The sequence below is a fragment of the Nocardioides panacisoli genome (genome assembly GCF_019448235.1).
GTDB classification, from domain to species: Bacteria; Actinomycetota; Actinomycetes; order Propionibacteriales; family Nocardioidaceae; genus Nocardioides; species Nocardioides panacisoli_A.
In genome coordinates this window covers 340249-397919 of sequence record NZ_CP080409.1, presented here as the reverse complement: position 1 = coordinate 397919, position 57671 = coordinate 340249, and the positions used below count along the sequence as shown (strand labels likewise).

The window sequence follows — 57671 nt, the reverse complement described above, 5'->3', positions numbered from 1 at the left end:
CGCCACACCCGCGCGCGGCCCTCGGGCGGGTAGCGACCGTCGCCGCCACCGAGGGGGAAGACGTAGATCGTGTCGGGCTGGTGCGGGTGGACGACGATCGGGAACCCGAAGTCGCTCGGCAGCCCGTCGGCGATCGAGGTCCACGACCCGCCCTCGTCGTCGGAGCGGTAGACACCACCGTGGTTCTGCGCGTAGAGCCGCTCCGGGCGCGAGGGGTGCCGCGCGACCTTGTGGACGCACTGGCCGAACTCCGGCAGCTGCTGCCCCTCGGGGAGGAAGTCCGCACGGATGCCCTGGTTGCGGGGCTCCCAGGAGGCCCCACCGTCGGTCGTCCGGTAGACGCCGCCGGTGGACAGCGCCGCCGTCACCGAGGACGGGTCGGTCGGGTGCGGCAGCACGGTGTGGAACGCCTGGCCACCGAAGCCCTCGCCCCACTCCGGACGGTGCGGGTGGTCCCACAGCGCCTGCTCGAGGGTGAAGGTCTCGCCGTGGTCGACGGAGCGGAACACCGCTCCCGGCTCGGTGCCGGCGTACACGACGCCGTCCTCGGCGCCGGGCGCGAGCTGCCAGATGCGTTCCACGGTGCCGTCACTGCCCTCGGGGAACCGTACGCCGCCACCGGCGGTCTCCTGCCACGTGGCGCCGTGGTCGTCGGACCAGCGGACCTGCGGCCCGAGCCAGGGCGAGGAGGCACCGGCGAAGAGCCGGGTGCGACCGCCCCGGGTGTCGACCAGGCAGGAGTAGACCTCCTCCATGTCGTGGTGCGGACCGCTCAGGCTCCAGTCGTCGCGGTCCTCCGAGCGTCCGACCCACAGGCCCTTGCGCGTGCCGATCATCACCGTGGTGGCCATGGCTGCCCCTCCTCGCGCCGCCGATGCGGACGGTGTGCCCGCTGGCTCCTACATTGGCCCAGTGCCACCTCGGATGCCACTGGTCAGCGCGAGATTTTCTCCCCAGCAGTCCCTCGGGGTCGCGATCGCCCTGGTCATCGCCGGCATCTGGTCGGTGCAGCTCGGTGCCGGCATCGCCAAGACGCTCTTCGACGAGGTCTCGCCGACCGGGATGGTCTGGCTCCGGCTCGCGTCCAGCACCCTGTTCCTGCTCGCCCTGGCCCGTCCTCGGCTGCGCGGCCGCACCCGGGAGGACTGGCTGGTGGCGATCAGCTTCGGCGTCGCGCTGGGCACCATGAACTGGGCGATCTACCAGTCGTTCTCCCGGATCCCGATCGGCATCGCGGTCACCATCGAGTTCATCGGTCCCCTCGCGGTGGCCCTGTTCGGCTCCCGCCGGGCCCGCGACCTGGTCTGGGTCGGCCTCGCCGGCCTCGGGGTCGTGCTGCTCGGCGCCGAGCGGGCGGACCTGGACCCGGTCGGTGTCGCGTTCGCCGTGCTCGCCGGTGCCGCGTGGGCCGGCTACATCGTGTTCAGCGCCCGCACCGGCAGCCGTTGGGAGGGGCTGGACGGGCTCTTCGTCGCCAGCCTGGTGGCCCTGGTGCTGCTCTCCCCCGGGCTGTTGCTGACCGATGCCGGACCGTTGGGGGACCCACGGATCCTCCTCATCGGCGCCGCCGTCGGACTGCTCAGCTCCGTGGTGCCCTACAGCCTGGAGCTCGTCGCCCTGCGGCGCGTGCCGCCGGCCACGTTCGGGGTGCTGATGAGCCTCGAGCCGGCGGCGGCCGCGATGGCGGGCCTGGCGATCGTGGGCGAGCAGCTGGCGCTGTCGCAGTGGGCCGCGGTGACCTGCGTGGTGCTGGCGAGCGCCGGCGCCACCCGGGCGGCCGCGCGGCCGGCCTTCACCGAGCCCGCACCGAACTGACCCACCCGGGCCGGCGCCGCGCAGCGCCGATGTGGACCAAGGCCCGGCACCGGCGGCCGTCCTCAGGCACAATCGGGGCCATGTCGACCCCCGCTGCTCCGGTCGCCGCGCATCCCTCGGTGGCCTTCCGCGACATCCTCTCCGACGACGGCACCTCGGTCCGGGTCTGGACCAACGACCCCGAGGGCACGATCGACGGTCCGACCGTCGTGCTCTGCAACGGCCTGGGCACCAACGCCTACCTGTGGCCGGCGCTGCTCGACCCCGAGTGCGGGGTCCGCGTGGTGTCGTGGAACCACCGCGGCGTGGGCGGCTCGGAGCGTCCCCGCAACCCCGACCACGTCGAGATCGAGCACTTCGTCCAGGACGCCCTGTCGGTGATGGACCACTTCGGCATCGACCGGGCGGTGCTGATGGGCTGGTCGATGGGCGTCAACACCATGTTCGAGCTCGCGCTCCACCACCCCGAGCGGGTCGCCGGACTCTTCGCCGTGGCGGGGGTGCCGGGCGAGACCTTCGCCACCATGCTCGGCCCCCTCCACCTCCCGCACGCGGTGGCACGTGCGCTCACGGTCAACGTGTGCCGGGTGGCGAAGTACACCGGCTGGGTCGCCACGCCGCTCACCCAGCGCATCCCCGTCGGGCCGCGGCTGGTCAAGGCGATCACCCGCACCGGCTTCATGTTCCCGATGCCCGACGTCGAGCTCGCCGCGGACGGCATCCGCGAGTTCCTCACCACCCCGGTCGACTGGTACGCCCACCTCGCCCTGAGCACGTCGCGCCACACCCGCGTGCCGCTGAGCCGCATCACCGTCCCGGCCCGCTTCGTCGCCGCGACGTACGACGTCCTGGCGGGCGCCCGCGACATGGCCACCGCCGCGGACCGCATGGCCGAGGCGGACTACCACGAGCTCCGCGGCTCCCACTTCATCCAGGTCGAGCAGCCCGAGGCCGTGCACGCCCTCCTGCTGGACTTCCTGGAGCGGGTCCGATGAGGACGCGACGCGCCCTCGCCGCCCTGCTGGGCGTCGGCCTGACCGCGTCCGCGTGCTCCCAGGGCGGCAACGAGGTCGACGTGCAGGTCGAGGAGAGCCTGACCAGCGCCGCCGAGCCGACGACGGCGGCGTCCTCGGCCGACGCGGAGCCGAGCCAGGTGCCCGCCGACGGCGTGCCCGACATCGTCGGGACGGCCGCACGCGGCCTGGAGGTGCCGTGGGGCATCGACTTCCTTCCCGATGGCCGTGCGATCGTGACCGAGCGCGACTCCGGGCGGGTCCAGCTCGTCGAGGCACCTGAGGGCTCGGACCCGGCGGAGCCGGTCGAGGCCGGCACGGTCCGCGGGGTCGACGCCCGCGCCGAGGGCGGCCTGATGGGGGTCGCGGTGTCCCCTGACTTCGCCGAGGACCTGCAGGTCTACTTCTACGTGACGACCAAGAAGGACAACCGGGTCGTCCGCGCCACCCTCGACGGCGACGAGCTCGGCCGCACCGAGGTGGTGCTGAAGGGCATCCCCGTCGGCGACCGCCACAACGGCGGTGCCCTGCTCTTCGGCGAGGACGGCCACCTCTTCGTCAGCACCGGAGAGACCACACGGCGCGAGCTCGCCCAGGACCGGGGCTCGCTGGCGGGCAAGATCCTGCGGATCACCGCCGAGGGCAAGCGTCCCCGGGACAACCCGTTCCGCAAGAGCCTCGTCTGGTCACTCGGCCACCGCAACGTCGAGGGCATGACCCTCGACGCGGAGGGCAACCTGTGGGCGAGCGAGTTCGGCGACTCCACCGCCGACGAGGTCAACCTGATCCGCAAGGGGCGCAACTACGGCTGGCCGGTCTACGAGGGACCGGTGCAGGTGGCGGCCGGCGAGGGCGACTTCACCGAGCCCGCGCTCACCCGCCGCCCCGAGGACGCGTCCTGGGCCGGCATCACCCACTCGCGGGGCTTCTTGTGGGCCGCCGGCCTGCGCGGCGAGCGGGTGTGGCGGATGAAGGTCGCCGACCGGTCCGCCAGCGACGGCCGCGGGTTCCTCGAGGGCGAGTACGGCCGGCTCCGGGCCGTGGCCACGGCGCCGGACGGCCGCCTGTGGCTGGGCACCAGCAACCGTGACGGTCGCGGCGACCCTGCCGAGGCCGACGACCGGATCCTGCTGGTCAACCCCTGAGGCCGATGCCGCTGCTCAGCGGGACTCGATCGCCGGCTCGGTGCGCTCGATCCGGCTCCGACGAGCCGCCCGCCGCAGTGTCGTCAGCACCGCCGGGCCGAGCAGTGCGAGCGCCAGGGCGTTGGTGATCGCACGACCGGTGTCGTAGCCGCCGGTCGAGGTCAGCAGCGTGTAGAGGCCGAAGCGGTGCAGGTTCTCCCCCAGCGAGCCGCCCGGCACGTAGGACAGTTCCGTGCCGTCCTGTCCGGGCACCTCGACGCCGAGGAGGAACGGCCAGCCCCACAGGTTGAGCAGGATGCCGTAGGCGTAGGCCGCGACGACGCCGTACACCACCAGCATCGCGATCTCCGAGCGGCCGGTGACGCGGCGTGGGAGCAGGCCCGCGCCCAGGCCGACCCAGCCGGCGACGAGCATCTGGAATGGCAGCCACGGCCCGACGCCCGCGGTCAGCAGCGCGGAGGCGAACAGCGACGTGCACCCGAGCACGAACCCGAAGCCCGGACCGAACACCCGGCCGCCGAGGATGAGCAGGAAGAACACCAGCTCGATGCCGGCGCCGCCGGCGCTGATGCCGCGCAGGACGGCGTTGACCGCGCTGAGCACGCCGAGGATCGCGAGCACGCGCGCGTCCATGCCGCCCTCGCTGAGCTCGGCCAGCACCACCGCCAGCACGACCGGCAGCAGCGCGAGGAAGAAGAACGGTGGGTCGACCCGGCTGCCGACGTCGGCCTCGAGGAAGAGCGGCCACCCCAGCATCAGCACCCCGATGGTCGAGGCGAGCAGCAGCACCGCCGCGGAGCGCGGCGTCACGGTCCAGGTCGTGCTCACCGGCGCACCTCGTCGGCGGCACGCTCGATGCCCAGCGCGTCGGCGACCTCCCCGACGGTCAGCCAACCGGGACCGAGCACCTTGGTGACTTGGGGCGCGAACGCCGGCGACTCGGCGACGACGTCGCGCACCGGCCCGGACGAGACGACCTCACCCTCGGCGAGCACGGCGACCCGGTCGGCGGACTGGGCGACGAACTCCACGTCGTGGGTGGCGACCAGCACGGCACGCCCCCGGTCGGCCAGGTCGCGCAGGATCCGTGCGAGCACCCGCTTGGCGGGATAGTCCAGGCCACGGGTGGGCTCGTCCAGCAACAGCACCGGCGGGCGGGCGGTGAGCACGATCGCCACGGCCAGGGCTAGCCGCTGCCCCTCGGAGAGGTCGCGCGGGTGCATCGCGGTGTCGATGCCCGGCGCCAGCCGGTCGAGCAGGTCGCGGCACGAGCCGGGTGCGGCCTCCGCGGTGCGGTCAGCCGTCGCGCACTCCTCGGCGACGGTCTCCAGGTAGAGCAGGTCCGCGGGGCTCTGGGGCACCATCCCGACGAGCTCGCGCCGCTGCTCCGCTCGGGCGGCGTGCGGGTCCGAGCCGGCGACGTCGACGCGTCCCTCGGTCGTGCCGAACCGTCCCTGCAGCGCCCACAGCAGGGTGGACTTGCCGGCGCCGTTGCGTCCCATCAGTGCCGTCACCGATCCGGCGGCCAGGTCCAGGTCGAGGCCGCGCAGCACCGGCACGCCGCCCCGCGCCACCACCAGGCCACGGGTGGTCGCCACGGCGGTGCCGGTGACCGGTGGCCCCGACGGCGGCAGTCCCAGGTGGGACCGCAGTGCCGTCGTACGCCGTCGCGCGTCCCGCACGGTCAGCGGGAGCGGGTGCCACTCGGCGAGGCGGCCGAGCTCCACCAGGGGCGGGGCGATCGGTGCGTCGCGCAGCACCTCGGCGGGCTCGCCGACTCGTGCGCGGCCGTCGCGGTCGAGCAGGCACATCCGGTCGGCGAAGGGCATTACCCGCTCGAGACGGTGCTCGGCGACCAGCACGGTCAGCCCGAGGTCGTGCACCAGTCGGGTCAGTGTCGCCAGGACCTCCTCGGCGGCGGTCGGGTCCAGCGCCGAGGTCGGCTCGTCGAGCACGAGCAGCCGCGGGTGGGCGGCGAGCACCGCACCGATGGCGACCCGCTGCTGCTGTCCGCCGGACAGGGTCCGCAGGTCACGGTCACGCAGGTCGGCGATGCCGAGCAGGTCGAGCGTCTCCTCGACCCGTCGGCGCATCGTCGTCGGCGGCAGGCCCAGCTGCTCCATGCCGAAGGCCAGCTCCTCCTCGACGGTGTCGGTGACGAACCAGGCGGCGGGGTTCTGCCCCACGAAGCCGATCGCGTGCGCGCGGTCGCGCGCCGGCCGCTCGATGATGCTCTCGCCGTCCAGCCGCACGTCCCCCGTCAGCGTGCCGCCGGTGAACCCGGGCACCAGTCCGGCGACGACACCGAGGAGGGTGGACTTGCCCACGCCGGTCGGCCCGGCGAGCAGCATGAGTTCGCCCGACTCCACGGTCAGGTCGACCCCGTCGAGCACCGTGCGGTCCTCGTGGCGGAGCGTGATGTCGCGCAGCTCGATCACGACGGCACCACCTCCGGGTCGTCGGCGCGGACCGGCGCTGCGGTGCGGGTGGTCACCGGCGGCGGGGCGGCCCAGACCGGCACGACGGCCACCAGGACGACCAGGACCGACGGCAGCGAAACCGCCGGCAGCTCCGTCACGCCCGGGTGGGCCACCGCGTAGTCCCACCGCTGCACGGCCCAGGCGCCGGCCCCGACGACCACACCCGAGGCCGCCACCACGAACTCCGGCAGCTGCCAGCGCGTCGGCCGGTAGCGGGTGCGGCGGACCCGGCGCCCGGCGACGACGAACCCGGCGAGCGCGAGCGCGGTGCCGAGCAGCAGCATCGGCACCGCCATCAGCCGTGGCGCAGAGCCGTCCAGGACGGCGTACACGCCGACGCAGACGCCGAGCAGACCGCCGATCATCAGGGCGCCGGTGCTGCGGCGCTGCCCGGCACTCACCGCGCAGGTGCGTCCGTAGCCGCGGGCGTCCATGCCGGCCGCGAGGGAGAGGGACCGCTCCAGGGCGTCCTCGAGCACCGGGACGACGAGGCGTCGCAGCCCGCGGATCCGTCCGGAGTCACCGCCGCGGAGGCGTTGTGCGGCGCGGACCCGGCGGGCACTGTCGGCCAGCTGGGGCAGCACGCTGATCGCCACCACCATCGCGGTGCCGACCTCGTACAGCGCCGGTGGCAGCGACTTCATCAGCCGCTTGGGGTTGGCCAGGGCGTTGGCAGCCCCGACCGCGATCACCAGTCCGGCCAGTCGCAGGCCGTCGTAGGCGCCGGCGAGGAACTCCTCGCGGGTGAACGGACCGAGCAGGCTCACGCCAGCCGCCCAGTCCGGCAGCGGGACCTCGGGCAGCGCGATCCAGACGTGGCCGGGCGAGTTGCCGCCGAGCACGAGGCGGAAGAGGACGCGGATCACCACGATCGCCGCGCCCACCCACAGGTAGAGGCGGAAGGCGCGTGCCCAGGGCTGGTCGGAGCGGCAGGTGAGGACGACGAGGCAGGTGACGGCGACGACCAGGCCGAGCAGGACCGGGTTGGTCGTCGAGGTGGCGGCCACGGCCAGCCCGATCGCCCAGCACCACCACGCGACCGGGTGCAGCTCGCGGGGGATCCTCATGACGCCCGCCTGCGGGCGAGGAGCGGCACGGCCGCCGCGAGCAGCACCAGGGCCACGACCCCGCCGACGAGCCATCCCGCCGTCGCGTCGTCCTCCGGCGGGGGTTCGGCGCCGATCGCGTCATCGGGACCGTTCGCCACGGCCCCGCCCGGGGCCGCATCGTCGGGGGGCTCGGCCTCGTCCGCGCCCTGGTGCCAGGCGAAGGCGACCGCACCGCCGGCGGGGATCTCCAGGCTGCCCACCCCCAGGCTCGCGTAGGTCCACTCGGCGGTGCCGTCGGACCACCACAGGCTCCAGTAGGCGTCGTTGTCGCTGCAGGGACCGTCGGCGGGCTTGCCCGCCACCCGGCACACGAAGTCACCCAGCTGCGGCACGCGCTCCAACGCGACCCCGGCCGCCTCGAATGCCTCGGCCGCCGTGCCCGGGGGCACGCAGTCGGTGCGCGGGGCTCCCCCGAGCTCGTTGTAGTCGACGACCACGGTGACCTCGTCGCAGGCCGGTGCCGGCGACTCCGCGGCGGTCGCGGCGGTCGTCGCCCCGGCCGCGAGCATCGAGCTCGCGGCGAGGGCAGCGACCGCGGTCCGCATCATCAGGCGCTCGGGCACTCCGCCGCGTCGGCGTCCTCGGGCGCGGCCAGCAGCGCGGGCAGGGCCTGCGCGGTGGCGAGGCGCCACTGGTACGACGTCTTGTCGGTGAGGCCCTTGTCCGCGGCGGCACTCACGGCAGCGTCGTCGTAGGCGATCGCGCCGCTCTCCTCGGCGACGGCGCCGTCGCAGTCGGCGAGCTGGTGCTCGCGCACCCAGGTGGCCGCCGCCTCCGCGGCCCCGTCCTCGCCGGCCAGCTGCAGGGCCCGGCCGGCGAAGCCGGTGCTGTTGCTGTTGGCGGGGATCTGGCCGCCACCGGCGAACGAGCCGTCCTCGGCCTGCTCCGAGACCAGGTAGCCCACGGCCGACTCGACCGCCGCGGTGACCGTCTCGTCCTCCACGTCGTGCATCAGCAGCACGAACAGCGCCGTGGCATCGACCGAGGGCTGACCCTCGGAGCCGTCGCAGGTCTGGTCCTCGGCGTCGGGGGCGGAAAAATCCTGGCGCAGGAAGCCGGCCTCGCACTGCTGCATCAGCAGGAAGTCGGTCGCGGCGTCGGCCTCGGCCGATCCCGCGTTGCTCAGGCCCTTGGCGGCCCAGGCCTGGCCCAGCGCGTTGGCGTAGTCGCCGTACTCGCTGTCGTCACTGGTGCGGCCGTCCTCGGCGGTGCGCTCCTCCAGCGTGGCGAGGGCGTCGAGTCCCCCGACGTCGGCGGGGTCGCCGCCGGTGTCGGTGACGAGGGTGACCAGCTTGCCCGCGTTGCCGGCGTAGACGGCGCCGTCGGGCGTCACGTACGCCTCGGCGTCGGCCGTGACCGCCTCGGTCATGGTGGTGATGGCGGCCTCGTCGTAGCCGATGGCACGCAGGGAGTAGATCGCGTCGACGGTGGCGCCGTAGTCGGGCGCGGCGAACTCGTCGTTGACCACGAGGCCGTCGGCGAGCTCCTCCTCGACCAGCCAGTCGGCCGCGGCGGTGGCCAGCGGCTGGCCGGGCGCCTCGGCGGGCTCGGTCGCGGTCCCGCCAGCACCATCAGCGCCATCGGTGCCGGCGTCGTCGCCGCAACCGGCGAGGCCGGTGGCGAGCAGGGCCGCGGCGAGCGTGGCGGCGCCGGTGCGGCGCGCGGAACTGGGGGCCAGGCGGATCATGCATACCTCCCGCTGCACGTCAGCGGGCGGGCGATCCGACCGCTGCTCTCCTCGACAGCGTTGTGTCAGGACGCTCCGTGACGGGTGCTCCGGCTCGCCTCCGGGCAGGAGGCCTACGGTTGCGGGTCAGCGCCGGACTTCGACCGGCTTCCCCCGTCCACGGGCGCGTGGTCCGGCGCACCGGGGTGGTACGCCGACGTGCACTCTACCGCGATCCGCCCGTCCGTCCCGCCGTGGCCCGGACGTGCTCACCCCCGGTAGGCGGACCGGAGCAGCCGCTCGGTGAACACCCTGGTCGCCTCGACGCGCGTGCCGACCCCCAGCAGGCGGTACACGTTCTCCACGTGCTTGCGGACCGTGCCCTCCTCGATGTCCAGCGCCGCTGCGAGCTCACGGTTCGACATCCCCCCGGCGACCCCCTCCAGCACCTGGAGCTGACGGGGCGTGAGCTGCGCTTCGGGTGCCTCCCGGGTGACCCGCTGGGCGAGCAGCACCGGTGAACCTTCGCCGGGCACGGCGCGGACGAACCACCGGGTCGCTCCACTGTCGAAGACGACCTGCTCCCCGAAGAGCCGTTGCGTGGGCGCCCGGAGGACGGCGCACTCGGGCGGCAACCGGTGGCCGACGCGGAACGCCAGGCTGTCGTCGGCCTCCGAGACCCAGTCGACGCGGCCGTCCGGGTCGGTGGTCACCACGACCCACCCAGCATCGATGGCCCCCTCCTCGGTCAGGCCGGCCGAGGAGATCGTGCGGCAGGCCAGGGCGAGGTGCGGGCGGAGCCGCACCAGCATCGCCTCGTCGCGGTCGGTGAAGGCGCCCGCCGTGCGGCTCAGCACGATCACCACGAGCGCCGACTCCGGTGAGGGGACCTCCATCACGAGCTGGTGTCGCAGGCCGAGCGGCTCGTAGTACCCGCGGTAGAGCTCGGTGTCGGTGAACCCTTCCACCGTCCGGAGGTCCAGCCGGAGCGGGATCGCGCCGCGGCCGGAGGCGTGGTGGGCGATGAGGGGGTGCTGGTGGGCGTACTGCTCGGTCACCGGCCGCAGGCGTGCCATGCGCGCGGACCACTCCGCCGGCGACACGACGACCTCGGCCGCCCCCGCCACGATGTTCACGTGGTTGAGCGTCACCACGTCACACGGGATGAGCGCCGAGGCGACCGCACAGGCGGTCGACCACAGGTCCTCGCCACCGGTGGTCAGGCGGTCGGTCTGCCGCAGGAATTCGAGAGCATCGGTCCCCGAAAGGTCCACCCGGAGATGCTAGCGCCGCCCGGACCACCGAGTACGCACATCGTCGTATTTCCCGACGGTGGTCCGTTGGCCGACGATGTTCGCGGAGACAGGCCCTTCGGGCCCGTCCCGCCGGCGGTCGGCGTGGTCCCCGATCAGGGGGTGGGGACCACGCCGGTCACCGGAACGCGATCGCTCAGGTGAGCTTCTCGAGGATCAGTTCCTTGACGCGGGCCGCGTCGGCCTGGCCGCGCATCTCCTTCATGACCGCGCCGATCAGTGCGCCCGCGGCCGCCACCTTGCCGCCGCGGATCTTGTCCGCGACGTCGGGGTTGGCCGCGATGGCGTTGTCGACGGCGGCCGCCAGCGCCCCGTCGTCGGAGACGATCTCCAGGCCGCGGTCGGCGACGATCTGCTCGGGAGTGCCCTCGCCGGCCATCAGGCCCTCGAACACCTGCCGGGCGAGCTTGTCGTTGATGGTGCCGGCGTCGACCATCGCCTGCACCTCGGCGACCTGCTGCGGGCTGACCCCGACGTCGGTCAGCTCGACGTCGGCGTCCTTCGCCCGACGGGCCAGTTCCTGCAGCCACCACTTGCGTGCTGCCTGGGGATCCGCGCCCGCGGCCACGGTCTCCTCGACCAGCGCCAGCGCGCCTGCACCGACGGTGTCGCGCATCTCCAACTCCGAGAAGCCCCACTCCTCGGCGAGCCGTGCCCGCTTGGCCGTCGGGTTCTCCGGCAGCGTGGCCCGCAGCTCCTCGACCCACTCCCGCGAGGGTGCGACCGGCACCAGGTCCGGCTCGGGGAAGTAGCGGTAGTCCTCCGCGTCGGACTTCTCCCGGCCCGACGTGGTCAGTCCGGTGTCCTCGTGCCAGTGGCGGGTCTCCTGCAGCACGGTGCCGCCGGCGTCGAGCACGCCCGCGTGGCGCGACATCTCGTAGCGCACCGCACGCTCCACGGAGCGGAACGAGTTCACGTTCTTGGTCTCGGTGCGGGTCCCGAGGGAGCCCGAGCCCTTGGGGGCGAGCGACAGGTTGACGTCCGCCCGCAGGTTGCCCTGGTCCATCCGCGCCTCGGAGACACCGAGCGCCACGATGAGGTCGCGCAACTGGTTGACGTACGCACGCGCGACCTCCGGGGCCCGCTCTCCCGCTCCCACGATCGGCTTGGTGACGATCTCGATGAGGGGGATGCCGGCGCGGTTGTAGTCCACCAGCGAGTGGCTCGCGCCGTGGATGCGACCGGTGTCGCCGCCGACGTGCGTCGACTTGCCGGTGTCCTCCTCCATGTGGGCCCGCTCGATCCCCACGCGGAACAGCTCCGGCTCGCCGTCGGCGCCCGGGACCTCCACGTCCATCCAGCCGTCGAAGCAGATCGGCTCGTCGTACTGACTGGTCTGGAAGTTCTTGGGCATGTCCGGGTAGAAGTAGTTCTTCCGTGCGAACCGGCACCACTCGGCGATCTCGCAGTTGAGTGCGAGCCCGATGCGGATCGCGGACTCGACGGCCGCGCCGTTGACGGCCGGCATCGATCCGGGCAGTCCCAGGCAGGTCGGGCAGACCTGGGTGTTGGGCTCGCCGCCGAAGGTTGCGGGGCACCCGCAGAACATCTTCGTCGCCGTGCTCAGCTCGACGTGCACCTCGAGTCCGAGCGCGGGGTCGTAGCGCTCCAGGACCTCCTCGAAGGAAACCAGGGTCTCGGTCACTTCTCCCCCTCGTGGGTCGAGCCGTTGCCGAACGGCGTGTCCAGGGCCGGCGCCCGGTCCAGCAGCGCGCCACCCCACTGCGCGGTCAGTGCGGCCTCCAGTGCGGCGCCGACCCGGTAGCACCGGTCGTCGGCCAGCGCCGGGGCGAGCACCTGGAAGCCGACCGGCAGGTCGTCCTCGTCGGCGAGACCTGCCGGCACCGAGATGCCGGGGACGCCGGCCAGGTTGGCCGGGATGGTGGCGAGGTCGTTGAGGTACATCGCCAGCGGGTCGTCGACCTTGTCCCCGATCGGGAACGCCGTCGTCGGCGCCGTGGGCGAGGCGAGCACGTCGACCTGCTGGTAGGCGGCCTCGAAGTCGCGGCTGATGAGGGTCCGCACCTTCTGCGCCTGACCGTAGTAGGCGTCGTAGTAGCCGCTGGACAGCGCGTAGGTGCCCAGGATGATGCGCCGCTTCACCTCGTCGCCGAAGCCGGCGTCCCGCGTCGCACGCATGACCTCCTCGGCACTGGGATCGCCCTCCGGGACGACGCGGAGGCCGTAGCGCATCGCGTCGAAGCGGGCGAGGTTGGAGGACGCCTCGGCCGGCAGGATGAGGTAGTAGGTGGCCATGGCGTGCACGAAGTGGGGGCAGGACACCTCCACGACCTCGGCACCGGCCTGCTCCAGCAGCGTGAGCGACTCGCGGAACCGGCGCATCACGCCGTCCTGCCAGCCCTCGCCGGCGAGCTCGCTGATGACCCCGACGCGCAGGCCGGTCAGGTCGCCGGTTGCCCCGCGGCGGGCGGCCTCCAACAGTCCCGAGGACGCGGTGTCCACCGAGGTGGAGTCCAGCGGGTCACGGCCGCCGATGAGCTCCTGGAGCGCGGCGGCGTCGGCGACGGTGCGGGTCACGGGTCCCGCCTGGTCCAGGCTGTTGGCCAGTGCCACCAGGCCGTAACGCGACACGGCGCCGTAGGTCGGCTTCACCCCGACGCTGCCGGTGACCGCACCGGGCTGGCGGATCGAGCCACCGGTGTCGGTGCCCAGCGCGAGGGGCGCCTCGTACGCCGACACCGCGGCCGCCGACCCACCGCCGGAGCCGCCCGGGATCCGGTCGAGGTCCCACGGGTTGCGGGTCGGGCCGTAGGCCGAGTGCTCGGTGGAGGAGCCCATCGCGAACTCGTCCATGTTGGTCTTGCCCAGGATCGGCAGGCCCGCCTCCTTGACCTTGCGGACCACCGTGGCGTCGTACGGCGGCACCCACCCCTGGAGGATGCGCGACCCGCAGGTCGTGGGCAGTCCGGTCGTGGCGAACACGTCCTTGACCGCGATCGGGACGCCGTCGAGGGCCGAGGCCGGGTTGCCCGCGGCGCGGCGCTCGTCGGCGGCGGCCGCCTGCTCGAGCGCGCCGTCACGGTCGACGTGGAGGAAGGCGTGGATGCCGGCCTCGGCGGTGCCGTCCACCGCGGCGATGCGGTCCAGGTGGGCGCGGGTCAGCTCGACACTGGTGGTCTCACCCGCAGCGAGGGCGTCGGCGAGGTCGAGCGCGGACTTCCGGATCAGGTCACTCACTGCTCGTCCCCCAGGATCCGCGGCACGCTGAACCGCTGCTCGTCGGCCTCCGGGGCTCCCGAGAGGGCCTCCTCGGCACTGAGTCCGGGCACGACGACGTCCTCGCGGAAGACGTTGGTCAGCGGGATCGGGTGCGAGGTCGGCGGCACGTCGGCGCCGGCGACCTGCTGGATCGAGGCGACCGACTCCAGGATCACCGCCAGCTGCGGCGCCAGGTGGTCCAGCTCGGCATCGTCGAGGTCGATCCGGGCGAGGTCGGCCAGGTGGCGCACCCCGTCGCGGTCAAGGGCTCCGTCGGTCTGGGAGGACATGCGGCCCATCCTAGGGAGACGGTCTCCGACGAACCGATTCGGCTCCGGACGCATCTGTCAGGGTGAACCGACGAAGGGACGCCGGATGCCACGACCTCCGACCGACGAGGACTTCACCGACCTGGTGCACGCGTGTTGGCCCGGCCTGTTCCGGACCGCACACCTCCTGCTCGGGGACGCAGCCGAGGCCGAGGACCTGGTGCAGACCGCCCTCGCGAAGACCTACGCCAACTGGAGCCGCGTGCGCACGCTCGACGCCGCGCCCGGGTATGCGCGCACGACCATGGTCAACACGGCGGCGTCCTGGTTCAGGAAGAAGGGGTGGCGCAACGAACGGCCGACCGCGGTGCTGCCCGAGACCGCCGTCGAGCACGACCCCAGCGACCGTCCGACCGTGGCCGGCGCACTCGCCGACCTGCCACCGCGGCAGCGCGCAGTCGTCGTGCTCCGCTTCTACGAGGACCTGAGCGTCGCCCAGGTCGCCCGGACCCTGTCGATCTCGCAGGGCACCGTCAAGAGCCAGACCTCCCAGGCGCTCGCGAAGCTGCGCGCGTCGCTGGGCGACACGATCCTCCCCGAGGAGGCCCACCATGAGTGACCACCTGCAGGACCTGCTGGCCCGCGAGGCCGACCGGGTCGACGTCCCCGCCCCGCCGACGCGCGACGTCGTACGACGTGGGCGTGCGATCCGTCGTCGGCGTCGGGCGCTCGGCGGGGTGGCGGCGGTCGCGGCCCTGGGCCTGGTCGGCGGCGCCGTCCACGGCCTCGGCTCCCTCACCGACTCCGCCCGCACCGTGGATCCCGCGAGCCCGCTGCCGGCTGGCCCCGTCTACGCAGTCGGCAACGAGGTCACCTACGCCGGCGGGCGGGCGTCGGGCACCGTCGAGGACCCGGCGGTGAAGAGCCTCTACTACACCTCGGTCGGCATCCTGGTCCGTCACGGCGAGAACGCCCTGAGCGACGGCGGCGGACCACAGCGATTCTCACTACTCGGCGCTGACGGGTCGGTGACCCGCCTCGCACTCACCACCCGGGATGCGGTGCACGCCACCGACCCGTCGCTCCCCTACGTCGCCTACGCCGAGGAGGTCGACGGCGTCCTCGAGGCTGTGGTCCGCGACGTCGGTGTCGACGAGGAGGTGGCGCGGGTGTCGGTCGGGCCGACCCGTGCCGAGGGGTTCCCGGTGTCGCTGGACGGCGACCTGCTCTACGTGAGCGAGGGCTACGGCGGCGAGGTCCACGCCGTCGACTGGCGCAACGGGTCCGTCGCGGACTCCGGCCTCCCAGGTGTGGACGACGTGGCCGGAGGCCTCGTGACGAGCTGGGAGGGCGGCGTACCGATGGTGGTCGACGTGGCGACCGGCGCCACCGTGCTGTCGTCGGAGGCCCCGGGCTACTTCGACCTCTCCCCCGGGGGACGTCACGCGATGTTCGTCGACGAGGACGCCGAAGCAGACGTGGACACCGCATCCGTCGAGGTGTACGACGTCGCCTCGGGTGAACACGTCACCCTCGACGGCCCCGGCTACGAGTGGGGGTGGACACCCGATGGCGACCCGTTCCGGATCGACCGGGAGTCGGGCGAGTTGACCACCTGTGTCGCCTCGACCGGTGACTGCACGAGCACCGACATCGACCTGCCGCCGGCCTCGGGGTGCGCACGCAGCACCGTGAACAGCGCGGCCACGCCGCCGTGCGAGGAGACCGGCGACGACCTCCGCTTGGGTGGCAGGGCGTACGAGTCGTGATCAGGCGAGGTGGCGCCGCAGGAACCGACCGGTGCGCTCCATGGAGTCGTAGAACCGGGGACCGAAGGCGTGCTGCTCGCCCTCGTAGATCTCCAGGGTGCTGTCCACCCCGGCCCGCTGCATCGCGCGGTGCGTGGTGCGGCTCCACCGGACGGGGCAGCTGTCGTCGAGCGTGCCGTGGTGGATCAGCACCGGCTCGGTGATCTGGTCGAAGTAGGTGCGGGGGCTGACGGCGTCCCAGAAGTCGGCGTTGCGCGGCCTGGCCGGGTCGCCGTACCGGTTGATGATGCGCCGGGTGAGGTCCGAGCGGTCCGGGCTGGGGCGGATCCAACGCTCGAAATTGTCGACCGTGTCGGAGCTGACCGGCGCCCACACCACGGCGGCGTCGACCAGTCCGGGCTGGACGGCGAGGGCGTTGTAGACGACACCGCCGCCCATGGAGCGGCCGCCGATCGCCACCTGGTCATCAGCCACGGGCCCGTCCCACCGTCGCAGGGCGCGGACGGCGTTGATGACGTCCTCGGTGTAGCCCAGGCGCAGCTGCAGCTCGGCGTCGGGGTCGGCGTCGGAACCGCCGTGGTTGCGGTAGTCGACGTGGAGTGCGACGTAGCCGTTGGCTGCGAACCACTCGCGTTCGCGCGTCATGCCCTGGCCGATGTCGTAGACGGCCGGGTCGATGTAGCCGTGGGCGAGGACGATCGCCGGGAACGGCCCGCTGCCCGTGGGCACCGCGAGCCTCCCGGAGATCCGCAGGTCGCCGCTGCGGTAGGTGACGTCGTACTGCACCTGGTCGGCGGTGCGCAGCACCTCGCGCCCCAACCGCAGGCCGCGGCCGTCGTACTCCTGCTGTGCGAGCGCGGGCAGCGAGACCGGGTGCGGCGGCTCCTCGGGCGTCGCACTGGTGCTGGGGGTCGTCGACGGCGAGGCGGACTCCGCAGGCGTCGTCGGAGAGGAAGCCGAGGACTCCGTCGCGCTCGACGAGGGCTGCTCCGCCCCGGCGTCGTCCTCGGCCGCACCCGAGCAGGCGGTCAGCACCAGCAGGAGGACCGCCCACGCGCTCGCCGTACGCCGCATGTCACCCAGTGTGCCCCGAGGGGTGAAGCGCCGCACCCTGCCGAGTCGGCGCGAACTCGGCCCAGCGCCGGGGTTGGGCGAGCGGCACGGGCCGGACCGGAGCCGAGTTGGCGCCGACTCGACACCTCCGTCGGTGGCTCAGTCCGTCGGGCCGCGCTCCAACAGCTGCTTGAACCCGTCCTCGTCGAGCACCGGGACACCCAGCTGCTCCGCCTTGTCGGCCTTGGAGCCGGCGTTGTCGCCGACGACGACGTAGGAGGTCTTCTTCGACACCGAGCCGGCGGCCTTGCCGCCCCGCGACAGGATCGCCTCCTTGGCCGAGTCGCGGCTGAAGTCGACCAGGGACCCGGTGACCACGACGGTCAGGCCCTCCAGGGTGCGGGGTGTGGACTCGTCGCGCTCATCAGCCATGGTGACCCCCGCGGCGGCCCACTTGTCGATGATCGCGCGGTGCCAGTCGACGTCGAACCACTCGATCACCGCCTCGGCGATGGTCGGTCCCACGCCCTCGGCAGCCGCGATCTGCTCCTCGGTGGCCTGCCGCAGCGCGTCCAGCGAACCGAACTCGGTGGCCAGCGCACGGGCAGCAGTCGGCCCGACGTGCCGGATCGACAGCGCGACCAGCACCCGCCACAGCGGCACCTGCGCCGAGGCGGCGAGGTGGTCCAGGAGCCGTTGCCCGTTGGCGTTGAGGACGCGCTCCCCCGCACCGTCGGCGACCTCGGCCTTCTTCGCCGCGCGGGTGAAGAGCTCGGTGCGCAGCAGCTGGGCCTCGTCCAGGTCGAACAGGTCGCCCTCGTCGGTGATCACCCCGGCCGCGAGCAGCGCCTCGGCGGCCTCCGCGCCGAGGCCCTCGATGTCGAAGGCACCACGACCGGCGACGTAGAAGACGCGGTCCATCACCTGCTCGGGGCACTTCTGGTGGTTGGGGCAGCGCAGGTCCTTGTCGCCCTCCTTCTGCTGCACCAGTTCGGTGCCGCACGAGGGACAGGCCGTGGGCATCTCCCACGCGGGCAGGCCCTCGGGGCGCAGCGCCAGCACCGGGCCGAGCACCTCGGGGATCACGTCGCCCGCCTTGCGCAGCACGACGGTGTCGCCGGGCCGCACGTCCTTGCGCGTGACCTCGTGGGCGTTGTGCAGCGTCGCGCGCTCCACCGTGGAGCCGGCCACCTTCGTCGGCTCCATCACGGCGTACGGCGTCACGCGGCCCGTGCGGCCCGTGCCGACCCGGATCTCGAGCAGCTTGGCGTTGACCTCCTCCGGCGGGTACTTGTAGGCGATCGCCCACCGCGGCGCTCGGCTGGTCGAGCCCAGTTGGCGCTGGGAGGCGACGTCGTCGACCTTGATCACCACGCCGTCGATCTCGTGCTCGGTGACTTCGTGGCGGTGCTCGCCGTAGTGGGCGATGAAGTCCTGCACCTCCGCGAGCGTGTCCAGCACCCGCACCCGGTTGCTGGTGGGCAGGCCCCAGGCCCGGAGGGCGGCGTACGCCTCGGACTGGGCGGCGGGCTCGAAGCCCTCGCGCGCACCGATGCCGTGGCAGACCATCCCGAGCTCGCGGGTGGCGGTGACGCGGGGGTCCTTCTGCCGCAGCGAGCCGGCCGCGGAGTTGCGCGGGTTGGCGAACATCGGCTTGCCCGCGTCGACCAGCGAGGCGTTGAGCCGGTCGAAGGCCTCCTGGGAGAGGTAGACCTCGCCGCGCACCTCGACCAGCTCGGGCACCGGGAAGTCGTCGCTGCCGGCCAACCGGTGCGGGATCGAGCCGATCGTCTTGACGTTGGGTGTGACGTCCTCGCCGGTGCGGCCGTCGCCGCGCGTCAGGGCGCGCACCAGCCGGCCCTGCTCGTAGAGCAGGTTGATCGCCAGCCCGTCGACCTTGAGCTCGCACAGCAGCGCCGGCGCGCGGACGCCGTCACGGGCGAGCCGCTCGTGCCACGCGGTGACCTCGTCGTGGGAGAAGGCGTTGTCCAGGCTCTCCATCCGCTGGAGGTGGTCGACCGCGGTGAACTCGGTCGAGACCGCGCCGCCGACCTGCTGGGTGGGGCTGTCGGGAGTCCGCAGCTCGGGATGGGCCTCCTCCAGCTCCTCCAGACGGCGCATCCGGGCGTCGAAGTCGGCATCGTCCAGGGTGGGGTCGTCCAGCACGTAGTAGCGCCAGCGAGCGTCCTCGACCTCCTCGACGAGGCGACGGTGCTCCTCCCGTGCCTCGGGCGGTGCCGCCTCGACCTCACGCTCCTCGTCCATGGCGCCATCCTGCCCTGTGGCACCGACATCCCGGGACGCCGGCCACGTGCCCCTCTCCACCCATCAGCAAGACTGGACGCCCACCCACGTCCCCAGGAGCCGCCGGTGCCCGCCCACCTGACCCGACTCGACGTCCGCGACCCCCGCGCCGCCGTCCTGGTCCTGCACGGCGGCAAGCCGCGCTCGGAGCGCACCGTCGACCGCGGCAGCGCCTCATGGCAGCGGATGGCGGCGATGCAGCGGCGACTGCACCCGGACTGGGAGGACGCGGGCGTGTCGTCCTGGTTGCTGCGCTACCGCGCACGCGGCTGGAACGCCGGGCACGGTTCGGTCGACGACGCGCGCTGGGCGCTGTCGGAGGTACGCCGCGAGCTCGGCGACGTACCGGTCGTCCTGCTCGGCCACTCCATGGGTGGCCGCGTCGCGGTCCACGTCGCCGACGACGAGTCCGTGGTGGGCGTGGTCGCCCTCGCTCCCTGGTGGGAGCCCGCCGACCCCGTCGCCACGCTGGCCGGTCGCCGGGTGGTGGCCGCCCACGGCCGACGGGACCGGATCACCTCGTTCCGGATGACCGAGCAGTACCTCGCCCGCGCCCGCGCGAGCGGGATCGACACCACCATGGTCGACATGGGCCTGCTGGGCCACTACATGCTCTCGGGCACCCAGCGCTGGAACGACGTCGCGCTGGATGCGACCCTCGCGCTCGCCTGCGAGGACCGCGACCCGGCCTGAGGTCGCGCCGGCGCACGAGTCAGGAGGCCAGGTTGGCGGCCACCGAACGGGCCAGCCGGAGCGCCCGCGGCGGCCAGGAGCGATCGGCACCGGCGAGGCCGCACGCGGGTGCGACGGCGAGACGGTCGCCGAGCTCGGCGGGGTCGAGGCCGACCATCTCCAGCCAGCGGTGGACGCGCCGGATCAGGTCGGTGTCGCTGGGGACGGCGTCGGGCCGGTGGGTCGGGACGACGCCGAGCACCACGGTGGTGCCGGCCTCCAACGCCTCGGCGAGGGAGTCCATCGCCTCCGCGGTCACGGTGTCCAGGTCGACCAGCACGCCGGTGGCACCGGCCCCCCGCAGCAGGCCGACGGGCGCGTCGGCGGCACAGCAGTGGACCCATGCCTCCGCACCGGCACCGGTGACCGCCTCGGTGACCCACTCCAACGCCTCGCTCGCGGCCGGCGGATGGACGGTGCGGTGCTTGCCGAACCCGGACGCCGTGCTGATGCGGCCGGCGAGCACCGCCGGCAGCGACGGCTCGTCCAGCTGGACCACCAACCGGGAGGCCCCCGGCAGGCGGCGGCGTACGTCGGCCACGTGGTCGGCGGTGGCCGCGGCCAGCGCCTGGGCGAGGTCCCGCCGCGCGCCGTGGTCGGCGAGCACCTTGTCACCGCGCGGCCGCTCGACGGTCGCCGCGAGCGTCCACGGCCCGGTGAGCTGCACCTTGAAGGCGCCGGTGAAGCCCTCGGCGCGCTCCTCCAGCGCGTCCAGGTCCTGCCCGAGCAGGCTGCGCGCCCGGCGCTGGTCCAGCGCCGGCGCGCCGGAGGTGCCGGTCAGCCGCCAACCCGCGGGCTGGAGGTCGGCGTCGAGGTCCCCCAGCAGGCCCACCGTGCGACCGACCATGCCGGCCAGGTGGCCCCGGCCCGGCACCTCGGGCAGGCAGGGCAGGTCCTCGCCCAGCTCGTCGAGCACGATCCGCAACGCCTCGTCGTGGGCTGCCTGGTCGGTCCCGGGGAAGGAACCGACCGCCGTCGCCAGCGCCATCAGTCCACACGCTCCGTGCGGGCGATCGTCGCCGAGCCGACGACGCGACTGCCGTCGTAGATGACCGCGGCCTGCCCCGGGGCGATGCCGTACGCCGGCTCGTGCAGCGCGATGTCGACCTGCGACGGGTCGTCCGAGCCCGCCGGTCCGCTGGAGACCCGCACCGTGGCCCGATGCTCCGCGCCGTGGGCGCGCAGCTGGACCGTCACGTCTGGCCCGGCGAGCTCGGTCGGTGCCGCGCCGCACCAGCGCGGTCGGACGCCGTGGATCCGCTCGACGGCCAGGCGCTCGCGGGGGCCGACGGTGACGGTGCCGGAGACGGGCTCGATGTCGAGCACGAAGCGCGGCTTGCCGTCGGCGGCCGGGCGGCCGAGCTTGAGGCCGCGGCGCTGTCCGACGGTGTAGCGGTAGGTGCCCTCGTGCTGGCCGAGCACCTCACCACTGGCCTCGTCGACGATGTCGCCGCCGTGGTTGGGGGCGCGCTCCCCCAGCTTCTCCTCCAGCCATCCCGCGTTGTCGCCGTCGGCGACGAAGCAGATGTCGTGGCTGTCGGGCTTGTCGGCGACCAGGAGGCCGCGCTCGGCCGCCTCGCGGCGTACCTCGGCCTTCGGGGTGTCGCCCAGCGGGAAGAGCGAGTGGCGCAGCTGGCGCTCGTCGAGCACGCCGAGGACGTAGGACTGGTCCTTGCCCTCGTCGATGGCGCGGTGGAGCTCGACACCGCCGTCGGCGCTCTCGGTGAGCTGGGCGTAGTGGCCGGTCGCGACGGCATCGAAGCCCAGTGCCAACGCCCGGTCGAGGACGGCGGCGAACTTGATCTTCTCGTTGCACCGCAGGCAGGGGTTGGGCGTCTCCCCCGCGGCGTAGGTGTCCATGAAGTCCTCGACCACCTCGGTGTGGAAGCGGTCGGAGAGGTCCCAGACGTAGAACGGGATGCCGATCACGTCCGCGGCCCGACGGGCGTCGTTGCTGTCCTCGATGGTGCAGCAGCCGCGGGCGCCGGAACGGTAGGACTGTGGGTTGCGCGAGAGTGCCAGGTGGATGCCGGTCACCTCGTGGCCGGCCTCGACGGCACGGGCGGCCGCGACGGCGGAGTCCACTCCGCCGGACATGGCGGCGACGACCTTCACGACGCCTCCTTCAGGCGCGCGCCGCGCGGGCGCGCTCGACGCAGGGTCCGAGGGCGGCGACCAACGCGTCCACGTCGGCCGCGGTGCTGGGGTGGCCCAGCGAGAAGCGCAGCGAGCTGCGCGCGCCCTCCTCGTCGCGCCCCATCGCCAGGAGCACGTGGGAGGGCTGGGGGACGCCGGCCGCGCAGGCGGAGCCGGTCGAGCACTCGACGCCGTTGGCGTCCAGCAGCATCAGCAACGAGTCGCCCTCGCAGCCGGGGAAGCTGAAGTGGGCGATGCCCGGGAGGCCCTCCTCGTCCTCGGCCGGCGGGCCGTTGAGGACGGCGTCGGGCACCTCGCGGCGTACGCCGTCCACTAGGCGACGCCGCAGTCCCCGCAACCGCTCGGCCTCCTCGGCCTGGTGCTTGACGGCCTCCTCGACGGCGGCGGCGAACCCGGCGATGGCGGGCACGTCGAGCGTGCCGCTGCGCACGTCGCGCTCCTGGCCGCCTCCGTGGACCAGCGGCGTGAGGAGCAGCTCGCGTCGGGCGAGCAGGGCGCCCACGCCCAGCGGACCGCCCAGCTTGTGGCTGGAGAGGGCAAGGGTGTCCACGCCGGCGGCGGCGAAGTCCACCGGCAGTGAACCGACGGCCTGGACGGCGTCGGTGTGGACCGGGACGCCGTGCTCCTCGGCGGCAGCCACCACGTCGGGCAACGGTTGGGTGGTGCCGACCTCGTTGTTGGCCCACATCGCGGTCACGAGGCCGACCGACGCGGGCTCCTCGGCCAGCAGGGTGCGCAGCGCGTCACCGTCGAGCCGACCGGACGCATCGACCGGGACCTCGGCGATCGTGGCGCCCTCGTGCTCCCCCAGCCAGTGCAGCGGGTCGAGCACGGCGTGGTGCTCGACCGCGGTGGAGAGGATGCGGTGGCGACCGGAGTCCTCGGCGCGGCGCGACCAGTACAGCCCCTTCAGGGCGAGGTTGTCCGCCTCGGTGCCGCCGGAGGTGAAGATGACCTCGCCGGGACGGCAGCCGAGGGCCTGGGCGATCGACTCGCGGGACTCCTCGACCACGCGCCGCGCGCGACGTCCCGAGGCGTGCAGCGAGCTGGCGTTGCCGACGGCCCGCAGCTGCGCGGTCATCGCCTCGACGGCCACATCCGCCATGGGCGTGGTCGCAGCGTGGTCGAGGTAGACGGTGCTCATCGGACCAAGCCTACGGCGCGTCCCCTCGCCCCCGAGAGCCGTGGCGGCCTCCCCGTCGACACCGCGACCTCGCTCACGCGTCGGTGCGGTAGCGGCGTCCATAGCGCAGCGGGTCGCGCGGCGGGCGTCGCCGCAGGTCGGCGGTGAACATCCGCCGCGAGACCACCACGAGTGCGGCCGCGAGGACGAACAGTCCCGAGCACACGGCCCAGGTGGCCGGGAACCCGACCTGGCCGCTCAGGGCGCCGAGCAGCAGCGGTCCGAGCGCGCCGCCGGTGAACGCGCCCGCCTGCACGAACCCGGACGCACGCGCGGGGCGGTCCCGGCCGAGCCGTGCGACGGCGTACAGCAGCAGGCCGGGCCAGGCCCAGCCGATGCTCAGCGCCAGCAGCCCGAACCCGACGACGGCCCACGCCTCGGCCACCATCAGGCCCAGGCACCCGACGGCGCCGGCGAGCATCTGCGCCGCGACGACGGGCATGTTCGCGCCGAACCGGCGGTCCGCGCGCCACCCGGAAAAGACCCGGACCAGGATCGAGCCGGCCGATCCGGCCGCCATCAGCAGGCCGGTGCGGGTGGGGCTGAGGCCGACCTCGAATCCCCACGAGGCGACGAAGGCGCCGAGGTAGTTGGCGGCCGCGGAGGCGAAGGTGATGGCCAGGCCGGCCATGAGGAGGGGCAGCGTGGGTGGGGAGTCGGTGTCCAGGTCGCCCCCGGCCCCCTCGCGGGCGAGTCGCTGCCACCGACCGCCCCGCAGCAGGGCGAACGCCGCGACCGCCACGCCGACGCTCGCGGTGACGGCGAAGGTGCTCCGCCAGCCCCCGACCTGGCCGACCGTGGGGACCGCCAGTCCTCCCAGCATGATGGCCAGCGGGACGGCGGACTGCTTGATCCCGAACCCGAGTCCGCGACGGCCGGGCGGCAGGCCGCGCGACATCAGCAGGTTCGACGTGGCCTGGCAGGCCGCGTTGCCCAGTCCCAGCACGACCATCGCGACCAGCAGGCTCACCGGCCCCTGGACCAGGCCGCTCAGGGCGTAGCCGCCGGCCGCCACCAGGACGCCGGCCACGCACAGCGCCACGCGCCGGCTCAGTGCGCCGAACCGCGACGAGAGCGTCATGGTGGCGACGGCCGCGGTGCCGAAGAACAGGCTCACCGCGCCGCCGAAGATCCCGAGTCCCAGGCCGAGGTCGTCGCGGATCGCGACGGCCTGCGCGCCGAGCAGGAACGGCGGGATCGCGCCCAGCGTGGTCAACGCGGAGGCCGCCGACATCAGGACGGCGGGACGTCCCGAGGTCGTCGTACCGCTCACGTCCCCCACGTTAGGACCGCTGTCCATCGATCAGGTCACACTGCGCACTCCTTACAGAGCGAGTCCGAGCGCGAACGGTCCGATCGTCACGGTGAACAGGGTCACCAGGACGACACCGACCACGTTGAGCACCGCACCGCCGCGGGCCATCTCCTGGATCTTCACTGCTCCGGTGCCGAACACGATCGCGTTGGGCGGGGTGCCCACCGGGAGCATGAAGGCACAGGTGGCAGCGAGCGCGGCCGGGATCAGCAACGTGACCGGATCGACGCCGATGCCGGCGGCCACGCCACCCAGGACCGGGATGAAGGTGGCCGCGGTGGCGGTGTTGCTGGTGATCTCGGTCAGCAGCAGGACCAGCGCGGTCACGGCCGCGAGGATGAGGACCACCGGCAGCACCTCGAGGCCGGACACCTGCTGGCCGAACCACTCGTCCAGTCCGGTGCCGGAGACAGCGGCCGCGAGGCTGAGGCCACCGCCGAAGAGCAGCAGCACACCCCAGGGGAGGCCGTCCTCGGCGTCCTCCCAGGTGAGTGTCATCCGGTTCTCCTTGTCGCCGGGGATCAGGAAGAGGACCAGCCCCGCGGCGATGGCGATCACGGTGTCGTCGAAGTTGCCCAGCCACGGCAGCGCCTCGGACACCGCCCCGATGTTGGACAGCAGGCCCGGCACGATCCAGAAGAAGGCGGCGCCGACGAAGACGGCGAGCACGACCTTCTCGCCCTGGCTCATCGGTCCGAGCTGGCTGATCTCCTGCTGGATCAGCTCCCGGCCGCCGGGGATCTCCTCGAGGTCGGACTTGAAGAGGACCCGGGTGATCAGCAGCCAGGCGACGGCGATGAAGACGACGACGAGCGGCAGGCCGAGCATCATCCAGTTGACGAAGGCGATCTCCTCGCCGACCTCGTCGCTGAGGTAGCCCGCGACGATGGCGTTCGGCGGACTGCCCAGCAACGTGCCGAGGCCACCGATGGAGGCGGCCCAGGCGATCGCCAGCACGAGGGAGACGCCGAAGATGCGCACGCTGTCGTCGGAGACGATGTCGCTGACGGTCTCGCCCTTCGCCATCTGGCGCTGGATCTCGCCCTCGGTGGCCGTCGCGTCGCCGGTGGCGGCGGAGTCGCTGCCGCGGCCGGCGTTCTCCACGACGAGCGCCAGCACCGAGATGCCGATCGGCAGCATCATCAGCGTCGTCGCGGTGTTGGAGACCCACATCGAGAGGAACGCGGTCGCAATCATCATCCCGAGGATGATCTGGCGGGGATGGGTGCCGACGCGCCGCAGCGTCAGCAGGGCGATGCGGCGGTGCAGGTTCCACTTCTGCATCGCGATCGCGATCAGGAAGCCGCCGAGGAAGAGGAAGACGATCGGGTTCGCGTACGGCGCGGCCGCCTCCTCGACGTTGAGCTCGGTCAGCGGCGGGATCAGTACCAGCGGGATGAGCGCGGTGGCCGAGAGCGGGATCGCCTCGGTCATCCACCAGGCCGCCATGAGGACCGCGATGGCGGCCACGAACCGGGCGTCCGCGCTCAGCGAGGCGCCGGCCAGGGCGAAGTAGACCACCGCGGCCAGCACCACGCCGCCGATCCGGAGCAGCCAGGTGCGGCCCGGTGGCCGCCGTGGTGCCGGTGCGTCGGTGTGCTGGGCGTCGTGCTGGTCGGTGTGCTCACCGGACATGCTGGTTCCTTCCCGAGAGAGATCCAGATCACGCTACCCGGGCCGACAAGCCCCGGGCCGATTCAGAGCAGGACCAGGTCGTCGCGGTGCACGACCTCGCGCTCGTACGCCGCCCCGAGCTCGCGCACCAGGTCCTTGCTCGAGCGGCCCAGCAGGTCGGGCAGCTCGGCGGAGTCGTAGTTGACCAGGCCACGGCCGACGACGGCACCCTCGGGACCGCGGAGCTCGATCGGGTCGCCGGCGCTGAACGCGCCGACGACGCCGGTGATGCCCGCGGCGAGGAGCGACGCACGGCGGTCGGCGACGGCCCGGACGGCCCCCGCGTCGAGCACCACCGCACCCTTGGTGTCGGTGGCGTGGCGCAGCCAGGTCAGCCGGATCGGCTTGCGGCGCCCCACCGGGTGGAAGAGCGTGCCGATGTCCTCGCCGGCCAGTGCGCCGGCGGCGTTGGCGGCGCTGGTGAGCAGGACGGGGATGCCGGAGTCGGTGGCGATCTGCGCGGCCTCGATCTTGGTGACCATCCCGCCGGTGCCGACCCCGGCGGCGCCGGTCGAGCCGATCGACACGGCGGCGAGGTCGGCCGCCGAGTGAACCTCGGCCACCAACCGGCTGCCGTCGCGGTCGGGCGGTCCGTCGTAGAGTCCGTCGACGTCGCTGAGCAGCAGGAGCAGGTCGGCGTGCACCAGGTGCGCCACGAGCGCGGCCAGCCGGTCGTTGTCGCCGAACCGGATCTCGTTGGTGGCGACGGTGTCGTTCTCGTTGACGATCGGCAGCACGCCCAGTTCGAGCAGCTTCGTCATGGTCTGGTGGGCGTTGCGGTGGTGGGCGCGGCGGGTGATGTCGTCCAGGGTGAGCAGGACCTGGCCGGTGATGACGCCGTGGCGGGCCAGCTCCTCGGTGTAGCGGTGCACCAGCAGGCCCTGCCCGACCGAGGCGGCGGCCTGCTGTGCGGCGAGCCCGCGGGGGCGCGCACGCAGCCCCAGCGGTGCGAGCGCGGAGGCGATCGCCCCGGAGGAGACCAGCACCACCTCGGCGCCGCCGCGGCGTACGCCGGCGAGCACGTCGCACAACGCGCGCACCCGCTCGGGGTCGATCCCGCCGGCGGCGGTGGTCAGCGAGGAGGACCCCACCTTGACCACGACGCGGCGCGCGTCGGTGACGACGCCTCGCTCAGCCATCGAGGTCCTCGGCGTCGGGGTCCGCATCGGAGCCGATCTCGTACGTGCGGGGGCCGTACTCGGCCGGACGGTCGATGCGCCGTGCGACGTCGGCGCGGGTCTCGGTCTCGGAGCGGTCGCCCATCTGCTCCTGGATCCGGCGGCGGCGTGCCGCGGCCGGCCGTTGCTCGGAGAACCGGGCGTCCTCGCCGCGGCGCGACAGGTTCTCGGCGCCGGCGTCCACGCCGGGCTTGAACTCGAAGACGACCGAGTCGTCGGGGTGCCCGATCAGGACGGTGTCTCCCTCGACGGCGCCGAGCTCGAGGAGGCGCTCCTCCACCCCGATCCGGTCGAGCCGGTCGGCGAGGTAGCCGACCGCCTCGTCGTTGCTGAAGTCGGTCTGGCGCACCCAGCGCTCGGGCTTGGCGCCGCGCACCCGCCAGCCGGCGCCGGTCTCGGTGACGGTGAAGTCGGGGACGCCCCCGAGCGCCTGCGGCCGGATGACGATCCGCTCCGGCGTCGCGGTGGCCTCGGCGGCACGGCGCTCGGCGACCAGCTCGGCCATCGCGAAGGTCAGCTCCCGCATGCCCTCGCCGGAGGCGGCGGAGACCTCGAACACGCGCAGTCCTCGCTCCTGGAGGTCCTCGCGCACGATCTCGGCGATGCCACGGCCGTCGGGGACGTCGACCTTGTTCAGTGCGACCAGGCGCGGGCGCTCCTCGAGTCCGCCGTACTGCGCGAGCTCGCGCTCGATGACGTCCAGGTCGTCGATGGGGTTGCGTCCGGGCTCGAGGGTGGCCGTGTCGAGGACGTGGACGATCGCGGCGCAGCGCTCGACGTGTCGCAGGAAGTCGTGTCCGAGGCCGCGGCCGTCGGCGGCGCCCTCGATGAGGCCGGGCACGTCGGCGACGGTGAAGGTGTGCTCGCCGGCCGAGACCACGCCCAGGTTGGGCACCAGGGTGGTGAAGGGGTAGTCGGCGATCTTGGGGCGCGCCCGCGAGATCGCCGCGATGAGGCTGGACTTGCCGGCGCTGGGGTAGCCCACCAGGCCGACGTCGGCGACGATCTTGAGCTCGAGCTGGATCTCCAGTTCGTCGCCGGGCTCCCCGAGCAGCGCGAAGCCGGGGGCCTTGCGGCTCTTGGAGGCGAGCGCAGCGTTGCCCAGGCCGCCGCGGCCGCCTTCGGCGATGACCAGCTCGGTGCCCGGGCCGACCAGGTCGGCGATCACGTCGCCGCCGGCACGGCTCACCACGGTCCCGTCGGGGACCGGGAGCACCAGATCGGCCCCGTTGGAGCCGTTCTTGCGGTCACCGGCGCCCTGGCCGCCGTTCTCGGCACGCCGCTTGGGGCTGTGGTGGTAGTCGACCAGGGTCGTCACGTCGGGGTCGACGCGGAGCACGACTGAGCCCCCGGTGCCGCCGTTGCCCCCGTCGGGACCGCCCAGCGGCTTGAACTTCTCCCGGTGGACCGACGCAACACCGTGGCCACCGCGCCCCGCTGCGATGTGCAGGGTGACGCGGTCGACGAAGCTGGGTACGGCCATGGTGGTCTCCGGGTCGAGTCGTCAGTTGTTCGCGTCGAGTCTGCAGTTTTTGGCGCCGAGTCTGCAGTTCCTCCCGCCGAGCCGGCAGGTGCTGCACAGACACGAATCGGGAGCCCCTACCCGAGTGGGCAGAAACTCCCGATTCGAAGTGAAACTACTGCCGACTCAGCTCACTCGGTGCCCGGCAGGATCGACACGACCTTGCGGCCGCGCTTGCGACCGAACTCGACCGAGCCGGCCGAGAGGGCGAAGAGGGTGTCGTCCTTGCCACGGCCGACGTTGTCGCCGGGGTGGAAGTGGGTGCCGCGCTGGCGGACGAGGATCTCGCCGGCGCTGACGACCTGGCCGCCGAAACGCTTCACGCCGAGGCGCTGCGCGTTGGAGTCGCGGCCGTTCTTGGTGGAGGAAAGACCCTTCTTGGATGACATGTCAGTTCAGTCCTTCGTGTGGGTGCGAGGCCGGGCTCACAGGGAGATGTCGGTGACCTTGACCTGGATGTACTTCTGGCGGTGACCCTGCCGCTTCTTGTACCCGGTCTTGTTCTTGTACTTCTGGATGACGATCTTGGGGCCCTTGGTGGCGCCGAGGACCTCGACGGTGACCGCGGCCTTGTCCAGGCCGGTCGTGGTGACGTTGTCGCCGTCGACGGCCATGACGACGGGCAGGGTCAGGGTCTCACCGACGTCCGTTGCGACCTTGTCGATCTCGATGACGTCGCCGACGGCGACCTTCTCCTGCTTCGCGCCTGCGCGCACGATCGCGTACACCGCGGTCTCCTTCGCTCACTGCTTCTGGAAAGTCTGGGTCTGCGGCACGCCACGACCTCGCCTGATCCTGCTGACGAGTCCCGGGTGCCGGGCAGAGGGCACGCCGGAGGCGCGCCGACGATCAATACTACGGACCGGCCCGTGCCCGCGCAAAACCGGTGGCACCCCGTACGGCGCCCGGCCCGGCGGGCACGGCGTGCGCCTCAGCGCTTGCGTCCGCCCTTCTTCTTGACCGGGACGTGCTCCACCGTCTCCTCCGCCGCAGGGGCGGATGCGTCGGCGTCCTCGGCCGTGGCCTCGGGGGTGTCCGGGGCATCCTCGTTCGGCGGGGGTACATCGGCGCCCGCCACGCTGGGCTGCTCGCCCGCCGGTGGACCGGCGGGACGGCTCGCGGCGCGGCGACGGGTGGTGGTCACCACCGTCGTCGGCTCCGCTGCCGGCGGCGCACTCTCGGCCTCGGCCGGGGCGGCCGGGGCGGCCTGCTCCGCGCTGCTGGGGGCCGGAGTCCCGACGGGCTCGGCACCCGCGGCGGCCTCGGTCGTCTGCGGCGCGGCGCCGCTGGCGTCCGCACCGGCATCGTGCCCCTCGGCCTTCTTCGCGGGCTCCTGTCGCCCGGCCTCGCCGGACGTGTCCTCGGTCGCGACGACGGACTGGTCCTCGTCCAGCGGGCCGTGGGTCTCGGCCATGGCCGCCACCGCCTTCGGCGAGGGCACCGCGGAGGCGGACCCGCCCTGCTGGCTGCCCTTCCCCGACTGGTCGGACTGGTCCTTGTCGGACTTGGCGTTGCCGTTGTTGCCGCCGCCGTTGCCGTTGTTGTTGCCGTTGCCGCCCTTGCCACGCTTGCCGCGCTTGCGGCGGCCGCCACCGCCGTCGTCGTTCTTCTTCGGCTCCACGGGCATGTCGTGGACGACCAGGCCGCGGCCCTGGCAGTGGGTGCAGGACTCGCTGAAGGCCTCCAGCAGCCCGGTGCCGATGCGCTTGCGCGTCATCTGGACCAGTCCGAGCGAGGTCACCTCGGCGACCTGGTGGCGGGTGCGGTCGCGCCCCAGGCACTCCACGAGCCGCCGCAGCACGAGGTCGCGGTTGGACTCGAGCACCATGTCGATGAAGTCGACCACGATGATGCCGCCGATGTCGCGCAGCCGGAGCTGGCGCACGATCTCCTCGGCCGCCTCGAGGTTGTTCTTGGTGACGGTCTCCTCGAGGTTGCCGCCGGAACCGGTGAACTTGCCGGTGTTGACGTCGATGACGGTCATCGCCTCGGTGCGGTCGATGATCAGCGACCCACCCGAGGGCAGCCAGACCTTGCGGTCGACGCCCTTGGCGATCTGCTCGTCGATCCGGTACGCCGCGAACACGTCGGGTGTCCCCTCGGCGGCCTCGTAGTGCTCGAGCCGGTCGACGAGGTCGGGCGCCACGTGCTCGACGTACCCGTGGACGGTCTCCCAGGCGTCGTCGCCCTGGATGACCAGCTTGCCGAAGTCCTCGGTGAACAGGTCGCGGACGACCTTCAGGGTGAGGTCGGGCTCGGCGTGGAGCAGCTGCGGGCCGGAGCCCTTGTTGCCGGACTTCTTCTCCACGTCCTCCCAGCGGGCCTTGAGCCGCTCGACGTCGCGGGTGAGCTCCTCCTCCGAGGCGCCCTCGGCGGCCGTGCGGACGATGACGCTGGCCGACTCGGGGACGATCTCCTTCAGCAGGGCCTTGAGCCGTGCCCGTTCGGTGTCGGGGAGCTTGCGGGAGATGCCGCTGTTGTTGCCGTCGGGCACGTAGACGAGGAAGCGCCCGGCGAGGCTGATCTGGCTGGTGAGGCGGGCGCCCTTGTGGCCGACGGGGTCCTTGGTGACCTGGACCAGCACCATCTGGCCCGACTCGAGCACCGACTCGATCTTGCGCGGGGTGCCCTCCTTGTGACCGAGGGCGGACCAGTTGACCTCGCCGGCGTACAGCACCGCGTTGCGGCCCTTGCCGATGTCGATGAAGGCGGCCTCCATCGACGGCAACACGTTCTGCACGCGGCCGAGGTAGACGTTGCCGATCAGCGAGGTCTGCGACTCGCGGGCGACGTAGTGCTCGACGAGCACCTTGTCCTCCAGCACGCCGATCTGGGTGAGGTCCTTGCGCTGCCGGATGACCATGACGCGGTCGACGGACTCGCGGCGGGCCAGGAACTCGGCCTCGCTGACGATCGGGGCACGCCGACGGCCCGCCTCGCGGCCCTCGCGGCGCCGCTGCTTCTTCGCCTCCAGCCGCGTCGAGCCGGTGACCGCGGTGATCTCGTCCTCGGCGGACCGCCCCTTGCGCACCTTGGTGACGGTGTTCTCCGGGTCGTCGCTGCTGCTGGGAGAGCCCTCGCCCTCGCGGCGACGGCGGCGGCGCCTCCGGGACGAGCCGCCCTGGCCGTCGCCGGACTGCTGGTCGTCATCGGTGTCGGAGTCGGTCGAGGACTTGTCGTCCTTGTCGGCGTTGCCGCCGTCCTTGCCGGACTTCGCGTCCTTGCCGGACTTGGTCTGGCCACCCTTGTCCGGGCCCTGGTCCGAGCCCTTGTCGGAGCCCTTGTCGGACGCGTTGTCCTCGCCACCGGAGTCGCTCGCGCCACCCTTGTTGCGGCGTCGGCCGCCGCGCCGGCGGCGACGCTTGCCGCCGGAGCCGCCGTCCTCGGAGTCCCCGCCCGGGCCGTCGTCGTCGCGGTCGTCGCGGTCGTCGGCGTCGTCACGATCGTCGGGCTCCGCCGAAGCCGGGCGGGCGGGCTGCACGACCGTCTCGGGGGCCTGGAACAACAGGGCCGTCGCCGACGCCGCCGGCGCGGGGTCCGGAGCGTTGGTCCCGGTCGTGGGGGTGTCGGTCTCGTTCGACTCCTCAGCCATGGTCACTCCTTGCCCCGGACGCGGTGCGCCCGAGGTGTCATCGCCGTGCGGGCCGGATCCAACCACGGCTCCGCCGGCGTAAGCCTGCGGTTGCACGACACCCTCCGCGGAGCGTCACTGACTGCCTTGCCCCCACCTGCCGCGGTCGCCTTCCACCGGGGATTGCCCGGCGTCGATCCCTGTCACCGATCGACCTGCGTCGCGGCCTGGCAGCGGCTCAGCCGTCACCGTGCCGAGTCACATTCCACTGCAACCCGGCGAGAACGTCGTCGAATCGACCCGCCCGGGCCTCTCGCGGAGGCTCGCCTTCTTGATCGATCTTCGGCGAGTATCGCACACCCCACACGGCCCGCGGGCATCCCGCCCCGGCGCGGCCCGGACTCGCCGACGCCCTCGGCGTCAGGCGAACGGGTCCCCCACCTCGACCGCGTCGGCGGGCAGCGTGCCCTGGGCCAGACGGGTGAGCAGGGGGTCCGCGACCGGCGGGAGGCCCGCGCCCTCGACCAGTCCGGTCAGCACGTCGGTGGCGCGGACCGCGGGCGTGCCGTGGCGCAGCAACAGGTCCAGCCGGACCCGGTCCGGCTCCTCCCCGACGGTCAGGGAGACCACGGCCGCGCGGCAGTCGAAGCGGCGTACGCCCTTCTTGGTCATCCGCTCGACCTCGACCGACTCCTCGGCGAGGAACCGGTCGACCGCGGCCGCGACCTCCGCGAGGCCCACCCCGGTCAGGTCGACCAGCCACCGGCTGGCCTCGAGCCGGTCGGCCAGCGACCCTCCCGGCGACTCCACGGCGCTGACCACGTCGATGCCCTCGGGCAGCGCGGCGTCGAGCCGTCGGCCGACGTCGGCGGGGTCGGTGACCTCCGCCATCGCCAGCTCGAGGTACTCGGCCTCGCTGGCAGCCCCCGTGGGCGAGGCGCCGGCGTAGGAGATCCGCGGGTGCGGGTGGAATCCGGAGGAGAACGCGATGGGGAGCCGGGCCCGCGAGACGGCGCGCTCGACGGCGCGGCTCACGTCGCGATGACTGGTGAACCGCAACCGTCCCCGCTTGGCGTACTGCACCCGCACCCGCTGGACGGGCGGGGCCTGCTGCTCCGGCTGTCGTCGTGCCACGGCGATATTGTCTCAGCACCGGTCTCAGGGCAGCGCCACGCCCTTCATCTGCGGCGAGGCATAGACGTTGGTGATGCGTACGCCGTCCAGCCACTCGGTCAGGCGGGTCGCCTCGGCCTCCAGGGCGGCGCGGGTGGTGGACGACACCTGCTCGCGCAGCAGCACGCGGACGGCGGCCTCGTCGTCCTGTGCCCACGCGCCCACGACCCGGCCGTCGCACCAGGCGGTGTTGCCGGCATTGCCGTTGGTGTCGAACAGGTGGGCGACGTGGCGCGGATCGAGGTAGAAGTCGCGCTGCTTCCACCCCATCGTCGTCGGGTCGAGCGTCGGCAGCAGTGCGACCCACGACGCGGCCGGCGGCTCGGACGCGGTGTCGCCGCGGCGGACCCAGCCGGTGGCACCGCCGTCGAGGCGCACCTCCTCGGCGTCGAGGCTCGCCAGCGCCGCGCGCACCGCGGTCCTGGTCGCGCCGGTCCACCACACGAGGTCGGCCTCGGTGCCCGGACCGAAGGTCCACAGCCACCGGTCGACCAGCGCGGCGTATCCCTCGGCGCTGCCCCACGCGGGTGGCACCTCGGGCACCCAGTCCTCGGTGCGCAACCAGGAGGGCTTGTTGAGGCGCCAGTGGCCGGCGTTGGGCCCCCGGACGACGCGACCGGCGGCGCCCAGCGTGGTCAGCACCCGCGGGCCGATCGGCGAGGAGCCGGCCCACTTCGCCCCGGGCCTCCCCCGCGTCACCCGCCCCGCGAGCTGCGGGAGCTGCTCGCGGACCTCCCGAGCGGTGCGGGGGCGTCCGTCCGCGAGCAGGTCGAGGACGGCGGCGTAGGCCTCCTCGGCCCACCGCTCCGGATCGTCGGCGAGGTCGGCGGCGGTGGCGTCGCGGACGAGCTGCCGGTGCTGCTGGTCGCCCACCCGCGCCGCCGCACTCCCCCACACCGCGGGCAGCAGCTCGACCGCGAACGCCCACAGCGTCCGGCGCATCGCGAGCTGCTTGACCAGCGTCCGGTCGTCGTACAGGGCCCGCTCGACGTCGGCCACCGCGAGGTCGGCGACCCGCGCCCGCAGCGCCAGGTGGACCGTGGCCGCCTCGGTGGCGTGCCAGGCCGTCATCGCCGTCGTGGCGGCCGCCACGTCGGCATAGCGCGCACCGGCGGCGAGGCCGTGCCGTCGCGCCAACCGGGCACGACGCTCCTCGTCACTGAAGTGGCGCATGCGGCCAGCATCGCGCACCCCACCGACACCCCCTAGGGTTGTGCCGTGACGACCAGTGGTGGCGACGGCCCGTACTACGGCAGCAACGACTCCAATCCCTACGGCGCCACCCCGCCACCTCCGCCGCCCCCCGGTGGCAGCAATCCCTACGCCCCCGCACCGGGTGGCGCGTCGCCCGGCGCCCCCATGGACGGTGTCTCCGTCGCCGCGCTGGTGACGACCGTGCTGTGCTGCACCGGCCCGGTGGCCGTCGTGCTCGGCATCATCGGCATCGTCCGCACCAAGGACGGCCAGCGCCGCGGGCGCTGGATGGCCGTGGTGGGCGTGGTCGGCGGGATCCTCGCGACCGCGGTCGTGGCGACCGCTGTCGGCCTCGGGGTGTGGTTCGGCAACCAGGTCGTCACGCCCGGCAACGCCGAGCGCGGCCAGTGCGTCGACGTGCAGGAGGACGGCGACACCGTCATCATGCTCGAGCGCGACTGCGAGGACGACCACGACGCCGAGATCGTCCACGCCGACGAGTACGACGCCTCCGCCGACGGCGGCAACGGCGAGATCAGCGCCGCGATCTGCATCGACAACCTCAGCAGCACCGACATCTCCGCGCTGCAGGAGGCGGGCATCGAGCCCGGCGACCTCGACGTGGTCGCGCCGGACCCGACCGACATGGCCGACGGCGACCCCTACGCCTGCTACGTCGAGCCGGACCGCACGCTGAGCGAACCCCTGCTCGACTGACGGTCGGCAGCGCCCGGGCCGTGTCGCCCGGGCGGCCTCAGACCGGCGTGAGCGGCAGCAGCTTCTTGCCCGTCGGGCCGATCTGGATCTCGGTGTTCATCTCCGGGCACACGCCGCAGTCGTAGCACGGGGTCCAGCGGCAGTCCTCGACCTCGATGTCGGCCGAGCCGTCGGCGACGGCGAGCGCGTCCTCCCAGTCGGCCCACAGCCAGTCCTTGTCCAGGCCGCTGTCGAGGTGGTCCCAGGGCAGGATCTCGTCGACGTCGCGCTCGCGAGTGGTGAACCAGGCCAGGTTGACGCCGGTGCCGTCCAGCGCCTGCTCGGCGGCGGTCAGCCACCGCTGGTAGGAGAAGTGCTCGCTCCAGCCGTCGAACCGGCCCCCGTCGCGCCACACCTGCTCGATGATGCGGCCGACGCGACGGTCGCCGCGCGAGAGCAGTCCCTCGATGATGCCGGGCTCGCCGTCGTGGTAGCGGAACCCGATGGCACGGCCGAACTTCTTGTCCGAGCGGACCTCCTCGCGCAGCTTGCGCAGCCGCTCGTCAGTGGTCTCGACGTCGAGCTGCGACGCCCACTGGAACGGGGTGTGTGGCTTGGGCACGAACCCACCGATGGAGACGGTGCAGCGGATGTCGTTGCGCCCGGAGACCTCGCGCCCCTTGGCGATGACCCGCTTGGCGAGGTCGGCGATCTGGAGCACGTCCTCGTCGGTCTCGGTCGGCAGCCCGCACATGAAGTAGAGCTTCACCTGGCGCCAGCCGTGGGAGTACGCCGTCGCGACCGTCCGGATCAGGTCCTCCTCGGTGACCATCTTGTTGATCACCTTGCGCATCCGCTCGCTGCCGCCCTCGGGGGCGAAGGTCAGGCCGGAGCGGCGGCCGTTGCGGGAGAACTCGTTGGCGAGGGTGATGTTGAAGGCGTCCACCCGGGTCGAGGGCAGCGAGAGCGAGACGTTGGACCCCTCGTAGCGGTCCGCGAGTCCCTCGGCGACGTCGCCGATCTCGGTGTGGTCGGCGCTGGAGAGGCTGAGCAGGCCGACCTCCTCGAAGCCGGTCTTCTGCACGCCGTTGTCGACCATGTCGCCGATGGTCTCGATGGACCGCTCGCGGACGGGGCGCGTGATCATGCCGGCCTGGCAGAAGCGGCAGCCACGGGTGCAGCCGCGGAAGATCTCCACGCTGTAGCGCTCGTGGACGGTCTCGGCGAGTGGCACCAGCGGGTTGGCCGGGTAGGGCCAGGCGTCGAGGTCCATCAGCGTGTGCTTGCGCACCCGGTCGGGTGCGCCGGGACGGTTGGGGACGACGGCGGCGATCTCGCCGTCCTCGCGGTAGCTGACGTCGTAGAACTTGGGCACGTAGACCGCGCCGCTGACCGCGAGCCGTCGCAGCAGCTCGTCGCGTCCGCCCGGGGTGCCCTCCTCCTTCCACTCGCGCACGATGTCGGAGATGGCGAGCACGACCTCCTCGCCGTCGCCGAGGACGGCGGCGTCGAGGAAGTCGGCGACCGGCTCGGGGTTGAAGGCGGCGTGGCCGCCGGCGAGGACGATCGGGTGGTCATCGGTCCGGTCCACGCTGTGCAACGGGATGCCGGCGAGGTCGAGCGCGTTGAGCAGGTTGGTGTAGCCCAGCTCGGTGGAGAAGCTGATGCCGAACAGGTCGAACGCAGCCACGGGACGGTGACCGTCGACGGTGAACTGCGGGATGCCCTGCTCGCGCATCACCGCCTCCATGTCGGCCCACACGGCGTAGGTCCGCTCGGCGGCGATCCAGTCGCGCTCGTTGAGGATCTCGTAGAGGATCTGCACGCCCTGGTTGGGGAGCCCGACCTCGTAGGCGTCGGGGTACATCAGGGCCCAGCGCACCGACACCTCGTCCCACTCCTTGTGGACCGAGTTGAGCTCGCCGCCGACGTACTGGATCGGCTTGGAGACCGAGGACAGGTGGGGCTCGAGTCGGGGAAAGACGGACTCGACGGACATACCGGGCGGGACCTCACAGAGTCGGGTGCACAGAATCCGGGAGATTCTACGCCAGACCGTGCGGTGCGACCGCTTCCCCGCAGGCCCGGCTACCCTCGTCGGGAGGGCCGCCCGGGCAAGGAGGACGCGTGGTGAGGAGACGACGCTGGCCGGCGGCGATCTTCGAGGACGGGACCGAGCCCGACCCCCGGTTCAGCCTCGCCAACGAGCGGACCTTCCTCGCCTGGGTCCGCACCTCGCTCGGCCTGACCGCTGCCGGCGTCGCGCTCGACGCGCTCGGCCGCGGCCTCTCCGACGGCGCCCGGACGGCGATCGGTACGACGCTGGTGCTGCTCGGGCTCCTGACGGGCACGTTCGCGTTCGTGCGGTGGGCCCTCAACGAGCGGTCCCTGCGCCGCGGCGAGCCGTTGCCGGGCTTCAGCATCGGCGCGATCGTCACCGTCGGGCTGCTGATCATCGGCGCCATCGTCGCGTTCGAGCTGCTGCGCTGACATGCGCGAGACCCAGCACCCGCGCACCCAGCTCGCCTGGGGCCGCACCGGGTTGTCGGTGGTGGGCATCGGACTGGTCGAGGTGCGGCTGCTGCTCGGCCCCGACCCCGACGCCGCACTGTGGGCGTTGGGTGGCGCGCTCTCCCTCGCCGTCCTGGTCGGGGTCGTGGCGGCCGTTCGGCTGCGCCGCAACGTGGACGCGCTCGAGGTGGAGCGCGTCACGACGGGTGGACGCGCCCCGCTCACCCTCGCGGCGCTCACCGTCGCCGTCGGGGTGCTGGGCCTGGCGACCATCGCCGTCGAGCACCGGCTGCTCGGGTTCTGAACGCGACCTCAGCGACGCGACCCGGCGACCTGGTCGGCCGCGAACCCGAGGACCACGACGGCCTGGAGCAGGCACCATGCGAGGCCGATGCCGGTCAGCGACAGCAGGCCGAGGGCCGCGGCGAGCGACCCGGCGACCCAGGCCAGGTTGGCGTGGGCCACCTCGCGGACCAGCGCTCGTGGCGGCACCGGCCGCGTGGCGAGGGCCGCGAGGCAGCCGCCCCACAGCACCAGGAACGCACCGAGGACGCGGAGTACGCCGTCGGCGGGCCCCAGCAGGTCCGACAGGGTCGGGGCGAGGAGCAGGTAGGCGACGCCGTTGACGCCGGAGACGGCCGCGTCGACGGCGAGGAGGGGCCGCAGCCAGGGCTGCGGGGCAGTGTCGGTGCGGCTGGTGGCGGTGCGCGATGTGGTGTCCATGGCCCCAGCGTCGCCGGGTCGAGGACCGGCGTCGATGACCTCGCAGGTCATGGCGACGCGGCCCGATCGGCGACACACTGGCGAGGTGACGACGACGCTCACCCACGACGCCCGGGTCGGGACGTTGCTGCGCGACTGGCGCGCCCGCCGACGCCACAGCCAGCTGGCGGTCTCCTCGGAGACGGGCATCTCCACCCGCCACCTCAGCTACGTCGAGACCGGGCGGGCGCGTCCCAGCCGCGACCTGGTGCTACGCCTCGCCGAGCACTACGAGGTGCCGCTGCGGGACCGCAACGCGCTGCTGCTCGCGGGCGGGTTCGCGCCGGCGTACCGGGAGCGCTCGCTGGAGGACGAGGAGATGGCGCCGGTGCGGAGCGCGCTGGAAGCCGTGCTGGCCGGTCACGAGCCCTATCCGGCGCTCGTGGTCGACCGCGGTTGGCGCCTGGTGCTGGCCAACGCCGCCGTCGGGCCGCTGCTGGAGGGAGTCGCGCCCCACCTGCTGGAGCCACCGGTCAACGTGCTGCGCCTCAGCCTGCACCCCGACGGCATGGCCCCGCGCATCGCCAACCTGGCCGAGTGGCGCGGCCACCTGCTGGACCGGCTCCACCGCGAGGCGACGATCACCGGCGACGAGGGCCTGAGCGCGCTCGTGGCGGAGCTGCGCGACTATCCCGGCGGCGAGGAGCACCCGTCACCGCAGGGCCGGGTCGCCGTCCCCCTGCTCCTGCAGGGGCCTGCAGGGATGCTGTCGTTCGTGTCGACCGTGACCACCTTCGGCACCGCGGTGGACATCGCCCTCGCCGAGCTGAGCGTCGAGGCCTTCCTCCCGGCCGACGAGGCCACGGCCCGCGCCCTCCGGAGCTGATCGGGGAGGATCGCAGGCAACAGGTGCACGCGATGCTCCCCGATCACCGCTGGGCGGCCACCTGCCGGTCGATCTCGTCGACCAACGCTGCCCGGAGCCCAACGTGCTCGGGGCCGAGGGCAGCCCCGTCCGGTACACGGCGCGTCCAGTGGTGGAGGGCTGCCGGCCACCCGACGAGGTCGCTCGGCTCCCACCGGAAGCGGGGAGTGACATGTGCGTGGAGGAACGCGTCGGTGTTGCCCTGGATCTCGAGATTGATCCGGAGGAAGTCCGGATCCCTGTGGGCGCACACCAGTGCCACCGCACGGCCGAGCAGCGCCGCGTCGGCGAGGAAGGCGTGCTGGCGCTCGATCGGCAGGTCGGTGATCTGGTCCGCAGCCGGATCGTCGGTGACCAGCACGCAGTAGCCCGGCAGATGCTGCACGTCGCCGATCACTGCGAACCCGGCCTGCAGGCGACGCAGGACCGTGGGGTTGGTGCCGGCCAGTGCGGTGCCGACTCGGTCCCGGCGGAAGTCCATGCCTCAGCGGGAGCGGGCGAGTACGCCGCGGCTGGGCTGGAGGCGCGCCGCCGGGGCGGAGGCGGAGCGCAGGTGGATGTTCTGCAGCAGGCCGACCGCGATCATGCAGGCGAACAGTGAGGACCCGCCGTAGGAGACGAACGGCAGCGGAACGCCGGTGACGGGCATGATGCCCAGGCACATGCCGATGTTCTGGAAGGACTGGAACCCCAGCCAGCAGGCGATGCCGGCGGCGGCGACGCGTCCGAAGACGTCCTCGGCGTGGGTTGCGATCGACAGCGCGCGCCAGAGCACGACGGCCAGCAGTGCGACGACCAGGAGCGCACCGACCAGCCCGAGTTCCTCGCCGATCACGGTGAAGACGAAGTCGGTGTGCTGCTCGGGCACGAACCCGGCACGGGTCTGGGAGCCCTCGAAGAGGCCCTGGCCTAACAGGCCGCCGTTGCCGATCGCGATCCGGGCCTGCTCCACGTTGTATCCGGCACCGCGCGGGTCGAGGGTGGGATCGGTGAAGGCCAGGAAGCGGTCGATCTGGTACTGCTTCAAGAAACCGCTGGTCACCGCGAACGCCGCCACGGCGACGCCACCGAGCCCCAGCAGCACCAGCCACCGCCGGGCCACGCCCGCGACGGCGAGGACACCCACCACGGTCGCGCTCAGCACCAGCATCGTGCCCAGGTCGGGCTGGGCCAGGATCAGCACGCTCGGCACGGCCGCGACGGCCAGCATCAGCACCAGGACGCCGGGGCCGCCGTCACGACGCCCGGTCGGCGCGGAGCCGGGCCGGGAACGCGACGTCGCGCCGAGCGACCACTCGCTGCGCTCGGCGACCACGAGTGCCATGCCCACGACGACCGCGAGCTTGGCCAGCTCCGAGGGCTGCAGCGAGAGCCCGCCGAGCATCAGCCAGGAACGGGAGCCGTTGATGGTGCTGCCCATGGTGAGCACGAGCACCAGCCCCACCACGACCGCGAGGTAGGCCAGCGGCGCGAAGATCCGCACCCAGCGGTGGTCGACCGCGAGCACCAGTCCGCCCAGGCACAGCGCCAGGACGAGGTTGACGATCTGCTTGTCCAGGAACGCCCGCGGGTCACCACCGGTGATCTCGGCGCGGTGCTGGGTCGCCGACCAGACCATGACGCAGCCCAGCACCGCGAGTGCGAGCGCGGCGCCCACGAGCCACCAGTCCAGCTGGCGCCACCGGGCCGGTACCGCCCGGCGCAGCGACGAGCCGCGCGTGAGGGATCCCATCACTCGCCCCGCTTCCGCGCCGGCGGCAGGATCGAGCCGTCCTTGCCGAACACCGGCAGCGCCTTGCCGGCGACGACGCCGGGCACCGCGGCGGCGCCGGGCTTGACCGCCTCGCCGTCGACGCCGTACAGCGTCTCCCAGATGGTGCGGACCGCGGGTCCGGACGTGCCCGACCCGGTGCCGCCCTGGCTGACCATCATCACCACGACGTAGTCCTCGGAGTACGACGCCACCCACGACGTCGACTGCTTGCCCTGGACCTCCGCCGAGCCGGTCTTGGAGCGGATCGGCACCTGCTCCAGCGGGAAGCCTCCCAGCCGCCAGGACATCGTGCCCTGCTGGGACACGCCCAGCAGGCCCTGGTCGATGAAGTCCAGCGTCTGCTGCGGGACATCCACGGTGCCCTGCACCGACGGCTTGACCCGCTCCAGCACGTCGCCGTCGGGGGTGACGACGGCCTTGCCGACCCGTGGCTCGTAGAGCGTGCCGCCGTTGGCGAGCGCGCCGTACGCGCGGGCGAGCTGCAGTGGCGTCACCACGGTGTCGCCCTGACCGATCGCGAAGTTGACCGCGTCACCGGCACGGTAGGCGTAGCCCTCGGCGCAGAATTCCTTGGCGAAGAGCCGGAGGAACGGGCTGGCGTCGCCGGGGTCCTCGGCGAGCTCGCAGTAGTAGTCCTTCTGCTGCTCGAAGTAGTCCAGCTTCCACTGCCGGTCCGCGATCCGACCGGAGGACTCCGCAGCGACGTCGATCCCGGTGGGGCGGCCGAAGCCGAACTCCTTCGCCTCCGCCACCAGCGGGTCCTTGGCGTCGACGTTGCCCACGTCGCTCCCCCACCGCCGCCAGTAGTCGTAGCCGATCCGGTAGAAGAAGGTGTTGCAGGAGACCTCGAGCGCACGCTGGAAGCCGATGAAGCCGTAGGCGCCGGACTCGTAGTTCTTGAAGTCGCGGTTGCCGACGCGGAGGCTGGAGGAGCAGTTGAGCTGTGCATCCTGGCCGTAGCCGTTGGTGAGCGCACCGGCGGTCATGAACGGCTTCCACGTCGACCCCGGCGCGAACTGTCCCTGCGTCGCCCGGGAGAGCAACGGCGTGCCCGCCGCCTCGGAGTAGAGCCGCGCCAGCTGCTGGTCGTCGATGCCGCCGACCCACACCTCGGGGTCGTACGTCGGCTGGCTGGCCATCGCGACGATCCGACCGGTCTGGGCCTCCATCACCACCGCGGCACCGGCATCGGCGACGTAGTTGCGTCCCGTCACGGTGTCGCGGGTCTGCCGGGCGGTGCGGATGGTCTGCGCGAGCTGCTTCTCCACCACCGACTGCACCTTGGCGTCGATGCTGGTGACCAGGGTGTCGCCCGGCTGGGCGGTCAGCGTGCCGACGTCGCCGAGGACGCGTCCCATGGAGTCGACCGACACCTGCTGGTGGCCGGGCTGGCCGCGCAGCCACTGGTCGTAGGTCTTCTCCACGCCGGCGCGACCGACCACGGAGGCGCCGTTGACCGAGGCGTCGCCGGACTCCTCCGCGTCGTCGAGCTCGGACTCGGTGACCGGGCTGAGGTAGCCCAGCAGGTGCGCCGCGTTGACGCCGAAGGGCCGCGGGTAGTCCCGCACGCTCTGCTGCTCCACGGTCACGGCCGGGAAGTCCTCGGCCTGCTCCAGGATCCGCAGCGCCACGTCCTCGTCGAGGTCCTGGGCGATGGGCACCGGCTGGAAGGGCGACCCGTTCCAGCACTGGCCCGACACCGCGCCCTCGGCGCCGCACAGGGTCAGCTTGTCGCGCACCTTCCGCGGGGCGACGTCGAGCACGCGCGAGGTGCGCCGCACCAGCTTGCGCTGCTGCTGCTCGCTCATGCGGCCGAGCATCGTGGTGTCGATCGAGGCGACCCAGGAGAGCCGGTTGGCCGCGAGCGGACGGCCCTGGGCGTCGACGATCAGGCCACGCTGGGGCTGCACGACGATGTCGCGCACCGACTGCGAGGCGGCCTTGCCCTGGTAGGTCTCGCCCGTCATGACCTGCAGGTAGTAGAGCCGGACGCCGAGGGTGGCCAGCAGGGAGAAGATGAGCGCCTGGATCACCACCAGGCGCATCCGACTGCGGTGAGCGCGCATCAGGAGACGACCGCCCTCCCCGAAGGCCGCCACGGGTCACGCGACGGCGCCCGCTGGGAGCCGCGGGTGCGTGTCATGGCCCAGACGGTGACCGGCACGACGACGAGGCCCGCGACGCCGTCGACCATCATCCCGCGGCCGACCACGTCGAGCATCGTGCCGATGCCGGCGGTCTCCCCCAGCGGGAGCCCGGTGAGGGCGAAGACCGAGGTGCCGAGGAACGAGCCACCCAGCGCCGCCGCGAGGACGACGTGCAGCGGCGGACGGCGCAGGCGGCGTACCTGCTCCACGTCCCAGGGGCCGGCCGGCATCGGCTGGTGGTCGTGGCCGAGACGACCCACGACGTAGCCCACGACCAGCAGCGCCAGGGCCCACCGCCCCGCGGCGTGGTCGGCGGGCGGCGCGACGTCGAGCAGCAGGCCGGCGCCGAAGCCGAGCAGCGTGGCGAACCGGGCGTCGGTGGCCAGTGCGGCACCGACCACCACCAGCAGCACGAGCCCCGGGACCACGCCGTCCCAGGCGACGTGCGGCGCGACGGTGACCTGCAGCAGGAACGCGACCGTGGTCGCGGCCAGCGCCGCGAGCAGGCGGGAAGCGGTCGTCATGGCATCCTCACGCTGCGATCGGCCTCGATGACCGGGCGGGCACTGTCGGTGCCCGACGGGACGACCACCCCCACCAGGTCCAGCGAGGAGTAGTCGACGTAGGGGCGCAGCTCGGCCCGGTAGGAGGTCTCGCGCAGCGACTCGTAGACCTTGGTCACCTCGCCGATGGGCACCCCGGACACGAACGGGGCCCCGCCCTCGCTGCCCCAGGTGACCACGGTCTGGCCCTCGCGCGGGACGACCGTCTCGTCGACGAGCTCGAGGTCGAGGTGGCCGTCGCCGCCGAGTCCGCCGTTACCGCGGACGAAGCCGAGCTCCATGTTCTCCCCGACCCGTCCGCCCACGGTGAAGCCCGTGTCGACCGCGAGGCGCACCGTCGCGGTCTGTGCCGTGGCGGCCGTGACGCGGCCGACCAGGCCGTCGCCGTTGACCACCGTCATGTCGGGGCCGAGCCCGGCGTCGCGCCCGGCGTCGATGGTGACGGTGCGGCCGAAGGACTGGGCCGGACCGATCGCGATGACCCGTGCCGGCAGCAGCGCGTAGCCGAGGTCGCCGGCCACCGCGCGCAGGTCCTCCAGCGCGGCGACCCGCTGCGCGTCGTACCCGGTCGCGCGGAGCGCGCCCTCGAGGGTGTCGTTCTCCGACTCCAGGGCCGCAACGTCGGAGCGCAGCTGCTGGTTGCTGCGCAGCTGGTCGGGCAGGTCCAGCACGGGACGCAGCCCGGCGGACACGAAGGCCTCGGCCGGGCCGACCACCTCGCCGGCGACGCTGCGGACCGGCTCCACCGGTGAGTCGGGGCCACGCTCGTGGTCGACCACCATCAGCGTCACGCACGCCAGCACCAGGGCCACGACCAGGGATCGCGACGGCAGGCGCAGTCGGCGGGCCTCGGTGCGGTCGGTGACGCCCGTACGCCGCGCGCGCTCGTCCTCGGTCGCCGCCGGACGACGTGGGGGCATGGTGTCCAGGCTCATGGGCGCCTCAGAACCGCCGTGGGTTGGCGACCAGGACCTGCTGCAGGGCCTCGAACTCCTCCACGCAGCGGCCCGCGCCGAGCGCCACGGAGGTGAGGGGCTCGTCGGCGACGTGCACCGGCATGCCGGTCTCGTGACGGATCCGGTCGTCCAGGCCGCGGAGCAGTGCTCCCCCGCCGGTGAGGACCACGCCGCGGTCCATGATGTCGCCGGCAAGCTCGGGCGGCGTGCGGTCCAGGGTCACGCGGACCGCGTCGACGATGGCGTGCAGCGGCTCCTCGAGCGCCTGGCGCACCTCGACGGCACGGGCCTCGACGGTGCGAGGGAGGCCGCTGACCATGTCGCGGCCGCGGATCTCTCCCACGGGCTCCTGGTGGGCGGGGAACCCCGACCCGAGGGTCATCTTGACCTCCTCGGCGGTGCGCTCGCCCACCATCAGGCCGTGCTCCTTCTTCAGCCAGGCAATGATGGCGCGGTCCATCGCGTCGCCGGCGGTGCGGATGCTGATGGAGGTGACCACGCCGCCCAGGCTGATGACCGCCACCTCGGTGGTGCCGCCGCCGACGTCGATGATCATGTTGCCGGTCGCCTCGTGGACCGGGAGTCCGGCACCGATGGCGGCGGCCATGGGCTCCTCGACGATGGAGACGCGCCGCGCGCCGGCCTGGTAGCCGGCCTCCTTGACGGCACGCTGCTCGACCGGCGTGATCGCGCTGGGCACGCAGATCACCATGCGCGGCTTGGCGAAGTAGCGTCGGCGGTGCACGCGTGCGATGAAGTGGCGCAGCATCGCCTCGGTCGCCTCGAAGTCGGCGATGACACCGTCCTGCAGGGGCCGCAGGGCGGTGATCGAGTCCGGCGTGCGGCCGATCATCTGCTTGGCCTCGTGGCCGACCGCGACCACCTCGCCGGTGGCCTCGTTGAGCGCGACGACACTGGGTTCGTCGAGCAGCACGCCACGCCCCCGCACGTAGACCAGCGTGTTGGCCGTGCCGAGGTCAACGGCCATGTCGCGGCCGATGATGCTGTTCACCCTCACGCGGTGAGGCTAAGTTCACGCAGCCTCAGCCGCGGGGAGGCACGCCGTGACGGATGTGACGTGTGTGACCCGGGAGACGTGTGGTACGCGTCACCCGGTGCCGGGCGGGGTCAGGCCAGGCCGGGGAACCACAACGCCATCTCACGGGCGGCGGACTCCTCCGAGTCCGACCCGTGGACGAGGTTCTCGCGGTTGGAGAGCGACAGGTCGCCCCGGATCGTGCCCGGCGCGGCCTTGCGGCCGTCGGTGGCGCCGTTGAGGGCGCGGACGACCTCGATCGCCTCGTCGCCCTCGAGCACCATCGCGACCATCGGTCCGCTGGTGACGAACTCGCGCAGTGGCGGATAGAAGTCGCGCTCGACGTGCTCGGCGTAGTGCTCGTCGGCCAGCGCGGCGTCGATCGTGCGGTGCTCCATCGCCACGATCGAGAGCCCCTTGGCCTCGAACCGTGAGAGCACCTCGCCGACCAGTCCACGGCGTACGGCGTCGGGCTTGATGAGGACCAAGGTGCGTTGCGTCACGGCGACGAGCCTAGAGGACACCGCTCAGCGGGCCTCACGGTGGCTCGCCTCCCCCTGCTCGCGCTGCAGTGAGCGGGCGATCAGGTCGTTGGCCGAGCGCTGGAACGCGCTGACGATCGCCTCGAGGGTGAGCCGTCGCAGCACGGTCAGCGTGCGCTCGAACCGCTCGGTCTCCTGGTGCGTGTGCGCGCGCTGCCGGTGGGGCTCGACGACCTCGTCCCGCAGGATCCGGGTCAGGTCCGTGGCCAACGCGTCGATGTGGTGCGAGATCGCCGCACCCGCCGCACGCATGCCGTCCATGGGGATGTCGAGGTCGAGCAGCTCCACGGCGACGTCGAACCCCTGCAGCGGCGTGAACCGTGCACCCCGCTCGTCCTCGGTACGCCGCACGATGCCGACGTCCTCCAACATGCGCAGCTGCTCCTCGCCCAGGCGCCGACCCGCGTGCTTCTCGAGCTGGCGTCGCGAGATCTCCTGGGGTCCGGGTGGCGCCCATGCCGTGAGCATCGCGCGCTGCAGCGCGAGGTCCTCCAGTGCGGCGTCGGCCGGCAGCGAGGCCAGGTAGCCCTCGATCGCCTGCAGGGTGAAGCCGTGCTCCTGCAGCGCGCGGATCATCTCCAGCCGCGCGAGGTGGGTGTCGTCGTACCAGGCCATCCGGCCCCGTTTCGCCGGCGGCGGCAGCAGGCCGAGGCTCGCGTAGTACCGCGTGGTCCGGACGGTCAGGCCCGACGCCGAGGCCAGCTCATCGACGGTGAACAGTCGCTCGTCCGGGCCCGGCTCCGGCGTCGAAGTCGCCATGACTGTCACAGTACGGCTGTCATTTGCTGACCCACAAGGCGCAGTCGCTGGAGAGCCTTGACGAAACGTGCCTCACACTCGACAGTACTTGTGTGACAGTCTTACTGTCATTCTTACCGATCCGGCCCCGGTGACCGACCCGAGAGGAATCCCATGAGCACTGACCCCGGAATCCTGGACGTCCGCCGGGAGGTCGAGGCCGAGATCGACGGCCTCACCCTGGTCACCGCCTTCGCCGACACCGCGGCACGGCTCGGCGACTCCCCCGCCTACGCGGACAAGGTCGGCATCGACATGTCCGGCGGCTACGGCTCCGGATGGCGCACGGTGACGTGGCGGGAGCTGCGCGAACGGGTCCTCGACCTCGCCGCCGCCTTCGTCGCCGCCGGTGTCCGACCCGGGGACCGGGTCGCGATCATGGCCAGCAACCGCATCGAGCACGTCGTGGCCGACCTGGCCGCGGTCCACGCCGGCGCGGTGTCCATGTCGATCTACAACACCCTGTCGGCCGACCAGGTGTCCTACGTCGCCGGCCACGCCGAGCCGTCCCTGGTCGTCCTCGAGACCGACGACCACGTGGGGCGCTGGGAGGCGGCGCTGGACGCCTCCGGGTCGGTGCGCCAGGTCGTCGTCATCGACACCGCTCCGCGCGGGCAGCGCTTCGTCCCCTGGGACACCGCGGTCGCGGAGGGCGCGGCCCGCCGCGCCGAGGACACCGACGAGCTGCAGGCCCGCATCGACGGGCTCTCGCCCGACGACCCGCTCACGATCCTCTACACCTCGGGGACGACGGGGAACCCCAAGGGTGTCGTGCTGACCCACCACAACGTGCTCTACGAGTGCGCCTGCTCGCTGCGGGTGGCGGCCAACACCGACGACCTGGTCTTCCTGTCCTACCTCCCCTTCGCCCACATCGCCGAGCGGATCCTGGGGATGTACATCCCCCAGGTCAGCGGCGGCGAGGTGCACCTCATCGCCGACCCGGCGCAGTTGCTCGGCGCCCTCGGCGAGGTGCGCCCGACACGCTTCTTCGGCGTGCCGCGGGTGTGGGAGAAGATCAGGACCGGCATCTCGGCCAAGCTGGCCGCCGAGCAGGACCCGGAGAAGAAGGCCCAGGCCGAGCAGGCGTTCGCGGTCGGCCTCGAGTACGTCGAGGCGCAGGAGTACGGCAACACCCCCTCCCCCGAGCTCGAGGCCAGGTTCCGTGCGGTGGACGAGGGCCTCCTCGGCCTCCTGCGGGCGATGTTGGGCCTGGACCGCTGCGAGTGGGCGGCCTCGGCGGCTGCCCCGATGCCGCTGGAGGTCGCGAAGTTCTTCGCCGGCCTCGGCATGCGGATCTACGACGTGTACGGCATGACCGAGACGTGCGCGGCCGTCACCTCCTGCGGCCCCGACCAGTTCCGTCTCGGCACCGTGGGCAGGGCGATGCCGGGCGTCGAGGTCACGTTGGCCGAGGACGGCGAGATCCTCGCCCGCGGACCCGTGGTGTCCCGGGGTTACTACCTCCAGGCGGACGCGACCCGTGCGCTCATCGACGAGGAGGACTGGGTGCACACCGGCGACATCGGCGAGATGGACGAGGACGGCTTCCTCAAGGTCGTGGATCGCAAGAAGGAGATGATCATCACCTCCTCGGGCAAGAACATCGCGCCCTCCAACATCGAGAACCTCCTCAAGGAGAGCCCGATCGTCGGACACGCGCTCGCCTTCGGCGAGGCACGTCCCTACGTCGTGGCGGTGCTGACCCTCGATGCGGAGATCGCGCCGGTGGTCGCCGGCCAACTGGGCATCGAGACCACCGACGTCGCCGAGCTCGCCCGGCACCCCGCGATCGTGCAGCTCGCCCAGGACGCGGTCGACTCCGCCAACCAGCGACTGTCCCGGCCGGAGCAGGTCAAGGCCTTCGAGCTCCTCCCCGTGGAGTGGACCGCGGAGTCGGACGAGCTGACGCCGACGCTGAAGCTCAAGCGACGCGTGGTCCACCACAAGTACGGCGACACGCTCGATCGGCTGTACTCCTGACCTGTCCGGCCGGCATCGAGTCCGTCACGGTGCTGCGGTGACCTCGGCCGCGAGTGCGGGCGCGAGGTCGCCCCGGGGGTCGACCACGACGTCGACCAGGCCCAGCCAGTCGGCGAGGCGGCGCAGCTCGGCCGCGAGCTCGGCGGCGGTCTCGGGCGGCGCGTGCGCCTCGGCGTACGCCGCCGGCACCCGCAGGACGCCGGCCCCGCGGTCGGCCTTCAGGTCCACCCGCGCCACGAGCCGGTCGTCGAGCAGGAAGGGGAGCACGTAGTAGCCGTACTCGCGCTTGTGGGCCGGGGTGTAGATCTCGATGCGGTAGCGGAAGCCGAAGAGCTCCTCGGCACGTGTGCGCTCCCACACCACCGGGTCGAACGGGCTCAGTAGCGCCCGTGCCCGGATGCGTCGCGGTCGCCGCGCGGCGTGGTGGAGGTAGCCCGTGCGGCTCCAGCCCTCGACCCGGACCGGCTCGAGCTCACCGGCCGCGACGAGCTCGGACACCGCACGCTCCGCGTCGGCGAGCAGCGGCAGGCGGTAGTAGTCACGGAGGTCGGCGACGGTGGCGACACCGTGGGACCGGGCGGCGCGGCGGACCAGCTCGACGTGGGCGTCGTGCTCGGCGAGCGGCGGGGTCGCGAGCACGTCCGGCGGCAGGACGCGGGAGGGCAGGTCGTAGCGGATCTCGAACTGGGCGTTGCGGCTCGCGATCGCCAGGTCGCCGACGGTGAACAGGTAGTCCAGCATCTGCCGCGTGCGCGACCAGTTCCATCCCCAGTGGTCGGTGCGCCGCGGCAACCCGTCGTCGAGGTCGCGGGCGGTCGACGCACCGCGGGCGGTGACGTCGGCCAGCAGCTGTCGCTCGAGCGCTCGGTCCTCGGCGACCACCGCCCACTTGCCGCCCCGGGCGCGGTAGTGCTCGCGCCGGTGGTGCATCACCGGCCACAGGTCGACCGGCATCAGCGCCTGGACGTGGGCCCAGTACTCCACCAAGCGACGCGGCCGCCGGTCGGCCGCACGGTGGAGCAGGTCGGTGTCGTAGGGCCCGATGCGGGAGTAGATCGGCATGTAGTGGGCCCGCTGGAGCACGTTGACCGAGTCGACCTGGAGGACGCCGGTGCGGTCGACCGCGCGCTGGAGGGTGCGCAGGGTCGGGCGGGAGTGCGCGGGATCGGCGAAGCCCTGGGCAGCGAGCGCGATGCGGCGCGCCTGCGCGGATGAGATCGACTGCACGGCCGCCACCCTAGGGGCGGGCACGGACAGTCGTGGCGTGCGTGGCGGCCCGGCGCGAGCCCTAGGGCTCGACCAGCTTCTCGCGGACGGCGTACATCGCCGCCTCGGTGCGCGAACGCAGTCGCAGCTTCTCCAGCAGGTTCCGGACGTGGTTCTTGGCGGTGTTCTCCGCGATCCCCAGCTTGAGGCCGATCTCGCGGTTGCTCAGGCCGCCGGCGACCAGGAGGAGCACCTCGGACTCCCGTGCAGTGAGCTTGCCGTGGCCGTTGGCGGAACCGTTGGTGTCACGGAACCCCGACACCATGCGCGCGGTCATCGAGGAGCTCACCAGGGTGTGTCCCTCGGCGACGACGCCGATGCCCTCGACGAGCTCACCGAGGCTGGCCTCACGGTGGAGCAGGCCGAGCGCGCCGGCTCCCATGGCGGCGAACGGGTCGGCGTCGCCGGCGTCGGTCAGCACCAGGATCCGCGCGGTGGGTGCGAGCTGCTGGAGGGCCGAGCAGGCGTCGAGGCCGGGGTCGCTGCCGTCCACGAGCGCCACGTCGGGGACCACGGCGAGCTCGCCGACACCGGCGACCGCTGCGACGACCTCGAACTCGTCCCGGTCGTCCAGCAGCAACGCGAGGCCCCGGCGGGACAACTCACGTCCGTCGACGACGGCGACGCGGATCGCAGATGTGCTCACGCCGGAATGATGGCACGCAGCCCGGGCGCGCGGAGGGGTATTGCCCAAACCTCGCCCGGGGCCGCGCACCGGCGGCGACTGGCGCGATCAGTGCACGTCGAGCGCGATCACGCCGTAGTCGTAGCCCTTGCGGCGGTAGACCACCGAGGGGCGCTCGGTCTCCTTGTCGACGAAGAGGTAGAAGTCGTGACCGACCAGCTCCATCTCGTACAACGCCTGGTCGAGGTTCATCGGGCTCGCCGGGTGCGTCTTCTCGCGCACCACCATCGGACCGTCACCGGTCACGGTGATGGGGCCGACCTGCCGCTCGGCGACGGTGTCGGTGGCCTCGCCACCCTCGGCGGCCAACCCGTCGACCGGCACGTCGGCCAGCGCCTGGCCGACCGAGGTCGGCGTACGCAGGCCGTGGTGGACCTTGCGACGGTCCGCGGCCTTGCGCATCTGGCTGGCCATCTTGTCCAGCGCGAGGTCGAGGGCGGCCATCTTGTTCTCGGCGGCGGCCTCCGCCCGGATCACCGGCCCCTTGGAGAACGCGGTGAGCTCGAGGTGGATCTGGTGGTCGTGGCGACGCGGGTTGCCGAGGCGCTCGACCTCGACGTGCACGCGCATGATGCGATGGTCGTGCTTCTCCAGCTTCGTCAGCTTGTCGGCGGCATGTTCCCTGAATCGGTCCGAGACCTCGATGTGCCGTCCGGTGACCACGACATCCATCAGATACCTCCACAGTGTTGATTGCTGGGACGTGCGGGAGCGCGAGGGGTGGAGCGGTCGAGCGGGGCCAACGCCGCCTGCCCGCCGAGCTCTGTCGTCGTGTGGGTGCGGCGGCAAGGCGGCCGAGCGCTGGCGACCTGGAAGGCGGAGCGGTCGTCGAGCGAGGCCGACGCCGCCTGCGCGCCGACCTCTGTCGTCGTGTGGGTGCGGCGGCAAGGCGGCCGAGCGCTGGCGACCTGGAAGGCGGAGCGGTCGTCGAGCGAGGCCAACGCCGCCGACGCTCCACACGACGGCAGAGGTGGAGTCCGCCCGGCCGACCTGGTCTTCGTCCCCACACCCGCCTGCTGAGGCTCTCGCAGCTTGGTGCCACTACTGACCTTCTCCCCCGGTCGCGCGCATCTGGCGCGCGGCGGGAGGCAGGACTCATGACTAAGCCGCACCGTGATCAGCGACCTCGCGGTCGCCTTACGTGGGCCGTTTCGCCTGCGACTGGCATCGGCTTGTCGTTCCCGGCCGGGAGTGCGTGCCTGACGGCAACCCGCTCCCGTGAGCGCCGGAACGACGCAACCACGGACCCGGGCGGACTCCATGTGGTGACGTTAGTCGGTTCGGGCAAGCGGTGAAAGGGGTGCCCGGGAATCTTCGGCGCGTCGCCGCGTGGCGGCCACCGTCGCGACCGCCAGCACCGGGATCCCGACCGCCTCCAGGGCTCGTTGGGCCTCCCGGGCGGTCGCTCCGGTGGTGAGGACGTCGTCGCAGACGACCACCCGGGCGACGGGGTGGCGGCGGGCCAGTCGGGTGGTACGCCGCGCCCGGACGGCCATGGATCGGCGCAGGTTGTCGTGGCGTTCCTCGGCGGTGAGCCCGGCCTGGTCGGCGACCCCCGGGCGCAGCCGCAGCAGGCGGGCGACTCGCACCGGCGGTGCGTGGGCTCCGCGGCCCAGCTGTCGTGCGGCCCGACGGGTGAGCGCGAGCGTCGCGTCGTGCCCGCGTGCCCGCACCACCGACGGCCGTGACGGCACGGGGACCAGGACGACGGGCACCTGTCCTGCCGCGCCGGCGTCCCGCAGCGCAAGGGCCACGGCACCGGCGAGCTCGTGTCCCAACGGCGTGGTCAGCGCCAGCAGCTGGCGCTCCTTGTGGGCCACGACGAGGGACCGCAGCGCGTCGGCGTACTCACCGGCGCTGTAGGTCGGGGCGAGTCCGCCGGGGCACGGCGTCGGGCGACGCAGTGCCGCACCGGCGGGGAGCCCGGCGCGACAGTCCGGGCACAGGGGCCGCCCCGGGCGGCCGCAGCCGAGGCAGGCCGAGCCCAGCAGCAGGTCGGCGGCCGCATCGACGAGCTCACTGATGACGGTCCCCACTCGCCGATGGCACCCCACCGTGGGGCAGCCGGGCAAGGGTCCGGTCGCCACCTGTGGAGGGACTCAGCCCGCGTAGTCCAGCGAGGTGGTGACGCCCGCGAGTCCTCGCACCGCGCGCGTGCCGACGTCGACCAGCTCCTCGGGCCGGACGGCGTACACCGGCTCGCCCGGCTTGGGGGTCCCGGCGAGTCCCTGGGCGCGGCCACGCACGACGATCGAGACCTCAGTGGCTCCCTGGATCCCGCCGTTGACGGGGAGCGTGGTCACCTCGACGAGGTTTCCGGCGCGGGCCGGGGTCAGCAGCGAGACCTCCACCGGGTCGGTCCAGGCCAGGTCGAGCACCCGCGGACCCGCATTGGTGCGGACCGTGCGGGAGCCCACGGCGCGTCGCACCTGGCCCAACGAGTCGATGACGACCCGGGAGGTGACGACACGGTCCCCGGCGGGTTCCCGGACCAGTGCGACGAGTCGCGTGCCGTCGCGCGAGACGAGCAGCCGGCGTGCGTTCTCACCGGTCACGCCGGGTACCCGGACCTCGCGGACCCGTTCCCCCTCGACCAGCCGGACGACCGCACCGCCGGGCGCACGGTCCAGGCTCCAGAGCCGCTCGGAGGCGTCCCAGCTGGGCTGCGCGAGCCGCGCGCCCTCCAGCAGCGTGGTGACCTCACCCTCGACGTTGGCCGGGGCTCGGACGAGCCGGGTCCCGCCGTCGACGACGCCCGCGGCGACGGCGCCGACCGGCGTGACCGCCACCGACGTCAGGCCGAGATCCACCTGCCCCAGCGGGCCCTCGACCGGCTCGATGTCGTCCACCCGTCCGCTGACCAGGACGCCGTCGCGGAGGCCGTAGAGCACGTCGGCGACCCCCACCCCGGAGGGGTCGAACTCCTCGGCACCGTCCACGGAGTACGGCGGGGAGGAGTGCGTGGCGACGACCTCCTCGCCGCCCACGGTCACGCGGAAGGAGTCGATGTCGGGGTCCTGCCGCAGCGTCCACGCGAACTGGGCGAGCACGAAGTCCGCCACCTCGGGTGGGATCGGCGGGGTGTCGCCGGTGAGCTCGATCCGGGCCATCCCGTCGTCGTTGACCGGCACCGACAGGCCGACGTCCAGGCCGGAGGGGATCATGGTGCGCACCACGCGCCCGGCGCCCTCGGGCGGGCCGGCGAGCAGCGCCTCGACCAACGAGGTGGCGAGCTGTTCCCCGATCGGCACGAACACCGGCTCCGGGACCAGGATCTTGCCGACCGGGTCGAGGAAGTGCAGCGAGACCTGGCGGAACCGCTGCTGGAACCACGCGTCGGGCACCAGCAGCGCGTCCGGCGGGTTGGCGATGCGGTACTCACCGTCCTGGCGCTCCATCCGCAGGTCCACGGCGCGTTCGTCCTCGCCGAGTGGGCCACGCCAGCCACCGGACCCGTCGAGTCGGTCGGCGTCGAGCAGCTCCACCCGGACCACGCCGTCGTCCTGCGCCGGGGGGACGTAGTCGGCGTACACCACGGTCCCGGCATCGGGGTTCCAGTTCTCGGCGGCGTCACGGGTGAGGAACTGCTTGGCGACGTTGGTCTCGATCGGCCACGACGTCATCGCGTCCAGGAAGCCGGTGACGATCTCGTTGCGGGTCGCGCCCTCCTGCGGCGGGCGGGCGTCCACGTCGGCGGCGGGGTCGATGCCGGGGCGGGCGTCGCTGGTCGCGGTCACCACCGGGCCCGACGTCGGCAGGTCGACGCAGGCGGTGCCGGTGAACAGCACGGCACCCAGCATCGCGGCGATCGCCGCCCGGCGCGGCCTCACGCCGACCCTCCCCTGCTGACCGGGGTCGGGTCGACGATGGCGTTCGGACCGGGGCCGACGTCGTCGGGCACGAGCGGCAGCGGGCTGTGGCGCAGGTCCTCGTCGACCCGTCGCGGCAGCGTCAACCGGAACTGGGCGCCCGCCCCCGGGCGGCCCCAGGCCTGGAGCCAGCCACCGTGCAGGTGCGCGTCCTCGAGCGAGATCGCCAGGCCCAGGCCCGTGCCGCCGCCGCTGCGGGCACGGGCCGGATCGGCGCGCCAGAACCTGTTGAACACCATCGCCGCCTCCCCCGGCGCGAGGCCGACACCGTGGTCACGCACCGCCACTGCGGCGGCCCTGCCGTCCGAGGCCAGAGTGATGGTGACGTCCTCGCGGCCACCGTACTCACGGGCGTGGTCGATCGCGTTGTTGACCAGGTTGCGCAGGATTCGCTCGACGCGGCGTACGTCGACCTCGGCCCGCACCGGACGCACCGGCTGCTCCACGTGGACCACCACGCCGCGCGCGTCCGCCACGGGGCGGCAGCCGTCGACGACCCGGTGCACCAGGTCGAGCAGGTTGACGTCCTCGACGTCGAGCGCCGCGGCCCCGGCGTCGAACCGGCTGATCTCGAGCAGGTCGACCAACAGGTTCTCGAAGCGGTCGAGCTCGACCTGCAACAGCTCGGCAGCGCGGGCCGTCGCCGGCTCGAAGTCCTCCCGCGCGTCGTGCAACACGTCGCTGGCCATCCGCACCGTCGTCAACGGGGTGCGCAGCTCGTGGGAGACGTCGGAGACGAAGCGGCGCTGCACCCAGCTCAGCTCCTCGAGCTGGCGGATCTGGCGCTGCAGGTTGACCGCCATCTGGTTGAAGGAGGTCGCGAGGCGCGCCAGGTCGTCCTCCCCGCGCACCTCGAGCCGCTCCTGCAGCTGCCCGGCCGCCAGTCGCTCCGCGACCCGGCGCGCCATCCGCACCGGTGTCACGACCTGACCGGTCACCAGCCAGGCCACGCCGGCGACCAGGGCCAGCAGGAGTCCGGCGGCGGTCAGCAGCGCCTGGGTGACCAGGCCGAGCGTCTCCTCCTGCTCGGCCAGCGGGTAGAGGAAGTAGACGGTGTAGGTGCGGCCGTCAGCGGGGAGGACCACCTGGGAACCGACGATGACGCCGGGCTCGCTCAGGTCCTCGCCCTCGGTCCCCTCGCGCACGATCGTGGTGTAGGTCCACGCCGTCGGCCGGTTGAGGCCGTCGAAGTGGTCCTGGAGGTCCCGCGGGACGCTGGCCAGGCCGAGGCCGGTCGTGCGCGGCGCGGTCTCGCTCTCCAGGCCGACCCCGTCGACCTCCGGGCCGCCGATGATGACCGCGACACCCCGGCCCCCGGCCCGCTCGATGATCGGGTCGCTGAGGTCACGCAGCTGACGACTCGCATTGCCCTCGGTGCCGGGTGCCGCCTCCAACCGGGCGCGGGCGTCGCCCACCTCGGCCTCGGCCTCGTTGACCACCACGTCGACCCGCTGCTGGAGGAGTCCGTCGCGGACCTGGCCCAGCAGGAACCAGCCCACCACGCAGATCACGATCGCGGTCAGCACCAGGGTGCTCGCCACGACGCGGGCCTGGACCGACCGGCGCCAGAACGTCAGGGCACGGCGTACGCCGTCAGGGAGCGGGAAGCGGGCCACCTCGGCCTACCCGGCGCCGGCCTTGTAGCCGACTCCGCGCACGGTCAGCACCACCTCGGGGTGCTCGGGGTCGCGCTCGACCTTGGAGCGCAGGCGCTGCACGTGCACGTTGACCAAGCGGGTGTCGGTGGCGTGCTGGTAGCCCCACACCTCCTGGAGCAGCACCTCGCGGGTGAAGACCTGCCACGGTCGGCGGGCCAGGCACAGCAGCAGGTCGAACTCCAGCGGCGTGAGCGAGATCGGCTCGCCGTCGCGGGTGACGGCGTGGCCCGCCACGTCGATGACGAGGTCCTGCAGCGTGATGGTCTCCGCCTCGGAGCCCGACGTACGCCGCATGCGGGCCCGGATGCGTGCGACGAGCTCCTTGGGCTTGAAGGGCTTGACGACGTAGTCGTCGGCGCCGGACTCCAGGCCGAGCACCACGTCGACGGTGTCACCCTTGGCGGTCAGCATGACGATGGGGATGCCGGACTCGGCGCGGATCTCCTTGCACACGTCGATGCCGTCCTTGCCGGGCATCATCAGGTCCAGCAGCACGAGGTCCGGCCGGTAGTCGCGGAAGGCGTCGACGGCCTCGTCGCCGGTGGCGCACACGCGTGAGTCGAAGCCCTCCTGGCGCAGCACGATGCTGAGCATCTCGGCCAGTGGCGCATCGTCGTCGACGACGAGGACCCGGCCCTTGGCGCCGGCCCCCGGCCGGCCCGCGGGTGCTGTCGTCATGCTGTCCATTCAACCATCGCGGCGGGCG

General features: G+C 72.8%; 51 protein-coding genes and 1 pseudogene (1 of these 52 running past the window's edge). 11 read left to right on the top strand and 41 right to left on the bottom strand.

Annotated elements, in window-relative coordinates:
• On the bottom strand, window positions 1-851 hold the 5' portion of the coding sequence (locus KUV85_RS01940) for a WD40/YVTN/BNR-like repeat-containing protein (protein ID WP_219961536.1). It extends 238 nt beyond the left edge of the window; only the first 851 of its 1089 coding nucleotides appear in the window; its start codon is at window positions 849-851; the stop codon falls past the left edge of the window.
• A 61-nt stretch (window positions 852-912) separates the two neighbouring features.
• Here KUV85_RS01940 and KUV85_RS01935 point away from each other — a divergent pair, with 61 nt between their 5' ends.
• The 3 genes from KUV85_RS01935 (at window position 913) to KUV85_RS01925 (ending at window position 3973) form a co-directional block, all read left to right on the top strand.
• A complete protein-coding gene (locus KUV85_RS01935; protein WP_219961535.1) occupies window positions 913-1815 on the top strand; it encodes an EamA family transporter in 903 nt (300 codons plus the stop codon).
• A gap of 80 nt (window positions 1816-1895) precedes the next feature.
• Window positions 1896-2810 (top strand): alpha/beta fold hydrolase, encoded by a 915-nt coding sequence (locus tag KUV85_RS01930; protein WP_219961534.1) that lies wholly within the window; start codon window positions 1896-1898, stop codon window positions 2808-2810.
• On the top strand, window positions 2807-3973 hold the full coding sequence (locus KUV85_RS01925) for a PQQ-dependent sugar dehydrogenase (protein ID WP_219961533.1): 1167 nt from the start codon (window positions 2807-2809) through the stop codon (window positions 3971-3973). Before KUV85_RS01930 ends, KUV85_RS01925 begins: the two co-directional genes overlap by 4 nt.
• A 15-nt stretch (window positions 3974-3988) precedes the next feature.
• On the opposite strand, the gene KUV85_RS01920 is transcribed toward KUV85_RS01925, so the two are convergent.
• The 9 genes from KUV85_RS01920 to gatC form a co-directional block, all read right to left on the bottom strand.
• Window positions 3989-4801: an ECF transporter S component gene (locus KUV85_RS01920; RefSeq protein WP_219961532.1), complete on the bottom strand. Its 813-nt coding sequence runs from the start codon at window positions 4799-4801 to the stop codon at window positions 3989-3991.
• Window positions 4798-6411 carry an ABC transporter ATP-binding protein gene (locus tag KUV85_RS01915; RefSeq protein ID WP_219961531.1) on the bottom strand — a complete coding sequence of 538 codons (1614 nt, stop codon included), beginning with the start codon at window positions 6409-6411 and terminating at the stop codon, window positions 4798-4800. The genes KUV85_RS01920 and KUV85_RS01915 overlap by 4 nt, the downstream gene beginning before the upstream one ends.
• Complete coding sequence (locus tag KUV85_RS01910; protein ID WP_219961530.1) at window positions 6408-7520, bottom strand: energy-coupling factor transporter transmembrane component T; 1113 nt, start codon at window positions 7518-7520, stop codon at window positions 6408-6410. The genes KUV85_RS01915 and KUV85_RS01910 overlap by 4 nt, the downstream gene beginning before the upstream one ends.
• A complete protein-coding gene (locus KUV85_RS01905) occupies window positions 7517-8125 on the bottom strand; it encodes a hypothetical protein (RefSeq protein ID WP_219961529.1) in 609 nt (202 codons plus the stop codon). The genes KUV85_RS01910 and KUV85_RS01905 overlap by 4 nt, the downstream gene beginning before the upstream one ends.
• Window positions 8110-9249 carry a hypothetical protein gene (locus KUV85_RS01900; RefSeq protein WP_219961528.1) on the bottom strand — a complete coding sequence of 380 codons (1140 nt, stop codon included), beginning with the start codon at window positions 9247-9249 and terminating at the stop codon, window positions 8110-8112. Before KUV85_RS01900 ends, KUV85_RS01905 begins: the two co-directional genes overlap by 16 nt.
• Window positions 9250-9497: 248 nt before the next feature.
• Window positions 9498-10502, bottom strand: a complete 1005-nt coding sequence (locus KUV85_RS01895) for a helix-turn-helix transcriptional regulator (protein WP_219961527.1) — start codon at window positions 10500-10502, stop codon at window positions 9498-9500.
• A 175-nt stretch (window positions 10503-10677) separates the two neighbouring features.
• Window positions 10678-12186: an Asp-tRNA(Asn)/Glu-tRNA(Gln) amidotransferase subunit GatB gene (gene gatB / locus KUV85_RS01890; protein WP_219961526.1), complete on the bottom strand. Its 1509-nt coding sequence runs from the start codon at window positions 12184-12186 to the stop codon at window positions 10678-10680.
• Window positions 12183-13739, bottom strand: coding sequence for an Asp-tRNA(Asn)/Glu-tRNA(Gln) amidotransferase subunit GatA (gatA, locus tag KUV85_RS01885; protein ID WP_219961525.1), 1557 nt, complete (start codon window positions 13737-13739; stop codon window positions 12183-12185). The genes gatB and gatA overlap by 4 nt, the downstream gene beginning before the upstream one ends.
• Window positions 13736-14050 (bottom strand): Asp-tRNA(Asn)/Glu-tRNA(Gln) amidotransferase subunit GatC, encoded by a 315-nt coding sequence (gene gatC, locus KUV85_RS01880; protein WP_219961524.1) that lies wholly within the window; start codon window positions 14048-14050, stop codon window positions 13736-13738. Before gatC ends, gatA begins: the two co-directional genes overlap by 4 nt.
• A gap of 85 nt (window positions 14051-14135) precedes the next feature.
• Between gatC and KUV85_RS01875 the strand changes: the two genes are divergently transcribed.
• Window positions 14136-14648, top strand: coding sequence for a SigE family RNA polymerase sigma factor (locus tag KUV85_RS01875; RefSeq protein WP_219961523.1), 513 nt, complete (start codon window positions 14136-14138; stop codon window positions 14646-14648).
• Window positions 14641-15798 carry a YncE family protein gene (locus KUV85_RS01870; protein WP_219961522.1) on the top strand — a complete coding sequence of 386 codons (1158 nt, stop codon included), beginning with the start codon at window positions 14641-14643 and terminating at the stop codon, window positions 15796-15798. Before KUV85_RS01875 ends, KUV85_RS01870 begins: the two co-directional genes overlap by 8 nt.
• Here the strand turns inward: KUV85_RS01870 and KUV85_RS01865 are convergent, their stop codons facing one another.
• Together KUV85_RS01865 and ligA are read right to left on the bottom strand one after the other, a co-directional pair.
• Complete coding sequence (locus KUV85_RS01865; protein WP_219961521.1) at window positions 15799-16872, bottom strand: alpha/beta hydrolase family protein; 1074 nt, start codon at window positions 16870-16872, stop codon at window positions 15799-15801.
• A gap of 138 nt (window positions 16873-17010) precedes the next feature.
• Complete coding sequence (gene ligA, locus KUV85_RS01860) at window positions 17011-19116, bottom strand: NAD-dependent DNA ligase LigA (protein ID WP_219961520.1); 2106 nt, start codon at window positions 19114-19116, stop codon at window positions 17011-17013.
• Window positions 19117-19221: 105 nt separating this feature from the next.
• Here ligA and KUV85_RS01855 point away from each other — a divergent pair, with 105 nt between their 5' ends.
• On the top strand, window positions 19222-19848 hold the full coding sequence (locus KUV85_RS01855; RefSeq protein ID WP_219961519.1) for an alpha/beta hydrolase: 627 nt from the start codon (window positions 19222-19224) through the stop codon (window positions 19846-19848).
• 19 nt (window positions 19849-19867) lie between these two features.
• Here the strand turns inward: KUV85_RS01855 and KUV85_RS01850 are convergent, their stop codons facing one another.
• The 12 genes and pseudogenes from KUV85_RS01850 to KUV85_RS01795 all read right to left on the bottom strand — a co-directional run bounded on the left by KUV85_RS01850 (window position 19868) and on the right by KUV85_RS01795 (window position 34833).
• Window positions 19868-20875, bottom strand: a complete 1008-nt coding sequence (locus KUV85_RS01850; RefSeq protein ID WP_219961518.1) for a hypothetical protein — start codon at window positions 20873-20875, stop codon at window positions 19868-19870.
• Entirely contained in the window at window positions 20875-22002 is a 1128-nt protein-coding gene (gene mnmA / locus KUV85_RS01845; protein WP_219961517.1) for a tRNA 2-thiouridine(34) synthase MnmA, read from the bottom strand. The genes KUV85_RS01850 and mnmA overlap by 1 nt, the downstream gene beginning before the upstream one ends.
• 10 nt (window positions 22003-22012) lie before the next feature.
• Window positions 22013-23188: a cysteine desulfurase family protein gene (locus KUV85_RS01840; protein WP_219961516.1), complete on the bottom strand. Its 1176-nt coding sequence runs from the start codon at window positions 23186-23188 to the stop codon at window positions 22013-22015.
• 73 nt (window positions 23189-23261) lie between these two features.
• Window positions 23262-24500, bottom strand: coding sequence for an MFS transporter (locus KUV85_RS01835; protein WP_219961515.1), 1239 nt, complete (start codon window positions 24498-24500; stop codon window positions 23262-23264).
• 51 nt (window positions 24501-24551) lie between these two features.
• Window positions 24552-26177 (bottom strand): SLC13 family permease, encoded by a 1626-nt coding sequence (locus tag KUV85_RS01830; RefSeq protein WP_219961514.1) that lies wholly within the window; start codon window positions 26175-26177, stop codon window positions 24552-24554.
• Between the two features lie 62 nt (window positions 26178-26239).
• Entirely contained in the window at window positions 26240-27355 is a 1116-nt protein-coding gene (gene proB, locus KUV85_RS01825) for a glutamate 5-kinase (RefSeq protein WP_219961513.1), read from the bottom strand.
• The gene (gene obgE, locus KUV85_RS01820; protein ID WP_219961512.1) at window positions 27348-28877 is read right to left on the bottom strand and encodes a GTPase ObgE; all 1530 of its coding nucleotides are present in this window, start codon (window positions 28875-28877) and stop codon (window positions 27348-27350) included. The genes proB and obgE overlap by 8 nt, the downstream gene beginning before the upstream one ends.
• Window positions 28878-29047: 170 nt before the next feature.
• Window positions 29048-29305 (bottom strand): 50S ribosomal protein L27, encoded by a 258-nt coding sequence (gene rpmA, locus KUV85_RS01815; protein WP_219961511.1) that lies wholly within the window; start codon window positions 29303-29305, stop codon window positions 29048-29050.
• A gap of 36 nt (window positions 29306-29341) precedes the next feature.
• The gene (rplU, locus tag KUV85_RS01810) at window positions 29342-29644 is read right to left on the bottom strand and encodes a 50S ribosomal protein L21 (RefSeq protein ID WP_219961510.1); all 303 of its coding nucleotides are present in this window, start codon (window positions 29642-29644) and stop codon (window positions 29342-29344) included.
• 203 nt (window positions 29645-29847) lie between these two features.
• A pseudogene (locus KUV85_RS01805) lies at window positions 29848-32097 on the bottom strand (Rne/Rng family ribonuclease); the annotation flags it as partial.
• An 810-nt stretch (window positions 32098-32907) separates the two neighbouring features.
• Window positions 32908-33627 (bottom strand): TIGR03936 family radical SAM-associated protein, encoded by a 720-nt coding sequence (locus tag KUV85_RS01800; protein WP_425299393.1) that lies wholly within the window; start codon window positions 33625-33627, stop codon window positions 32908-32910.
• An 18-nt stretch (window positions 33628-33645) separates the two neighbouring features.
• A complete protein-coding gene (locus KUV85_RS01795; protein WP_219961507.1) occupies window positions 33646-34833 on the bottom strand; it encodes a winged helix DNA-binding domain-containing protein in 1188 nt (395 codons plus the stop codon).
• Window positions 34834-34878: 45 nt separating this feature from the next.
• On the opposite strand from KUV85_RS01795, the gene KUV85_RS01790 reads away from it, so the two are divergent.
• Entirely contained in the window at window positions 34879-35571 is a 693-nt protein-coding gene (locus KUV85_RS01790) for a DUF4190 domain-containing protein (protein ID WP_219961506.1), read from the top strand.
• Between the two features lie 37 nt (window positions 35572-35608).
• Here KUV85_RS01790 and KUV85_RS01785 read toward each other — a convergent pair whose 3' ends face one another.
• A complete protein-coding gene (locus tag KUV85_RS01785; RefSeq protein ID WP_219961505.1) occupies window positions 35609-37549 on the bottom strand; it encodes a TIGR03960 family B12-binding radical SAM protein in 1941 nt (646 codons plus the stop codon).
• A gap of 131 nt (window positions 37550-37680) precedes the next feature.
• Here KUV85_RS01785 and KUV85_RS01780 point away from each other — a divergent pair, with 131 nt between their 5' ends.
• Complete coding sequence (locus KUV85_RS01780; RefSeq protein ID WP_219961504.1) at window positions 37681-38040, top strand: YidH family protein; 360 nt, start codon at window positions 37681-37683, stop codon at window positions 38038-38040.
• 1 nt (window position 38041) lies between these two features.
• A complete protein-coding gene (locus KUV85_RS01775) occupies window positions 38042-38365 on the top strand; it encodes a DUF202 domain-containing protein (protein ID WP_219961503.1) in 324 nt (107 codons plus the stop codon).
• Window positions 38366-38373: 8 nt separating this feature from the next.
• Here KUV85_RS01775 and KUV85_RS01770 read toward each other — a convergent pair whose 3' ends face one another.
• Entirely contained in the window at window positions 38374-38784 is a 411-nt protein-coding gene (locus tag KUV85_RS01770; RefSeq protein ID WP_219961502.1) for a hypothetical protein, read from the bottom strand.
• 85 nt (window positions 38785-38869) lie between these two features.
• Here KUV85_RS01770 and KUV85_RS01765 point away from each other — a divergent pair, with 85 nt between their 5' ends.
• The gene (locus KUV85_RS01765) at window positions 38870-39649 is read left to right on the top strand and encodes a helix-turn-helix transcriptional regulator (RefSeq protein WP_237690182.1); all 780 of its coding nucleotides are present in this window, start codon (window positions 38870-38872) and stop codon (window positions 39647-39649) included.
• Between the two features lie 43 nt (window positions 39650-39692).
• Here KUV85_RS01765 and KUV85_RS01760 read toward each other — a convergent pair whose 3' ends face one another.
• The 8 genes from KUV85_RS01760 to KUV85_RS01725 form a co-directional block, all read right to left on the bottom strand.
• Window positions 39693-40169: a hypothetical protein gene (locus tag KUV85_RS01760; protein ID WP_219961501.1), complete on the bottom strand. Its 477-nt coding sequence runs from the start codon at window positions 40167-40169 to the stop codon at window positions 39693-39695.
• 3 nt (window positions 40170-40172) lie between these two features.
• The gene (gene rodA / locus KUV85_RS01755; protein WP_219961500.1) at window positions 40173-41420 is read right to left on the bottom strand and encodes a rod shape-determining protein RodA; all 1248 of its coding nucleotides are present in this window, start codon (window positions 41418-41420) and stop codon (window positions 40173-40175) included.
• Window positions 41420-43507 carry a penicillin-binding protein 2 gene (mrdA, locus tag KUV85_RS01750; protein ID WP_219961499.1) on the bottom strand — a complete coding sequence of 696 codons (2088 nt, stop codon included), beginning with the start codon at window positions 43505-43507 and terminating at the stop codon, window positions 41420-41422. The genes rodA and mrdA overlap by 1 nt, the downstream gene beginning before the upstream one ends.
• 20 nt (window positions 43508-43527) lie before the next feature.
• Window positions 43528-44133, bottom strand: coding sequence for a rod shape-determining protein MreD (gene mreD, locus KUV85_RS01745; RefSeq protein ID WP_219961498.1), 606 nt, complete (start codon window positions 44131-44133; stop codon window positions 43528-43530).
• Window positions 44130-45107, bottom strand: coding sequence for a rod shape-determining protein MreC (mreC, locus tag KUV85_RS01740; protein WP_219961497.1), 978 nt, complete (start codon window positions 45105-45107; stop codon window positions 44130-44132). The genes mreD and mreC overlap by 4 nt, the downstream gene beginning before the upstream one ends.
• A 7-nt stretch (window positions 45108-45114) precedes the next feature.
• Window positions 45115-46146 carry a rod shape-determining protein gene (locus tag KUV85_RS01735; RefSeq protein ID WP_425299377.1) on the bottom strand — a complete coding sequence of 344 codons (1032 nt, stop codon included), beginning with the start codon at window positions 46144-46146 and terminating at the stop codon, window positions 45115-45117.
• A 110-nt stretch (window positions 46147-46256) separates the two neighbouring features.
• Window positions 46257-46667 (bottom strand): nucleoside-diphosphate kinase, encoded by a 411-nt coding sequence (gene ndk, locus KUV85_RS01730; protein ID WP_219961496.1) that lies wholly within the window; start codon window positions 46665-46667, stop codon window positions 46257-46259.
• 24 nt (window positions 46668-46691) lie between these two features.
• Window positions 46692-47465 carry a MerR family transcriptional regulator gene (locus tag KUV85_RS01725; protein WP_219961495.1) on the bottom strand — a complete coding sequence of 258 codons (774 nt, stop codon included), beginning with the start codon at window positions 47463-47465 and terminating at the stop codon, window positions 46692-46694.
• A gap of 153 nt (window positions 47466-47618) precedes the next feature.
• Between KUV85_RS01725 and KUV85_RS01720 the strand changes: the two genes are divergently transcribed.
• On the top strand, window positions 47619-49487 hold the full coding sequence (locus KUV85_RS01720) for an AMP-dependent synthetase/ligase (RefSeq protein WP_219961494.1): 1869 nt from the start codon (window positions 47619-47621) through the stop codon (window positions 49485-49487).
• Window positions 49488-49511: 24 nt separating this feature from the next.
• Here KUV85_RS01720 and KUV85_RS01715 read toward each other — a convergent pair whose 3' ends face one another.
• The 7 genes from KUV85_RS01715 to mtrA form a co-directional block, all read right to left on the bottom strand.
• Complete coding sequence (locus KUV85_RS01715) at window positions 49512-50714, bottom strand: winged helix-turn-helix domain-containing protein (protein WP_219961493.1); 1203 nt, start codon at window positions 50712-50714, stop codon at window positions 49512-49514.
• A 61-nt stretch (window positions 50715-50775) separates the two neighbouring features.
• On the bottom strand, window positions 50776-51399 hold the full coding sequence (locus KUV85_RS01710; RefSeq protein WP_219961492.1) for a LuxR C-terminal-related transcriptional regulator: 624 nt from the start codon (window positions 51397-51399) through the stop codon (window positions 50776-50778).
• Window positions 51400-51486: 87 nt separating this feature from the next.
• Window positions 51487-52110 carry a ribosome hibernation-promoting factor, HPF/YfiA family gene (gene hpf, locus KUV85_RS01705; RefSeq protein WP_219961491.1) on the bottom strand — a complete coding sequence of 208 codons (624 nt, stop codon included), beginning with the start codon at window positions 52108-52110 and terminating at the stop codon, window positions 51487-51489.
• 599 nt (window positions 52111-52709) lie between these two features.
• Window positions 52710-53474 (bottom strand): ComF family protein, encoded by a 765-nt coding sequence (locus KUV85_RS01700; protein ID WP_219961490.1) that lies wholly within the window; start codon window positions 53472-53474, stop codon window positions 52710-52712.
• A 63-nt stretch (window positions 53475-53537) separates the two neighbouring features.
• Complete coding sequence (locus KUV85_RS01695; RefSeq protein WP_219961489.1) at window positions 53538-55268, bottom strand: LpqB family beta-propeller domain-containing protein; 1731 nt, start codon at window positions 55266-55268, stop codon at window positions 53538-53540.
• The gene (mtrB, locus tag KUV85_RS01690) at window positions 55265-56923 is read right to left on the bottom strand and encodes an MtrAB system histidine kinase MtrB (protein ID WP_219961488.1); all 1659 of its coding nucleotides are present in this window, start codon (window positions 56921-56923) and stop codon (window positions 55265-55267) included. The genes KUV85_RS01695 and mtrB overlap by 4 nt, the downstream gene beginning before the upstream one ends.
• A gap of 6 nt (window positions 56924-56929) precedes the next feature.
• Complete coding sequence (gene mtrA / locus KUV85_RS01685; protein ID WP_273543996.1) at window positions 56930-57652, bottom strand: MtrAB system response regulator MtrA; 723 nt, start codon at window positions 57650-57652, stop codon at window positions 56930-56932.
• Window positions 57653-57671: the final 19 nt, after the last annotated feature.

Coding starts and splice junctions, on each gene's coding strand:
- KUV85_RS01930 (WP_219961534.1), top strand. CDS start 1,896: ATGTCGACCCCCGCTGCTCCGGTCGCCGCGCATCCCTCGGTGGCCTTC.
- KUV85_RS01925 (WP_219961533.1), top strand. CDS start 2,807: ATGAGGACGCGACGCGCCCTCGCCGCCCTGCTGGGCGTCGGCCTGACC.
- KUV85_RS01910 (WP_219961530.1), bottom strand. CDS start 7,520: ATGAGGATCCCCCGCGAGCTGCACCCGGTCGCGTGGTGGTGCTGGGCG.
- KUV85_RS01900 (WP_219961528.1), bottom strand. CDS start 9,249: ATGATCCGCCTGGCCCCCAGTTCCGCGCGCCGCACCGGCGCCGCCACG.
- gatC (WP_219961524.1), bottom strand. CDS start 14,050: ATGTCCTCCCAGACCGACGGAGCCCTTGACCGCGACGGGGTGCGCCAC.
- KUV85_RS01875 (WP_219961523.1), top strand. CDS start 14,136: ATGCCACGACCTCCGACCGACGAGGACTTCACCGACCTGGTGCACGCG.
- KUV85_RS01870 (WP_219961522.1), top strand. CDS start 14,641: ATGAGTGACCACCTGCAGGACCTGCTGGCCCGCGAGGCCGACCGGGTC.
- KUV85_RS01865 (WP_219961521.1), bottom strand. CDS start 16,872: ATGCGGCGTACGGCGAGCGCGTGGGCGGTCCTCCTGCTGGTGCTGACC.
- ligA (WP_219961520.1), bottom strand. CDS start 19,116: ATGGACGAGGAGCGTGAGGTCGAGGCGGCACCGCCCGAGGCACGGGAG.
- KUV85_RS01850 (WP_219961518.1), bottom strand. CDS start 20,875: ATGGCGCTGGCGACGGCGGTCGGTTCCTTCCCCGGGACCGACCAGGCA.
- KUV85_RS01840 (WP_219961516.1), bottom strand. CDS start 23,188: ATGAGCACCGTCTACCTCGACCACGCTGCGACCACGCCCATGGCGGAT.
- KUV85_RS01830 (WP_219961514.1), bottom strand. CDS start 26,177: ATGTCCGGTGAGCACACCGACCAGCACGACGCCCAGCACACCGACGCA.
- proB (WP_219961513.1), bottom strand. CDS start 27,355: ATGGCTGAGCGAGGCGTCGTCACCGACGCGCGCCGCGTCGTGGTCAAG.
- obgE (WP_219961512.1), bottom strand. CDS start 28,877: ATGGCCGTACCCAGCTTCGTCGACCGCGTCACCCTGCACATCGCAGCG.
- rpmA (WP_219961511.1), bottom strand. CDS start 29,305: ATGTCATCCAAGAAGGGTCTTTCCTCCACCAAGAACGGCCGCGACTCC.
- KUV85_RS01795 (WP_219961507.1), bottom strand. CDS start 34,833: ATGCGCCACTTCAGTGACGAGGAGCGTCGTGCCCGGTTGGCGCGACGG.
- KUV85_RS01785 (WP_219961505.1), bottom strand. CDS start 37,549: ATGTCCGTCGAGTCCGTCTTTCCCCGACTCGAGCCCCACCTGTCCTCG.
- KUV85_RS01775 (WP_219961503.1), top strand. CDS start 38,042: ATGCGCGAGACCCAGCACCCGCGCACCCAGCTCGCCTGGGGCCGCACC.
- KUV85_RS01770 (WP_219961502.1), bottom strand. CDS start 38,784: ATGGACACCACATCGCGCACCGCCACCAGCCGCACCGACACTGCCCCG.
- KUV85_RS01760 (WP_219961501.1), bottom strand. CDS start 40,169: ATGGACTTCCGCCGGGACCGAGTCGGCACCGCACTGGCCGGCACCAAC.
- rodA (WP_219961500.1), bottom strand. CDS start 41,420: ATGGGATCCCTCACGCGCGGCTCGTCGCTGCGCCGGGCGGTACCGGCC.
- mrdA (WP_219961499.1), bottom strand. CDS start 43,507: ATGCGCCTGGTGGTGATCCAGGCGCTCATCTTCTCCCTGCTGGCCACC.
- mreD (WP_219961498.1), bottom strand. CDS start 44,133: ATGACGACCGCTTCCCGCCTGCTCGCGGCGCTGGCCGCGACCACGGTC.
- mreC (WP_219961497.1), bottom strand. CDS start 45,107: ATGAGCCTGGACACCATGCCCCCACGTCGTCCGGCGGCGACCGAGGAC.
- KUV85_RS01725 (WP_219961495.1), bottom strand. CDS start 47,465: ATGGCGACTTCGACGCCGGAGCCGGGCCCGGACGAGCGACTGTTCACC.
- KUV85_RS01720 (WP_219961494.1), top strand. CDS start 47,619: ATGAGCACTGACCCCGGAATCCTGGACGTCCGCCGGGAGGTCGAGGCC.
- hpf (WP_219961491.1), bottom strand. CDS start 52,110: ATGGATGTCGTGGTCACCGGACGGCACATCGAGGTCTCGGACCGATTC.
- mtrA (WP_273543996.1), bottom strand. CDS start 57,652: ATGGACAGCATGACGACAGCACCCGCGGGCCGGCCGGGGGCCGGCGCC.